Here is a 57,054-nt window from a genome sequence, read left to right on the forward strand (position 1 = left end):
CCCGCACCCTGTCGGAGTCGGAGGCAGGGCGCCTAAATCATGCAGTCCAGGCCAACACCCCACCCCGCCCCCGGCACCGACCCCCACCCGCAGCAAGCCCGCACCCGGGCCAAGCCCAGCGGCCCAGGGACAGCGTCCCCGGCAACGGCGGCTCAGGCAGACCCGAAGTGGGCACGGATCAGCGACTCCGCCACCCCCACGTCACCCAAGGACAGCGCGGCCACCACCGCGCAGTGCTCCGCCGCGTCCGCCACGAGTTCCGCCCGCCGGACCCGCCGCGGCCCCGGCAGGGGCCACTGGGCGCGGCGGTGGAGATCCTCCGCCACGAGGAGGAGCTGCGCGTTGCCGGCCAGCGCCAGCACCGCACGGTGAAACGCCCGGTCCGCGTCGGCGTACCGCGCCGCATCACCCGACGCCGCCGCCGCCTCCGCCGCCTCCGCCGCGGGCACCACCGCGGCCCAGGCCGCCGCCGGCACCGTACGGGCCAGCCGCAGCATCACCGGGACCTCGAGCAGCGCCCTGACCTCGGCCAGTTCCGCCAGCTCCCCCGGGGTCCGGGTCAGGACCCGGAACCCCCGGTTCGGGAGGCATTCCACGACCCCCTCCAGCGCCAGCTGCTGCATCGCCTCGCGCACGGGCGTCGCGGAGACCCCGAACCGTTCCCCCAGGGCCGGCCCCGAGTAGATCTCCCCCGGCTCCAGCTCGCCCGCGAGCAGCGCCGCGCGCAGGGCGTCGAGCACCTGCCCGCGCACGGAGTGCCGTACGACCTTGCGGTCCTGCTCTCGGTCCTGCTGTTCCGGTACCCGGGCTCGGGCCGTATCGCGCACTCGGTCCTCCACGGGTTTCGACCTGCCCCGAAGAGTAACCCGCCTTCCCACACCCCACGAAGATCAGGTAAGGTAAGGCTTACCTGTTAACGATCGCGTGAATCGGTGGTTCGCCATGACCGTCATGACCGTCGCGGCCGTGGCGCCCACCCAGGGCAGCCTCCGCTCCGTACACCCCGCACGCCAGGCCACCTCTCCGGTGGCGGACGCGTACGCACGGCTGACGGAGGCCTACGGCGGACTGCGCGTCACCGAGCTCGCCCGGCACGAACCCTCCCCTCGCGGTGTGGGGTGGGTCGGTGCGGACGAGCTCGCGGCGGGCGGCGAGCCGCTGGAGACGTTCCTCGCGTGGGACGAGGCGCAGATACTCCGCGACTACGGGCGCCCGGGTCGGCCCGACGTGGTGGCGGGGTTCGGACTGCACCGGTACGCGTGGATGGCCTGTCTCCTGATCACGGTCCCGTGGTTCCTGGACCGCCGCGTGCCCCTCCTCCCCCCGGAGGACGTGTCCTTCGACCGGACGCACGGCCGGATGGCCGTCCGCGTCCACTCCTTCGCCTGCCTGCCGGACGACCCGGCGGCCGCGCTCCCCGGGGCCCGGGTCGTGCCCGACGAGGACGCGCTGCGCGCAGAGGTACGGGCCGCGGTGGCCCTGCACCTCGAACCGGTCATGGAGGGCTTCGGCCCGCGGATGCGGCGCGGGCGGCGCGCCCTGTGGGGCATGGTGACCGACGACGTGGTCGAGAGCCTCTGGTACGTGGGCAACCTGCTCGGCGAAGCCGAGGAGCGGCGGGCGATGCGCGAGCTGGACGCCCTCTTCCCCGGCTCGACCGCCCCGTACACCGGGGGCGCGGGCTTCCGGACCCTCGAAGCCCCGGACGGCCGGCAGCTGCCCACCCGCGACCGGGCGAGCTGCTGCTTCTTCTACACGATCCGCCCGGACGACACCTGCGTCACCTGCCCCCGCACCTGCGACGAGGACCGCGTGGCACGCCTGACGGCCGACAGCTGAGCCGCCGCCTCAACCCACCCGTCCGACTGACGGAAAATCGAACTCAACCAGCCCCATACGAGCGGGAGTTCGATCCGCAACACCCTATCCGGCGGGCTCCGCCCCTCGTTGGCGTCCACTTGCCCCGAAACCCGCGTGTACGACTCACCGGCTGCGCCACTATGGCGCCCGGAAAGCCGCACCGGCCACAAGCCGAACAGCCGCATACGCGAGGCAAGGGACAACCGCATGAGACTGACCGACATATCGCTGGACTGGCTGCTGCCCGGCAGCCTGCTGATCCTGGGCGTACTTGCGGCAGTGGCGGTACTGGCCCGGGGCAAGCGCGAAGGCGAGAAGGCCGGAGCGGCCGAGGACAGCTGGGAGCGCAGCGAGGAACGGCGGCGGCGCAAGGAAGCCGTCTACGGGACCGCCTCCTACGTCCTGCTCTTCTGCTGCGCGGCGGTGGCCGCGGCGCTCTCCTTCCACGGACTGGTCGGCTTCGGCCGGCAGAACCTCAACCTCTCCGGGGGCTGGGAGTACCTGGTCCCCTTCGGCCTCGACGGCGCCGCCATGTTCTGTTCGGTGCTCGCCGTCCGCGAGGCCAGCCACGGCGACGCGGCCCTCGGTTCGCGCATGCTGGTCTGGCTGTTCGCGGGAGCGGCCGCCTGGTTCAACTGGGTGCACGCCCCGCGCGGTCTCGGCCACGACGGGGCTCCGCAGTTCTTCTCCGGCATGTCGCTCTCGGCGGCCGTGCTCTTCGACCGCGCACTGAAGCAGACCCGCCGGGCCGCACTGCGCGAACAGGGCCTGATTCCCAGGCCGTTGCCGCAGATCCGGATGGTCCGCTGGCTGCGGGCACCCCGGGAGACCTTCGGCGCGTGGTCGCTGATGCTGCTGGAGGGGGTCCGCACGCTGGACGAGGCCGTGGACGAGGTGCGCGAGGACAAGAAGGAGAAGGAGAACGACCGGCACCGCCGTCGGGAGCAACACCGGCTGGACCGGGCGCACATCAAGGCGCTAGGCCGTCAGAACCGGGCGTTCGGGCGGGTGGCCCGGGCCCGTCAGGTCGAGGTGCCGGGGCTGGCCCCCGGAGCGGGCTCCGCGCCGGTCGGCGCGGAGCCGGCCATAGCGGAATCCGGACAGCTGCCCCTACGGCGCCGGCCCTCCCTGCAGGCCGTGAACGGAACCGACCCGCTTGACAGGACCGACAGGACCGAGTCGGCCGCCACGGGCACCGGCCCCCGGACGGTGGACCTCACCGCCGAGGACGACACGCAGACGCTCCCCCGACTCGACTCCCTGGAGCGCAAACTGAAGGACCTGGAGCAGCAGTTCGGCTGACGCCGCCGATGCGGCGGGCCCAGGCCCGTCCGGGAAGCGCGTCGCGGGGTCCGCCCGGTCACTCAGGCGGGCCCTGCCTCCTTCGCTCCGTCGAGTTCGAACCACAGGAGCTCGAACCACACCACCTTGCCGCCCCCCCGTGACACTCCGAGCGCGTCCACGCCCCAGGCGTCGGCGAGCGACTGCACCAGCACCAGTCCCCTGCCGTGCGTACCGTCGTCGGCGGACGGTACGTGCGGCCGGGGCCGGCGGGCGGCGTAGTCGCGGACCTCCACCCGCAGCCGGTCGTCGGCGAGCGTCGCGGAGATCTCGGCGCCCTGATCGGTGTGGACGAGGGCGTTCGTGACGAGCTCGGTGATCAGCAGCTCGGCCACCTCGGCAGCCTCCGTACGGCACCGGTGGCGCATCAACTCCCGTAAATCCCTGCGGACTTCTCCCACAGCTTTCAAGTCGGCCCGCCGCACGCTGCGGGTGATCCCCGAGGCGTCCACCGCCGCCCCGTCCTCGGCCGACGGTTCGCGCGGCACCGGCCGCCCCCTCCGCCACAGCTTTCCGGCCTTCGCCCCCACCCGCACGGCGATGTACCTCCCGCGTGTCCCCGCTACCCGACGGCCCGTCGGTCGAACAGGCCTACGGGATGCATGCCCCCCGGGGGAATCCGCACGCATCCGGGCTCAAGGGCGGGGCACGTTGCGGAGGTTGGATCGAGCCATCTGGATCATCCGGCCCACCCCTCCGTCCAGCACGATCTTGCTGGCCGAAAGTGCGAATCCGGTCACCATCTCGGCGCTGATCTTCGGCGGAATCGACAGGGCGTTGGGGTCCGTGACCACGTCCACAAGAGCGGGTCCCTTGTGCTTGAAAGCATCCTTCAAAGCCGCCGTGAGCTGCTTGGGCTTCTCCACGCGGACCCCGTACGCGCCCGCCGCGCGGGCGATCGCGGCGAAGTCGGGGTTCCTATTCGTCGTTCCGTACGAAGGAAGGCCGGAAACCAGCATCTCCAACTCGACCATACCGAGGGATGAGTTGTTGAAGAGGACCACTTTGACGGGGAGGTCGTACTGCACCAGGGTGAGGAAATCTCCCATCAGCATGGAGAAACCGCCGTCGCCCGACATCGACACCACTTGACGTCCGCGATCGGTGAACTGTGCGCCGATGGCCTGCGGAAGGGCGTTGGCCATGGAGCCGTGGCTGAAGGATCCGATGATGCGGCGCTTTCCGTTCGGGGAAAGATAGCGCGCCGCCCAGACGTTGCACATGCCCGTGTCCACGGTGAACACGGCGTCCTCGTCGGCCAGTTCGTCGAGCACGGCGGCCACGTACTCGGGGTGGATGGGCGTGCGCTTCTCCACCTTGCGCGTGTACGCCTTCACCACTCCCTCCAGCGCGTCCGCGTGCTTCTTCAGCATCCGGTCCAGGAACCGGCGGTCCGTCTTGGCCTTCACCCGGGTGTTCAGCGCGCGCAGGGTCTCCCGTACGTCGCCCCAGACCGCGAGGTCCAGCTTGGAGCGCCGGCCGAGGTGTTCGGGCCGGATGTCCACCTGGACGATCTTGACGTCGTCCGGGAGGAAGGCGTTGTAGGGGAAGTCCGTGCCGAGCAGGATCAGCAGATCGCACTCGTGGGTGGCCTCGTAGGCCGCGCCGTAGCCGAGCAGCCCGCTCATGCCGACGTCGTAGGGATTGTCGTACTGGATCCACTCCTTGCCGCGCAGGGCGTGGCCGATCGGCGCCTTGACCCGGCCGGCGAACTCCATGACCTCGGCGTGCGCGCCGGCGGTGCCGCTGCCGCAGAACAGGGTGACCCGGTCGGCCTCGTCGATGAGCCGGACCAGTTTGTCGATCTCGCCGTCGCCGGGCCGTACGGTCGGCCGTGCGGTCACCAGTGCCTGTTCGACGCTCTGCTCCGGGGCGGGCAGGGAGGCGATGTCCCCGGGCAGTGACACCACGCCGACGCCGCCGCGGCCGATGGCGTGCTGGATGGCGCTCTGCAGGACCCGGGGCATCTGCCGGGGGTTGGAGATCAGCTCGCTGTAGTGGCTGCACTCGGTGAACAGCCGGTCGGGGTGGGTCTCCTGGAAGTAGCCGAGGCCGATCTCGGAGGAGGGGATGTGGGAGGCCAGCGCGAGGACCGGCGCCATGGAGCGGTGGGCGTCGTAGAGCCCGTTGATCAGGTGGAGGTTGCCGGGGCCGCAGGAGCCCGCGCAGGCGGCGAGGGATCCGGTGATCTGGGCCTCGGCGCCGGCCGCGAAGGCGGCGGTCTCCTCGTGGCGCACCTGGATCCACTCGATGCCGCCGGTGCGGCGGATCGCGTCGACGACGGGGTTGAGGCTGTCCCCGACGACTCCGTACATCCGGCGCACGCCGGCGCGCACGAGGATGTCGATGAACTGCTCCGCCACGTTCTGCTTGGCCATGGAGGGGGCGCCCTTCCCTTTTTCCGGTTCCGCTCTGCCGCGTGCGCCTCCCATCCACGCATGATCCGCCGGGTTACGCCTCCCAGACCGCGGCGGCCGTCCGGTCGTCGGCGTAGCCCTTGAGGCGGAGCTGGGTGTCCGCGAGGAAGGCCGCGAGGCCCGGCGGGGGTGCGTCGGCCCAGCGGGCGGAGAGCTCGGCGGAGAGCGGCCGCTCCTCGCGCATCGGGTCGGCGAGGCCGCCGGAGCACAGCAGCAGGGTGTCGCCGGGGCGGGCCACGGAGGCCCGGAAGCGGAACGCGGCCGGGTCGCCGGACGCCGGTCCCGGCTCCTCCAGGTCCCGCCACTGTCCGTCCCGGAGCCGGAACAGCCCGCCCGCGCCCGCGCCGAAGCAGATCCGGGTGCGGCAGCCGGGGTCCACCGGCAGGAGCAGTCCGCGCAGCCCGGCCGTGTAGCCGTCCTCCGGGAGCCCCAGCTCGGCGGCGCGGGCGCGCAGCTGCCCGTAGCCCCGGTCGGTGAGCCGCTGGAGCCCCGAGCGCAGGGCTTCGCGGCGGCCGTCGCGGATGTCCTGCGACAGCCTCTCCTGGCTCCGCCCGACGGCCGCGGCGACGGAGCGGCACAGCTCGGCGGCGGCCTCGGCGGCCCCGGGTGCGGAGCGGTCCCCGCCGGCGAGCACGACCAGGACCAGCGCGTCGGGGCCGGTGCCGAAGCGGGCGGTGAGCAGGAAGTCCCGCCGGGCTTCGCCCCGGAACCGGGCGGAGTCCCCGCGCACGGAGGCGGCCCGCAGCGTGTAGCCGCCGTACTGGGCCCCCTCCAGCACGGTGTCGGGCGTCAGCGAGCCGAGCCCGGCGGGGTCGGCGGCGGGCAACGCGATGGGCTCGGCGGCGTAGGTGGGCGGCCGATCCCCCAGGTACGCCACCACGGGCCGCGCCCCTTCGGCCCCGTGCCCGGCCCCCTGCCCGGCCTCCGGACCAGCCCCACGATCCGGCCCGGGCCCTGCCCCGGTCCCGGATCCCGGCGCGAGGCCTCCACCGGCACCACCCCCGGACGCGGGAGCGGAACCCCAGCCCGTTCCGGACCCGGGATGCGACCCAAGCGCGAACCCGGTGTCGGGACCGGCGACGGAGCCGGACCTTGGATCCGAACCGGCACCGGGTCCGGACCTCGGATCTACGCCAAGGCCACTGCGGGAGGCGGTGCCCGAGCCTAGGCCCGTACCAGGGCGCCCCTCAGAGCCCGAGCCGAGGCCGGAGCCAAGTCCGGGGCCGGACCCGCGGACCACCCCCAGGCCCGAGCCGGCGCCAGTGCCGGAGCCAGTGTCCGCGCCGGGGCCGGGGTCGGACCCGCTGGCCACCCCCAGGCCTGAGACGGCGCCAGTGCCGGTGTCCGCGCCGGAGCCAGAGTCCGCGCCGGGGCCGGAACCGAGGCCGGGGTCGGACCCGCTGGCCAGCCCCAGGCCTGAGCCGACGCCGGTGCCGGAGCCGGTATCCGTGCCCGGGCCGGAACCAAGGCCGGGGTCGGAACCGCGGGCCACCCCCAAGCCTGAGCCGACGCCAGTGCCGGAGCCGGAGTCCGCGCCGGGGCCGGGGTCAAGGCCGGGGCCGGTCCCGAGGCCCGTGCCCGTACCGAGGCCCGCGCCCGTACCGGAGCCGGTGCCCAGGACGGGGTCAGTGCCGGGGCCCGTGCCGCTGTCGGAGCCGTGGGGCGTGCCCAGGCTGAGGCCTGCGCCCGTGCCGGAGCCGGAGTCAAAGCCGGGGCCAGAACTGGGGCCAAAGCTGGCACCGGAGCCCGCGCCGAGGCCCGTGCCGGCGCCAGAGCCGCTGTCGAAGCCGCGGGGCGCGCCCAGGCCGAGGTCCGTGCCTGTGCCAGGGGCGGAGCCTGCACCCGTGCCGAGGCCCGCGCCGGAGGCGGAGCCCGTGCCCGAGGCGGAGCCTGACCCCGCGCCGAGGCCCGCGCCCGAACCGGAGCCGGGTCCCGAGCCGGAGCCGGAGCCCTGGCCGGAACGCCGATCCAGGCCGGAGCCGGAATCGAACCCGGGGTCGGCCCCCGAAGTCGGGGCAGAGACCGGATCGGGCGCGGAAGCGGAACCCGGGCCCGGGGGTGAGCTGGTGCCCGGCCCCGTCCAGGGGCTCCGCCCGGCATCCGCGCTCGCGCTCGGTGCCGCACTCGGTGCCGGGCCGGACCCCGCCGGGGCGGCAGGCCCCGGGTAGCCGGCTTCGACGTGTGTGCCGTCGGGGTCGCGTCCGGCATCCGCCGGGTCCTGCTCCAGGGGCGCCGCTGGGGGTGCGTCGTCCCGTGGGCCCCAGCTCCAGTCGGACGGGTCCCCCGACTCCTCGGCAGGCAGCGCGGGCGGGACGGTGACGCTGCCGAGGGCGTACCAGGTCTGGCCGCCCTCCCGCGGATCCCGCGGCGGCGGCAGCGCAGAGCCGCCGTACGCGTCCTCCGCCCGGGGAAGCGACCCCGGCGGCTCCGCCTCCGGCCAGCCAACGGCCACGGGCGGCACCCCTTCGGCCTCAGACGCCGGCCAAGAAGCAACCACGGGCGACACCGCCTCAACCCCAGGCGCCACCCCACCAACAGCCACCGCCGGCCCCGCCTCCGGCCAAGGAGCAGCCGCCACGGGCGGCAGCGCCTCAACCTCAGGCGTCATCCCGTCGACGGCCACGGACGGCGCGGGCCGGGGAGCAGGCGGGGCCGCCTGCGAAACCGGGCCCGGAGCGGGCCGGGGAGCGGGCACGGCCGCCTCCGCCTCCGGCCCGGGAGCGGGCACGGCCGCCGTCGTCTCCGGCCCGGGAGCGGCCACGCGCGGCTGCGCTTGCGCCGCGGGGTCCGTCAGCGGCCCGGGGCCGGGCGCGGCCGCCGGCGGGTCCGATTGCTCCCCTGGCACCGCCCCGGCCGTCGCCGGGGGCTCCCCCGGGGCCTGGGCGGCGGGTTCCGTCAGGGGGTCCGGGGTCGCCCGGGGGGCGGGTACCGGGGTCGGGGCGACCAGGACCGCCGCCGAGCGGAAGCGGTGTTCCAGGGTGTCCCTGGGGTCGGGTTCGGGGCCCCCGTCGGGGTCCTCGTAGAGCTTCTGCCACCAGTCATCCGCGCCCGCGTCCCGCTGACTCATGGCCCTCATTGTCGGGCTCCGGCGCGACCGAAATCCGGCGAACGCAGGAAAAAGGGGGGCCCATCGGACCGCCGTCCGATGGACCCCCCTGCTCTATGTCGTACGACTTAGCGAATGCCGTACGCCCGCGCGACCATCTGGGTGACGGTGGCGCCGTTCTTGTCGGTCAGCTCGACCTTGAGCATGACCTGCTTGCCCGCGGCTCCGGCGTGGTCCACGGTCGCGGTCCACTGCCCGCCGCGCTCGCTCACCTTCGCCTCGGTCCAGCTGCCGCCCTCGTCGTACGAGTACGACAGCTTGGCCGACTTGAGCGCGCCGGGCGCGTAGCCCGCGTGCCCGCTGACCGAGAGGCCGATCCGCTGGCCGTTGGCCGCGGCCAGCGTCTTCATGCCGTCCAGCGGGGCGGAGATCCGCGGGAAGATGACCGGCAGCGCCTGCGAGTACTGCGTCTCGTCCAGCTTCGAGCGGAAGGTCCAGGTGGTCTGGATCGCGGAGGATCGCTGCCAGGTGCGGGCCGGCTGGCCGAACTTCTCCAGGTACTGGGTCAGTTCGTACGTGGCCTCGCCGGCCGGGACCTCGAAGGCCCCGAACGGGTAGCCGGTGTCCCCCAGCGACTCGCCGTCGACCTTGAGCGAGACGTTGCCGAGGTCGCCGAAGCCGCCCTGCTGGGCGTAGTGGCCGGTGTCCCCCCACATCGCGGAGGCGAAGCCGATCAGGTTGCCCTGCCGCTCGGCGGCCAGCTGCTCCTTGCCCGCGGTGTCGCGCGGCGCCACCGGACCGATGACCCCGTCGTACCAGTTCTCGGCGCGCTTCGAGCCCGCCTTGTACGTGCGGTGCTGGTCGGTCATGAACTCGCCCCACGGGAAGCTGCTGGAGACCATGTGGTCCCAGGCGGTGTCCCCGGCGGAGTAGTACTCGGTGCGCTTGCCCGGTACCGCGACGGTGTCGATGGAGCCGAAGTACACCGCGCTGCCCTGCGGGCGGTAGGCCCCGGTCACGTCGACGTAGTCGGCGGCGACGCCCATCGACTGGTAGGCCGATTCGACGGTGCCGAGCTCGCGGTCGCGCACCCGGTAGGTGCGGTCGCCGTGGACCCGGCCCTTCTCGATCTGCGCGAGGTTGTAGACGTACGGGCTCTTCGCGGTGCCCTTCCAGGTCAGCGTGACCCCGGTCTTGACGATCTTGTCCAGCAGGGCCTGGCCCTCGCCGTTTTCGACGGTCAGCAGCGGCAGGGCTCCGCCCGCGTAGCCGCCGAAGGCCTGCCAGCGGCCGGGGGCCTCGCGGTAGAGCACGACGGCCTTGGCGCCGGCCGCCTTCGCGTTCTGCCCGACCTCGTAGGCCATGCCCTCGTCCGTCACCTTGACCAGGGCGATCGCACCCTTGGCGGCGACGGCCGCGAACTCCTCGGGCGTGCCCGAACCGGCGTTGACGAGCGGGGCGCTGCCGGTTCCGTCGAGGTTCTCGCTGGCGGTGGAGGCGGTGATCGGGTGCAGCGCCCGGCCGCCCTTCACCTTCAGCTCGGAGAGCAGCGGGGCGGCCGCCCGCCAGTAGCTGCCGAACTCGAAGTCGCCCTCCTCGGCCTTGCCTTCGACCGAGGCGTAGTAGCCGCGGATCGTCCGGCCGCCCATGGCGGTGCCGGCGTGCTGCCAGCCCACCTCGCCCCAGGAGCGGGAGAAGGCGAGGGTGGTGGAACGCGCCTCGCTGGGCTTGTCGGTGGCGATGCTCAGCTTGGCCGCCTTGCGGGCGTCCAGCACGATCACCGTGTCCTTCTTGATCTCCGTCTGGGGACGGCCGAGGTAGGTGAGCGAGTCGTACATCCGGTCGCCCTCGCCGGCGTCGGGGGTGCCGACGAAGGCGGAGAGGAAGTACGAGCCCGGGCGGACCCGGTACACCTGGTCCACGGCGCCCTCGTTGAAGCGGCGCTCACCGGTGGCGTCGTCGGTGCCGATCAGGTCCAGGGAGGACGGGCCGGCGGCCGGCTTGCCCGCGCGGTCGATGAGCTTGACGCGCACCGTGACCGTCTCGGGCTCCACGTAGAGGGAGAAGGGGGTGGAGACGTGCTCGCCGTTCGCCGTGGCGATGACGCGGCCGGTGACGTCCCCGTACTGGGAGCGATCCAGCTTCGCGGCGGGGTCCAGGGCGAGCCGCACCTTGACGGTGGCTCCGGCGGGGACGGTCACGGTGCGCTTGTCCAGCCGCGCGACCTGGCTGCGGACGGCGGAGCCGTCGTTGCCGGTGACCTTCTCCACGGAGAGGTTCAGCGTGACGGGCTTCTTGCCCGTGTTGGTGTACGGGATCTCCACGCCGGTGCGGTCACTGCGGTCCTGCGGCCAGTTGTACGTGCCGCCCTGCACCGCGGGGGCGCTGGTGACGGTGGCGCCGATGGCGGCCTTGACGTCGAGCCGGCCACCGCCGGTCTCCCGTACGTCGCCCGGGACCGCGGTGTTCGCGGAGCCGACGAGCGCGGCCTTGATCTGCTGCGCCGTCCAGTCGGGGTGGCGCTGCTTGACGATGGCGGCGGCGCCCGCGACGTGCGGGGTGGCCATCGAGGTGCCGGACATGGACTGGTACGCGTACACCCCGCGGCCGCCCATGTTGGCGGCGGAGATCTGGACGCCGGGGGCGGCGATCTCGGGCTTGAGGGTGTGGTTCAGGCCGGCCGGGCCGCGGCTGGAGAAGGAGGCCGTCTTGTCGTCGCGGTCGACGGCGCCGACGGTCAGCACGCTGGGCGCGCAACCGGGCGAGGAGACCGTGTTGTTGCCCGGGCCGGCGTTGCCGGCGGCGATGACGAAGAGGCTGTTGCTGCTCTGGGCCAGCGCCTCGGTGGCCGCGGCCATCGGGTCGTCGCAGGAGAGCTGGGAGGGGTCGCCCAGGCTCATGGAGATCACGTCGGCCTTGCTGTCGACGGCCCACTGCATGCCCGCGATGATCCAGGAGTCCAGGCCGTAGCCGGAGTCGTTGAGGACCTTGCCGCTGAGCAGCTGGGCGCCGGGGGCGACGCCCTTCTTCGCTCCCTTGCTGGCGGCGCCGGAGCCGCCCACGGTGGAGATGGTGTGGGTGCCGTGGCCCTGGCGGTCCTCGGCGGTGTCCGAGTCGGTGAAGTTCTTGGCTTCGGCGACGCGGCCCTTGAGGTCGGGGTGTTCGAGGTCGGTGCCGGTGTCGAGGACGGCGACCTTGGTGCCCTTGCCGTCGAATCCGGCGGCCCACGCCGCGGTGGCGCCGACCTGCTTGGTCGAACGCTCCAGGTTCGCCTGGACCTTGCCGTCCAGCCACAGCTTCTTCAGCGGGGCGGAGGCGGCCGACCGGGCGTGCGGGTTGACGTTCGCGCCGGTGACGTCGGCCCAGAAGTCGGCGGCCTTCTCCTTGTCCGCGGCGAGTGCGACGCCGCCGATGGAGCCGAGGACCAGCTTCTGCTCGGCGCCGCGCGGAGCGGGCGGGGTGCTGCGCGCGAGGCTCGCGGAGCGCTCGTACACGGCGATCAGCGGGAGCTTCTTGGCGTGCGTGTCGTCGTAGCCCTGCCGGATCAGGCCGGTGACGTTGAAGAGCTCCTCGTCGACCTTGCCCGCGGCGAGCGCCTTGACCGCGCTCTCGGGGTAGACGTAGAGGTCCTTGCCCGCCTGGCGGGTCTGCACGATCGGCTGCGAGCCGTCCGCGCGGGGCATCGCGGTGGCGGCCGTACGGCCCTGCGCGTCGGTGGACACCAGGACGCGGTCGCCGGTGACCAGGGTCACCGTGACGGGGCCGGTGGGCTGCTTCGCCGCCTCCTGGCTCCCCGTGAGGGCCTTCTTCGCCGTGCCGGACCCTGCTCCGGACGCTCCGTCGCTCGGCTGCGCCGTGGACGGGCCCACGGCCGTGACGGCCAGGACGGCCGCGATGGCCGCTCCCAGTGCCGTACGCGATATCGGGCGCATCGCTCTCCCCAGATGAATTCCGGCCAACTACTGCATTGCACGGCGAAATCGCCGCGTAAATGGCTTCTGGCCAGCGGATGTTGGTGCTGCGGTGGCGCCACCTTGGCAGAGGGGCGCCAGGTGCGGCGATGATGTCGACGGCGGGTTTGCGCCGTGGCCGCTTCCCGCCAGGAACGGTTCCGAGAGGGTTGGGTGGACGAGTTGCTGGGTGCGATAGGTCTCGACGAAGGACAGGAGTCCGCTTACCGCGTGCTGGTCGCGCTGGGGGCGGCGGAGATACCGGACCTCGCGCACCGGCTGACCCTGCCGGTGCAGCAGACCGAACGGACCCTGCGCCACCTGGAGCGCCACGGGCTCGCGGCCCAGTCCTCCGCCCGGCCGGGCCGGTGGGTGGCGGCCCCGCCCGGGGTGGCCCTGGGCGCGCTGCTCACCCAGCAGCGGCACGAGCTGGAGCAGGCGGAGCTGGCGGCGGCCCTGCTGGCGGAGGAGTACCGGGCGGAGGCCGCCGAGCCGGCCGTGCACGACCTGGTGGAGGTGGTGACGGGCGCGAGCGCGGTGGCCCACCGCTTCCACCAGCTCCAGCTCGGCGCGGTGGAGGAGGTGTGCGCGCTGGTCAGCGGCCGGCCGCAGGTGGTGACGGGGACGGAGAACGAGGCGGAGGAGCGGGCGGCCGTACGGGGCGTCGCGTACCGGGTGGTCATCGAGCGGGAGGTGCTGACCCTGCCGACCGGGATCCGCGAGGCCTCCACGGCGCTGGCGCGCGGCGAGCACATCCGGGTGTCGGCCGCGGTGCCGACCAAACTCGTCATCGCGGACCGGACGCTCGCGATGGTCCCGCTGACGGCGCGCGGCGCGGAGCCGGCGGCGCTGGTCGTGCACGCGTCGGGCCTGCTGGAGTCCCTGATGGGCCTCTTCGAGGCGGTCTGGCGGGAGTCGCTCCCGCTGCGGCTGGGCTCCACCGGGGCGCCGGAGGAATTCGATGGCGGACCGGACGCCACGGACCTGGAGATCCTTACCCTGCTGCTGGCGGGGATGACGGACGCGAGCGTGGCGAAGCACCTGGAGCTGGGCCTGCGGACGGTGCAGCGGCGGGTCAAGGGCCTGATGGAACTGGCCGGGGTCACCACCCGGCTCCAGCTGGGCTGGTACGCGTACGAACGGGGCTGGGTGGCCCGATAGCCCCAGGTCAGGCACGCTGAGCAGATGGATCTGCCTCAGCTGCCCCAGTTGCTGCTGGTGGGGCTGGTGCTGGTGCTCGGATTGCTCGGGGTACTGGTCCCCGGCGTCCCCGGCACCCTCCTCGTCTGGGCCGGGGTCCTGTGGTGGGCGCTGCACGAACAGTCGTCGGTGGCCTGGGGCCTGCTGGCGGGCGCGACGGCGCTGCTGCTGGTGGTACAGGTGGTGAAGTGGCTGCTGCCCCCGCGGCGGCTCCGGGGGGTCGGCGTCACCCGCCGGATGGTGGTGTACGCGGGCGCGGGGGCGGTACTGGGCTTCGTGCTGCTCCCGGTCGTCGGCACGGTCCCGGGCTTCGTGGGCGGCATCTACCTCTGCGAGCGGCGCCGCCTGGGCACGCATGGGGAGGCCTGGGCGTCGGTACGGTCGGTGATGCGCGCGGTGGGGACGAGCGTGCTGGTGGAGCTGTTCGCGTGCCTGCTGGTGGTGGGGGCGTGGGTGGGCACGCTCGTGTGGGCGTAGCCGCGGCGCGGACACCACCGCCCCGGCCGCAAGCCCGGTCCGCCGGCCGCGGCGCGGCGCCGGGGACCCGGCCGGGACCTGGCCCGCCGGCCTACGCCTCAAACCGGGGCTTAAGGCGTAGGCCCGGCTAGGTCCTCGGCCCGATGCGCCGCGCGGACCCGGCTGGGATCGTCTCCCCCATGACCGATATGACGGAGTTCGCGGAGTTCAAGGGTTTCAGCGAGGCCGAGCTGGCCTACCTGCGTGCGCAGCCGCTGGGCCGGCTCGCGACGGTGGATCCGGCCGGGCAGCCCCAGGCCAACCCCGTGGGTTTCTTCCCGCAGGACGACGGGACGGTCCTGGTGGGCGGGCTGGCGATGGGCACGACGAAGAAGTGGCGCAACCTCACCGCCAACCCCCGGCTGTCGCTGGTCGTGGACGACCTGGTCAGCACGCGTCCGTGGACGGTGCGCGGCATCGAGATCCGCGGGCGGGCCGCGCTGGAGGTGGGCCCGCACTCCCTGGGACCCCACTTCAGCCCGGAGGTCATCCGCATCCACCCGGACCGCGTCCTGTCCTGGGGCCTTTCGGGCTAGGCCGTCTCTTTCGGATCTTGCCGGGCCCGCGACGCCTGGCACCGCGCCTGGCCGCACGGCCGAGGCGACCACGTACGCCCAGTACGCGAGCGCCCCGACAGCACGCCCAGGCACGGCACCAGACGCCGCGGACTCGGCCGACAAGATCCGAAAGAGACGACCTAGGCCGGTTGGGCCGGGCGGGTGGGCCGGCGGGGTGGGTGGCGCGCCTGATTTCCGCATGCGTTCCCGACTCCCGGACCCATCCCCTTGCGCAATGGTCAAGAAACGTTGACCATTGCGTCCATGCCTACCGATGAGCCTCCCGAGGCGTTCCACGTCACCACGGACGAACAGCTGCGCGCCGTCTCCAACCTCACGCGCCACCGGATCATGGCCGTGCTCCGCTTCGAGCCGGCGACGATCACCCAGATCGCCGCGCGAGTGGGCCTGGCGAAGGGGAGTTCCAGCTATCACGTGCGGCTGCTGGAGCGGGCCGGGCTGGTGAAGGTGGTCCGGACGCGGAAGGTCCGGGGGGTCAACGAGCGCTACTACGCGATGGCCGCGCGGTCGATCGTGCTGCCGGATCCGGGCGAGGGCGGGCCGGATCTGCTGATGCGGCACGCCGTGGCGGACCTGGAAGAGGCGCCGGCGGACGGCGAGCGGCACGTCGGGATGATGCATCTGCGGCTCACCGACGAGCAGTTCGCGGAGCTGGGGGCGCGCCTGGAGGCATTGGCGCGCGAGTACCGCGAGCTGTCCGATCCGGCCCTGCCGGACGCGTCGTTCGTCTTCGCGCTGTTCCACCCGGCACGTCGCGACCACAGCGCGGAGGACCAGAGCACCGAGGACCAGAGCGCGGAGGGCCGGAACACCGAGAGCCAGAACACCGAGGGGGAGTCCAAGTGAGCACAGGCATACGGAAGTTCCCGACCGGGTTCGGACGGCTGTGGACCGCGCAGACGGTGTCCTCGCTCGGTGACGGGGTGACGCACGCCGCGCTGCCGCTGATCGCGCTGACGCTGACGCGGGATCCGATGGCGCTCGCCGTCGTCACGGCCGCCGGAACGCTGCCGTGGCTGCTCTTCGGGGTGCTCGGCGGTGCGCTGGTGGACCGTTGGGACCGCCGGCGCACGATGTGGGTCGCGGACGCGGGACGCGCGGCGCTGCTGGCGGTACCGGTGGCCGCGGCCGCGCTCGACGTGCTGAGCATTCCGCTGCTGGCGGTCGTCGCCTTCCTTCTCGGCATCGGCGGACTCTTCTTCGACACGGCGGCCACGGCCTACCTGCCGGACCTGCTCGGCCGCGACCCCGCGCTCCTGGAGCGCGCCAACTCCCGCCTGCGCGGCGCCCAGACCGCCGCGTCCGGCTTCGCCGGGCCGCCCGCGGGCAGTGCGCTGCTCGCGCTCGGCCGGGCGGTTCCGCTGCTCGCCGACGCGGTGTCGTTCGCGGTCTCCGCCCTGCTCGTACGGTCGCTGCCCAGCGTGCCCCGGCCCGTACCGCAGGCCCGCGAGTCGCTGCTGCGGCAGGCACGGGCCGGGGCCTCGTACGTCTTCCGGGACCGGTTGCTGCTCGGTCTCGCGCTGCGCCCGGCGGTCGGGAACATCGCCTTCATCGCCGTGGAGACCGTCCTCGCCCTCTTCGCGCACGACCGGCTCGGCATCGGCGCCTTCGGCTTCGGTCTGCTCCTCACCGCGGAGGCCACCGGCGGCCTGCTCGGCGCGGCCATCGCCTCCTTCCTCGGCCGGCGGCTCGGTACCGGCACCGCGCTGACCTGCACGGCCGCGATCGAGGGACTGGCCGTCCTGGGGCTCGCCACCGCCCGGAACCCGTACGTGGCCGGCCTCGCGCTCGCCGTCTGCGGGGCGGGCATGGGCGCCACGATGGTGCTCGCGCCCTCCCTGCGGCAGGCGATCGTCCCGGCGCACCTGATGGGCCGGGTCGCCTCCACCAGCCGCATGCTGGGCATGTGCGCCGCCCCGTTCGGCGCCTTCCTCGGCGGCTGGCTGGCCACCGCGTACGACGTGCGCACCCCGCTCTACGCCGCCTCCGGCCTCCTCCTCGCCATGACCGCCATCACGGCGAACATGACCGGCAACCGACGGGTCGAGGCGGCCCTGCGCGCCGCCGGGGCGACCCCGGCCGGTACGCCGGACCAGCGGGACTCCGAGGAGCGGAGCAAGGAAGACCACGGGGCGTCCGTGGCCCGCCCGTAGACCGGGCGGGGAACCGGGGGCCCAGGGCGGGTACGGAACCGCCCCGAAGCCCAATGGGCCCCGGGGCGGGTGACTGACGGAGCGGGGGCGGTGGCCGTCAGGCGCGGCCCGTGCGCTTCGCGGAGTAGTTCGCGCGGCCCTCGGCCGAGCGGAGCCTCCAGTCGCGCCTGATCTCCGCCCGGAGCCGGGCGTCCGTCTTCGCGACGATCCGCTGGTTCTCCCGCAGCAGCTTGCGGTAGCTCTCCAGCCGGCGCTCGGGCAGCTCTCCGGAGTCCACGGCGGCCCGCACCGCGCACCCGGGCTCCGCCTCGTGCGCGCAGTCCTGGAAGCGGCACCGTTCCGCGTACTCCTCGATCTCCGAGAAGACCTGGCCCACGCCCGCCTCCGCGTCGAAGAGCCCGACGCCCCGCAGTCCGGGGGTGTCGATGAGCACGCCGCCGCCCGGCAGCACGAGCAGGTTGCGCGTCGTGGTGGTGTGGCGGCCCTTGCCGTCGACGTCGCGGGCGGCCTGGACCTCCATCACCTCTTCTCCGAGCAGGGTGTTGGCCAGCGTGGACTTGCCCGCGCCGGAGATGCCGAGGAGCACGCTCGTACCGCCCCCGACGACCGCGGCGAGCACGTCCGTGCCCTCCCCGGTCATCGAGGAGACCGTGAGGACCGTGACCCCGGGGGCCGTGGCCTCCACGTCCTCGACGAGGTGCGAGAGGGTGACCGGGTCCGGGACCAGGTCCGCCTTGGTCAGGACCACGAGGGGCTGCGCCCCCGATTCCCAGGCGAGCGCGAGGAACCGCTCGATGCGGCCGAGGTCCAGTTCGACCGCCAGGGACACCGCGATGATCGCGTGGTCGACGTTCGCGGCGAGGATCTGCCCCTCGGACCGCTGGGAGGAGGTGGACCGCACGAAGGCGGTCCGGCGCGGCAGGTACGTCTTCACGTACCGCGGAGTGCCGTGCGCCTCGACGACCGCCCAGTCGCCGGTGCAGATGACCCGGAGCGGGTCGTGCGGGGTGACGAAGGCGGTGTCGGCGCGGACGACGCCGTCCGCCGTCATGACGTCGCACTGGCCGCGGTCGACCCGTACGACCCGGCCGGGCACGAGGCCCTGGTCGGCGTGGGGGGCGAACTCGGCAGCCCAGGCGTCATCCCAGCCGTAGGGGGCGAGGGCGTGCGAGAGAGAAGCCTGCGGGAAAGAAGAGAAAGACAAGGGAAACCCTTCACAGGGTGGCCCCGGCGGTGCGCGCCGCTAGCGGGCGCGAAAGAGGTGAGAGGTCAGCCGGAGACCACGGAAGTGACATTGATGGTCTTCTGAGTGCGGGCAACGCCCTGCGCCATGACAGTCATCAATGAACTCACCTCCGGGTCGCATACGTACTGACGAGCGTCCCGCGGCGATCGGCGGGAACGGCCCCACCGTAACAAGCCCGCTCAGCCCCGCGCCACTTCTTTTACGGGCCCCCGTCCGCGCAGGGCTCCCGCGGCTCCCCAGGCCCGGGTGGCGAGGTCGCGGGCGAGGATGCCGGCCCTGGTCGAGGGCACCAGGAGCGCGGCGGCGCGGCCGACCCCGCGCTGCTTCGGCTCGACCAGCAGCCGGTGGCGGGCCTCGTAGCGCCGGAAGGCCGCCGTGTGGTCGCCGGGGCTCGCGGCGAGCTCGGCGGCCAGGGTGTGCGCCCCCGCCATGGCGAGGGTGCTGCCGTCCCCGAACAGCGACACGGAGGAGGCGGCGTCGCCGAGCAGCGCGACGCGGCCCCGGGACCAGCCGGGCATCGCGACCCGGCTGACGGCGTCGAAGTACAGCTCCTCCGCGGCCCCTACGCGGTCCAGCAGTTCGGGGATCCGCCAGCCGCCGCCCGCGTAGGCGGCCGCGAGCAGCCGCTTGTGCTGCGCGGCGTCCCGGTGGTCGAAGTCGGGCTCGGCCGGGCTGCGGTAGGCGAAGAAGGCCAGCGAACTGCCGCGCCGCGGGTGTACGGCGACCAGCCGGCCGGGGGTGTTGTGCGCGAGGACGGTGCGCGGGTCCTCGGCCGCGACGCCGAGCGGGAGCGTGGCGACGTACAGGCCCGCGTGGCGGACGAACAGGCCTTCCTCCCCGAAGACTTCGCGCCGGACGGTGGAGTGCTGCCCGTCCGCGCCGATGACCAGGCCGAAGCGGCGGGGCGGTCCGTGGCGGAAGGTCACCTCGACTCCGTGCGCGTCCTGGCGGAGCGTGTCGATGGAGTCGCCGAAGAGGAACTCGGCGTGTTCGCGGCTCGTTTCGTGGAGGACGGCCGCGAGGTCGCCGCGGCCGATCTCGATGTCCGCGCCCTCCGCCGCTCCCCCCGCCTTCGAGTGCTCCGGCGGGCCACCGAGGGCAAGGCCGCCCGTGCGGCGGCCCCGGGCGTCGACGAACCGCAGGGCGGTGACGGCCGTGGCGGCTTCCCGCAGGCGCCGGGCGATGCCCATCCGGCGGGCCACGTCCAGTGCCGGACCCCGGACGTCGACGGGGCTGCCGCTGGAGCGGACGGCGCCGGTGAGTTCGACCACCGTGGGGCGGAAGCCGTACCGGGCCAGCCAGTAGGCGAGGGTGGGCCCCGCGATGCCCGCTCCGGAGATCAGGACCCGTTGGCCGTCTTGGGCGGGAGCACTCACGGCATTCGCCTCTCCTCAGGTGCCGGACCGACGCGGACGCGGACCGGAAGGGACGCGCCAGGGACTTACCGTCGGTCAGGGGCGACCATAAAACCTGTCGTCAAGTGGGGCAAGGGACTAAGCTGTTCCCCATGGAAAACCCCGGAACCGCCGATTCTGAGACGCTTTACGAGACACGAACTGCCCTTGTCTCGTCGCAGAATGCGTCGAATATCGAGACGGCTCCCGACACCCGGCGGCGGATCCTGCGCGTGTCCATGGAGCTGTTCGGAGTCCACGGCTTCCACGAGACCTCGCTGCGGGAGATCGCCGAACGCGTGGGCGTCTCCAAGCCCGCGGTGCTCTACCACTTCCCCGGCAAGGCCGACATCCTCGGCGCCCTGGTCGAGCCGATGCTCCGCGATCTGGCGACCGTCCTGGCCCGCGCCGCCGCGTCGGCGCAGCCCGGCGGATCCGGCGGGCCCGGTGGATCCGGCGGCCCCAACGGATCCGGCGCGGGAGGCGGCTCCGGCCTTGGTGCCGGTACCGAGCGGGCGCGGTGGGCCGCCATCGAGGGAGTCCTCGACGTCTGGCTGAAGCACCGCTACCTGCTGCGGCTGAACCTGCAGGACATGGCCCTGGCCACGCCCGGACCGGCCTTCGCCCGCCTGCGCGACGCCATGCTCCGGGCGAACTCCCTGGTCGCGGGTGCGGACCCCGGCTTCGCGGAGCGGGTACGGGCCGCCCAGGCCGTCGCCATGCTCTCCGACCCGGTGGTGCTCTTCGCGGACGCCCCCGTCCCCGCGCTGCGCGAGGCCGTGCTGGACGGCGTACGGCGGCTGCTGGACCGGCCCGCCGAACCGGCTCCGACCGCGCGGGCCGTACGGGGAGGCCGGCGCGGGCGGCCCGCCGCCATGAGCCCGGCCATGATCGAAGCGGCCCGCCGGATGCACGCGGCGGGCAGCGGAGCCACCGCGATCGCCGCCGCCCTCGGCGTCTCCCGGGCCACGGTCTACCGGCACCTGCCCCAGGAGGACACCGAGTGACGGGCCGGCCGCCGGTGTCCGATTCGTTCAAGACCGGCCCGGCCGGGCGCGCCTAGGGTGAGTTCATGACTCCCCGACTCGACATGATCGGCATCGTCGTCTCCGACATGGCCGCATCGCTCGCCTTCTACCGCCGCCTCGGCATCGAGGTGCCCGCGGAAGCGGACTCCCAGCCGCACGTCGAGGCCGTCCTGCCGGGCGGGCTGCGGATCGGCTGGGACACGGAGGAGGTCATCCGCTCCTTCGACCCGTCCTGGACCCGCCCCACGAGCGACGGCCGGGTGGGCCTGGCGTTCCTCTGCGGCTCCCCCGCCGAGGTCGACTCCCTGTACGCCGAGCTCACGGAGGCAGGGCACACGGGCCACCTGAAGCCCTGGGACGCCTTCTGGGGGCAGCGTTACGCCGTCGTCCTGGACCCGGACGGCTCCGGGGTCTCCCTCTTCGCAGCGGCGGAGCCCGTCGCGTAGGACCCCGGCGTGGTCCCGGCCAGGGCGCGCGCCTCGCGGGTCCAGTGGGCCTGGTCGGCGTAGCCGGCCTCCGCGGCCACCGCCGCCGGGGGCAGCCCGCGCCGGGTCAGCGCGAGGGCCCGCTGGAGGCGCAGGATCCGCCCGAGCGTCCTGGGCCCGTACCCGAAGGCGTCGAGCGAACGCCGGTGCAGCTGCCGCTCGCCGAGGCCCACGGCCCCCGCCACCGCGGCCACGCCCTGCCCGGCCCGCAGCCGGGCCGCGACCTCCGTGACCAGCGGGTCCGGGAGCCCGCCGTCGGCCGCGCGGAGCAGGGCCAGCTCCTCCAGCCCCGCGCGGGGATCCCCGTACGAGGCCACGCGCGCGGTGAGGCGCCGTACCTCGGCGGCGGGCCAGAGGTCCGCCAGCTCGACCCGCCGGTCCCGCAGCACCCGGGCCGGTACGCCGAGCAGCGCGGGCGCCGTGCCGGGGGCCAGCCGGATCCCGGCGAATCCGGAGCCCGGGACCTCTCCGGCGGGGTGCGGGGCGGTGTCGGGGCCGGCCACCAGGAGGCGCCCGTCCACCCACAGCAGGTCCATGCACCCGTCGGGCAGCACCATGCCGCCGTTCCCGCCGGCCCGCCAGAGCACGGCGCCGGGCAGCGCGCGGGACGGCCGTTCCTCGTACACGCCCACCAGGCTACGACGGCGGCCGGCGCCCGACCCGGCCGGCGCCCGATCCGGCCGGCGCCGAGGTCAGTGCTTGCGCAGCCGGGAGTGGTAGTCCTCCGGCGGCAGGAACCTCGACCAGCGCTCGGGGAACTCCGAGGGCATGCCCCCGTCCTCGTCGCCGTCGTCGTCCTCCGACTCCCCCTCGGCCAGGGCCCGCCAGGCGGCCGCCCGGGCCACCAGCTGGGCGGCCTCCGCCTCGCGGACCCGCTCGTTCGCCTCGCGCGCCGCGGCCGTGGCCACCGAGGGCCAGACCCGGTCGATGGCGGCGTTGACGGCGGCCCCGACGAGGACGGCGAAGGCCGAGATGCCGATCCACAGCAGGATGGCCACGGGGGCGGCCAGCGACCCGTAGATGGTCGGGCCCTCCACGGTGTTGGTGAGGTAGATCCGCAGCAGGAACGAGCCGAGCACCCACATGGCGAGGGCGACCAGCGCGCCGGGCACGTCCTCGATCCAGGGCGAGCGGACCGGGACGGAGACGTGGTAGAGCGTGGTCAGGAAGGCGATGGAGAGCAGCGTGACGACCGGCCAGTACATGACGGCGATCACCTCGGTGCTCCAGGGCACCAGCCGCACCACCGCGTCCGGGCCGACCACCATCAGCGGCAGCACGATGGCGCCGATCAGCAGGGCGGCGATGTAGAGGACGAAGGCGAGCAGCCGGGTCTTGACGATGCCGCGCTGGCCGTCGAGTCCGTACATGACGGTGATGGTGTCGATGAAGACGTTGACGGCGCGCGAGCCGGACCAGAGGGCGAAGGCGAACCCGAGGGAGATGAGGTCGGGGCGGCCCCGGCCGGTGACGTCGTCGAGCATCGGTTTGGCGATGTCGTTGACGCCCCGGTCGGAGAGCACGGTGCCGACCGCGCGCAGGATGTTCTCCTCGATGCTGGCGACGGTCGTACCGCCCGACCAGCCGTCCACGTACCCGAGGAGGCCCAGCAGGCCCAGGAAGAGCGGGGGCAGCGAGAGCAGGGTGAAGAAGGCGGCCTCGGCGGCGAGTCCGAGGATCCGGTACTCGATGCACGAGTTCACGGTGTCTTTGAGCAGCAGCCACGCCATCTTGCGCTTGGAGACGTTGCGGTAGAGGGCGCGGGCCCGGTGGAGGCGTCCCGGAATCCGCTCGGGTGTTTCTTTCGCGTGCTGCACGTCCTTACGGTATCGGCATGGCAGCCACCACCCACACAGTCAGCAATCAGGCCCCGCCGCTCGTGGGCCACGACGTATACGGCAGCGACCGGGTCCTGAGCGAGGGGGTGGAGCGGCATCTCGCGGACGCCGCTCCCGAACTCGCCGCGGAGGTAAGGGAAGAACTCTCGGATCTGGGGCGCGCGGCCGGATCCCGGCAGGCGCAGGACTGGGGGACGCAGGCGAACGAGAACCCGCCGAAGCTGCGGACGCACGACCGGTACGGGAACCGCATCGACGAGGTGGAGTTCCACCCCGCGTGGCACCGGCTGCTCGGGCACGCCGTGGGCGCCGGGCTCACCGACGCGTGGGGGCGGCCGGCGGGGCATCTGCGGCGGGCGGCCGGGTTCTTCGTGTGGTCGCAGGCGGAGGCGGGGCACGGGTGCCCCGTCTCGATGACGCACGCGGCGGTACCGGCGCTGCGGACCGATCCGGAGCTGGCGGCCGAATGGGAGCCGCGGCTGACCTCGCACGTGTACGAGGAGGGGCTGCGGCCGGCCGGGCAGAAGGCCGGGGTGCTCTTCGGGATGGGCATGACGGAGAAGCAGGGCGGCAGCGACGTCCGGGCGAACACGACGACGGCCGTGCCGCTGGACGCCTCGGGCGAGTACCTGCTGACGGGGCACAAGTGGTTCTGCTCGGCGCCGATGTGCGACGGGTTCCTGGTGCTGGCGCAGGCGCCGGGCGGGCTGACCTGCTTCCTGGTGCCGCGGGTGCTGCCGGACGGGACGCGCAACGTCTTCGCGATCCAGCGGCTGAAGGACAAGCTGGGCAACCGGTCGAACGCGTCGAGCGAGGTGGAGTTCGACGGGACGTGGGCGCGGCGGGTGGGCGAGGAGGGCCGCGGGGTGCGGACCATCATCGAGATGGTCGCGGCGACCCGGCTGGACTGCGTGATCGGTTCGGCCTCCCTGATGCGGCAGGCGCTGACGCAGGCCGCTCACCATGCGGAGCACCGCTCTGCTTTCGGAGCACCGCTCATCGACCAGCCGCTGATGCGCAACGTGCTCGCCGACCTCGCGCTGGAGTCGGAGGCGGCCACCACCCTCACGCTCCGCCTCGCGGCCGCGTACGACGCCGTCCAGAGCACGGGCGACGAGCAGGAGCGGGCCTTCCTGCGCATCGCGGTGCCCGCCGCGAAGTACTGGGTGACCAAGCGCTGTACGCCGATGGTCGCGGAGGCCCTGGAGTGTCTGGGCGGAAACGGCTACGTCGAGGAGTCCGGGATGCCCCGGCTGCTGCGCGAGTCCCCGCTGAACTCCATCTGGGAGGGCTCGGGCAACGTCCAGGCCCTCGACGTCCTGCGCGCCCTGCAGCGCGAGCCGCAGGCCCTGAACGCCTTCCTCCAGGAGGTGGGCCTGGCGCGCGGGGCCGACCACCGGCTGGATTCCGCCATCAAGAACCTGCTGACCGAGCTCGCGGACCTGGAGGGCATCGAGGCACGGGCCCGGCGGGTCGTGGAGCGGATGGCCCTGGTGCTGCAGGGGTCCCTGCTGGTGCGCTGGGCGCCGCCGGAGGTGGCCGATGCCTTCTGCGCCTCCCGGCTGGGAGGGGACTGGGGCGCGGCCTTCGGCACGCTGCCGCACAGTCTGGATCTGGGATCCGTGGTGGAACGGGCCCGGACCGCATCCTGATCGCGTCCTGATCGCGAGCCGACGGAGGGCCCCAACCCTCCGGAAGCCGGGCTGATGCGGAGGGCCCCAACCCTCCGAAAAGCACCACGGTGCGGGATCCGGGCCCGTTGACCTGGATCAGGGATGGCGCCGCGCCGACTCGGCACCACCCCTGATCCGAGAAGCCCCGAGGAAGGAGCTGTCACGTCGCTCGGCGACGTCCGCACAGTTTCGATCGGGCGACCGGGACTTGGCGAGAGTTGCAAGACGTTGCAACCTTTGACTCGGAACCGTCCTTCGGGCGTCCCGGTCGGCCCCTGGGAAGCGGCGCGCACCGGACGGCCCCGCGGACGGGAACCGTCGTACGCATGTTCGGCACGGGGAGGTTCCGGTGGTCCACACCACAGGCAGCGCGGTCGATGCGGCACGCATCTCGGCCATGGACGCGCGGGAGGCCGCGCGTCTGCTCAAGGGGGTACGGGCGGCCGCTCTGGCCGGGGACCGGCCGCCGGCCGCGCCGCGCCCCGAGATCGCCGAGTCCTGGCGCCGCATGATGGCGGGCGGTGTCCACCCCGACCGCGACAGCCGCTCCCGGATGCTGTCGGCCGCCGAGACCGAGGAGCGCCGCCAGACCTCCCCGCTACGGGAACTGCTGCCCGTCCTGCGCGAAGGACTGCTGCCCTCCCTGGACGAGGCCCTGCACATCATGGTCGTCGCCGACGCCGACGGGCGGCTGCTGTGGCGGGAGGGCCACTCCTCGATCCTGCGCAACGCGGACCGCCTCGGCTTCGGGGTGGGCGCCCACTGGGACGAGTCGGTGGTCGGCACCAACGGGGTCGGCACCGCCCTGGTGACCCGCAGACCGGTCCAGGTGTTCTCGGCGGAGCACTTCGTCTCCAGCCACCACGACTGGACCTGCGCCGGAGCCCCCGTACGGGACCCCCGCGACGGCTCGCTGCTCGGGGTCCTGGACGTCAGCGGGCCGCTGGCCACCATGCACCCGGCGACCCTGGCCTGGGTGAGCTCGGTGGCCCGGCTCGCGGAGCGCGAGCTGCGGGTGCGGCACCTGGAGTCGCTGGAACGGCTGCGGACGGTCGCGGCCCCGCTGCTGGCCCGGATGCCGGGGCGGGCGCTGGCCGTGGACGGCAACGGCTGGACGGCGGCCGTCACCGGGCTCGCGCCGACCGAGCGGATCCCGCTGCCGAAGACCTTCGGTCCGGGCCGGGTGTGGGTGCCGCAGCTCGGGGACTGCCTCGTGGAGCCGCTGCCGGGCGGCTGGCTGGTGAACGTCACGGAGGCCCGTACCGGCGCCGGGGCGGCCGCCCGCGTCGTCCTCGACCTCAGCCGGCCCGGCGCATGGCGGGCCACCGTCTACGGGGCCGCGGGGAGCTGGTCGCAGGAGCTGAGCCCGCGCCACGCGGAGCTTTTGTTCCTGCTGGCGGAGTCCCCCAAGGGCCGCTCGGCGGCGGAACTCTCGCAGGAGCTGTTCGGGGACCCGACGCGCACGGTGACGGTCCGCGCGGAGATCTCCCGGGTGCGCCGCAACCTCGGCGGCGTGCTGGCCCACCGCCCGTACCGCTTCGCACACGACGTGGAGGTGGAGCTGATCCGCCCGACGGACCCGGCCTCCCTGCTGCCGCACTCCACGGCGCCCGCGGTCGTCAGCGCCCGGCTGGGCCCCTCGGCGACCGGCATGATTCCCTGACGTCCATGAGCACGAGCACACTGACCACCTGGTCCCTGGAAATGACCGCACCGTCCGACCTCGTCGCGGCGGCCGTCCCGGGCCCGGAGATCCGGATCGTCCGCTCGGAGGTCCCCTCCCCCGAGTTCAGCCGCTTCCTCTACGCCTCGGTGGGCGGGGACATCCACTGGACGGACCGGCTGTCGCTGACCCGCGCGCAGTGGGTGGAGCAGCTGGACCGTCCCGGCGTGGAGACCTGGGTGGCGTACGACCGGGGCACCCCCGCGGGGTACGTGGAACTCGACCCGCAGCCGGACGGTGTGGTGGAGATCATGTACTTCGGCCTGCTCCCCGACTTCCGGGGGCGGCGCATCGGCGGGCACCTGCTGACCGTGGGCATCGAGCGGGCCTGGTCGCTGGCCGAGCGCTGGCCGGAGCTGGCCCCGACCCGGCGCGTCTGGCTGCACACGTGCAGCGACGACGGCCCGACGGCCATGGCGAACTACCTCCGGCGCGGCTTCAAGGTCTTCAAGGAGGAGACGGAGGAGAAGGCCGTCGCCCCCACCCCGGGCCCCTGGCCCGGCGCGTAGCCGCTCCGACGGGAGGCGGCGGCCCTGCGGGGCCGCCCCCTCCCCGGGACAAGCGGGCACAAAGGGGCTGGTGAGGTGACGCCCATCACGGACATCTTGCCATCCGAGACGACTTCGTCCGCATCGTGGACAGTAGTGGACTCCTCCAATCGCCACATGCCACGCTTCCCCCCATGAACGGAGCTGGAATTGCCTTGGTGAGTCGGCGGCACGTCGACCTCGGCCGCATGTCCAGCGCCATCTGTCCGGCGCGCTGACGCAATTCACCGCCGCGACAGCGCCCCGCACCGACGTCGCCGCGGAAGCGAACACACCGCCCGCCCTCGTCACCACCGCAGTCCCCTGTAGGCCGAACACCGCCCCAAAAGGGCGGCGGATCTGCCACATCCGCTCCACGCGCGCCAGGGGTCACGCCGCCGCTCCCCCTGCCCCTGCCTCGAGCCGCCCAAGAAGGACGTACCGCCATGGCCGCCACCCCCGATACGACCGCAGCAGCCGCACCCGCCGCCGCCGCGCGCCGCAAGACCGGCCGTCACCGCGGTGAGGGCCAGTGGGCCGTCGGACACCACACGCCCCTCAACGGCAACGAGCAGTTCAAGAAGGACGACGACGGTCTCAATGTGCGGGCGCGCATCGAGAACATCTACTCCAAGGCGGGCTTCGACTCGATCGACCCCAACGACCTGCGCGGCCGTATGCGCTGGTGGGGCCTCTACACCCAGCGCAAGCCCGGGATCGACGGCGGCAAGACCGCGATCCTGGAGCCGGAGGAGCTGGACGACAAGTACTTCATGCTGCGCGTGCGCATCGACGGCGGCCGGCTGACCACCGAGCAGCTGCGCGTCATCGGTGAGATCTCCGAGGAGTTCGCCCGCGGCACCGCCGACCTCACGGACCGGCAGAACGTGCAGTACCACTGGATCCGCATCGAGGACGTCCCGGAGATCTGGCGCCGTCTGGAGGCCGTCGGCCTCTCGACCACCGAGGCCTGCGGTGACACCCCCCGCGTGATCCTCGGCTCGCCCGTCGCCGGCATCGCGCTGGACGAGATCATCGACGGCACCCCCGCCATCGACGAGATCTACGCCCGCATCGTGGGCAACCCCGCCTTCTCGAACCTGCCCCGCAAGTTCAAGTCCGCGATCTCCGGCTCGCCGCTGCTCGACGTGGCGCACGAGATCAACGACATCGCCTTCGTCGGCGTGAACCACCCCGAGCACGGCCCCGGCTTCGACGTCTGGGTCGGCGGCGGTCTCTCCACCAACCCGAAGCTGGGTGTGCGCCTGGGCACCTGGGTCTCGCTCGACGAGGTCCCGGACATCTACGAAGGCGTCATCTCGATCTTCCGCGACTACGGATACCGCCGGCTGCGCACCCGCGCCCGCCTGAAGTTCCTCGTCGCCGACTGGGGCCCGGCCAAGTTCCGCCAGGTCCTGGAGGACGAGTACCTGAAGCGCAAGCTGACCGACGGCCCCGCGCCCGAGCAGCCCAGCGGCCAGTGGCGCGACCACGTCGGCGTGCACCAGCAGCAGGACGGCAAGTTCTACGTCGGCTTCGCGCCCCGCGTGGGCCGTGTCGACGGCGCCACCCTGACGAAGATCGCCGCCGTCGCCGAGCAGCACGGTTCCGGCCGGCTGCGCACCACCGCCGAGCAGAAGATGATCGTGCTCGACATCGAGGCGGGCCAGGTCGACTCGGTCGTCGCGGCCCTGGAGGCGCTGGACCTGCGGGTCAACCCGTCCCCGTTCCGCCGCGGCACGATGGCCTGCACCGGCATCGAGTTCTGCAAGCTGGCCATCGTCGAGACGAAGGCGCGCGGCGCCTCGCTGATCGACGAACTGGAGCGCCGCCTGCCGGGGTTCGCCGAGCCGCTCACCATCAACATCAACGGCTGCCCGAACGCCTGCGCCCGTATCCAGGTGGCGGACATCGGTCTCAAGGGCCAGCTGGTCCTGGACGACGAGGGCAACCAGGTCGAGGGCTACCAGGTCCACCTGGGCGGCGCCCTCGGACTGGAGGCCGGATTCGGCCGCAAGGTCCGCGGCCTCAAGGTCACCTCGGACGGTCTGCCGGACTACGTCGAGCGGGTCGTCACGCGCTTCGAGAAGCAGCGCGAGGACGGCGAGCGCTTCGCCAGCTGGGTCACCCGTGCCAAGGACGAGGACCTCTCGTGAGCGAGCGCGCCGCACCGTTCTACTGCCCGTACTGCGGCGACGAGGACCTGTTCCCGAACGAAACAGGTCACGGCGCCTGGGAATGCAGGGCCTGCAATCGAGCCTTCCAGCTGAAGTACCTCGGGCTGCTGGCCCGGGGTGTTCAGTCCAACGACGCTGGAGGGGACGAGATATGACCACGATTCAGGACGCGGATCTCACGACCGGCGAGTTCCGGTCGGCCGACCTCAAGGCGCTGGCCGAGCAGGCGGGCCGGGACCTCGAGGACTCCACCCCGCTGGAGATCCTCACCTGGGCGGCCGAGACCTTCGGCAAGAAGTTCGCCGTGACCTCCTCCATGGAGGACGCGGTCGTCGCCCACCTCGCCTCCCGCGCCTTCCCCGGCGTGGACGTGGTCTTCCTCGACACGGGCTACCACTTCGAGGAGACCATCGGCACCCGTGACGCGGTCGAGGCCGTGATGGACGTCAACGTCATCACCCTCACCCCGCGCCAGAGCGTCGCCGAGCAGGACGCCGAGTACGGCCCCAAGCTGCACGACCGCGACCCCGACCTGTGCTGCGCGCTGCGCAAGGTCAAGCCGCTCGAAGAGGGCCTGACCGCGTACGACGCCTGGGCCACGGGCCTGCGCCGCGACGAGTCCCCGACCCGGGCGAACACCCCGGTGGTCGGCTGGGACGAGAAGCGGCGGAAGGTCAAGGTCTCGCCGATCGCCCGCTGGACCCAGGACGACGTGGACGCGTACGTCCTCGAGCACGGCGTGCTCACCAACCCGCTGCTGATGGACGGTTACGCCTCCGTCGGCTGCGCCCCCTGCACCCGCCGGGTGGCGGAGGGCGAGGACGCCCGCGCCGGTCGCTGGGCCGGGCGCGGCAAGACCGAGTGCGGGCTGCACGGCTGATGACGACCAGCGGCACGGCCGGCGGCACGACCCCCGGCACAAGCACTGCACGTACGGAACCGACGGAGACGAACCAGATGAGCGTGAGCGACCAGGGCGCCACGGTGTGGCTGACCGGGCTGCCGAGCGCGGGCAAGACCACGATCGCCTACGCGCTGGCCGAGCGGCTGCGCGCCGAGGGCCACCGCGTGGAGGTCCTCGACGGCGACGAGATCCGCGAGTTCCTCTCCGCCGGTCTCGGCTTCAGCCGCGAGGACCGGCACACCAACGTGCAGCGGATCGGCTTCGTCGCCGAACTCCTCGCGTCCAACGGCGTCAAGGCGCTCGTCCCGGTGATCGCGCCGTTCGCCGACAGCCGCGAGGCCGTCCGCAAGCGGCACGCCGCCGAGGGCACGAGCTACCTCGAAGTACACGTGGCCACTCCGGTGGAGGTGTGCTCCGAGCGTGACGTGAAGGGCCTGTACGCCAAGCAGGCGGCGGGCGAGATCTCCGGTCTGACCGGGGTCGACGACCCGTACGAGGCACCGGAGTCCCCGGACCTCCGTATCGAGTCGCACACGCAGTCCGTACAGGAGTCGGCTTCGGCCCTGCACGCGATGCTCACCGAGAGGGGTCTGGCATGACCGCCACCGTCGCACACGTCCACGAAGGGACGGACGCGCCCTACGCGCTGTCGCACCTCGACGCCCTCGAGTCGGAGGCCGTGCACATCTTCCGCGAGGTGGCGGGCGAGTTCGAGAAGCCGGTGATCCTCTTCTCCGGCGGCAAGGACTCCATCGTCATGCTGCACCTGGCGCTCAAGGCGTTCGCGCCCGCGCCGGTGCCCTTCACCCTGCTCCACGTGGACACCGGCCACAACTTCCCCGAGGTCCTGGACTACCGCGACCGCGCGGTCGCCAAGCACGGACTGCGCCTGCACGTGGCCTCCGTCCAGGAGTACATCGACGCCGGCAAGCTCCGCGAGCGTCCCGACGGCGTCCGCAACCCGCTGCAGACCGTCCCCCTCACGGAGGCGATCCAGCAGCTGAAGTTCGACGCGGTCTTCGGCGGCGGCCGCCGCGACGAGGAGAAGGCCCGCGCCAAGGAGCGCGTCTTCTCCCTGCGCGACGAGTTCTCCCAGTGGGACCCGCGCCGCCAGCGCCCCGAGCTGTGGCAGCTCTACAACGGCCGCCACGCGCCGGGCGAGCACGTGCGCGTCTTCCCGCTGTCCAACTGGACCGAGCTGGACGTGTGGCAGTACATCGCCCGCGAGAAGATCGAACTGCCGGAGATCTACTTCGCCCACGAGCGCGAGGTCTTCCAGCGCAACGGCATGTGGCTGACGGCCGGCGAGTGGGGCGGCGCCAAGGAAGGCGAGACCACCGAGACCCGCCTGATCCGCTACCGCACCGTCGGTGACATGTCCTGCACCGGTGCCGTCGACTCCGACGCCACCACGCTGGACGCCGTGATCACCGAAATCGCCGCCTCCCGGCTCACCGAGCGGGGCGCGACCCGCGCCGACGACAAGCTGTCCGAGGCCGCGATGGAAGACCGCAAGCGCGAAGGGTACTTCTAAAATGACCTCCACCACCGAGCAGTTCGCCGACCTGTCGGCGACCACGCTGCTGCGCTTCGCGACCGCGGGTTCCGTCGACGACGGCAAGTCCACCCTGGTCGGCCGCCTCCTGCACGACTCCAAGTCGGTCCTCACCGACCAGCTGGAAGCCGTGGAGCGGGTCTCGGCCAGCCGCGGTCAGGACACCCCCGACCTGGCGCTGCTCACCGACGGCCTGCGGGCCGAGCGGGAGCAGGGCATCACCATCGACGTGGCCTACCGCTACTTCGCGACCGCCCGGCGCCGGTTCATCCTGGCCGACACCCCCGGGCACGTGCAGTACACCCGGAACATGGTCACCGGCGCCTCCACCGCCGACCTCGCCGTGGTCCTCGTCGACGCCCGCAACGGCGTGATCGAGCAGACCCGCAGGCACGCCGCCGTCGCGGCCCTCCTCCGGGTCCCGCACGTGGTCCTCGCCGTCAACAAGATGGACCTGGTGGGCTACCAGGAGTCGGTCTTCGCGTCGATCGCCGAGGAGTTCACCGCGTACGCCACGGGCCTGGGCGTCCCGGAGATCACCGCGATCCCGATCTCCGCGCTGGCCGGCGACAACGTGGTGGAGCCCTCCGCGAACATGGACTGGTACGGCGGCCCCACGGTGCTGGAGCACCTGGAGACCGTCCCGGTCAGCCACGACCTCACCGCCTGCCCGGCGCGTTTCCCGGTGCAGTACGTGATCCGTCCGCAGACCGCCGAGAACCCGGACTACCGGGGCTACGCGGGCCAGATCGCCTCCGGCGTGCTGCGGGTCGGCGAGGCCGTCACCGTCCTGCCTTCGGGCCGCACCTCGGTCATCGAGGGCATCGACGCGCTCGGCGAGAGCGTCGACATCGCGTGGGCCCCGCAGTCGGTGACCCTGCGTCTCAAGGACGACATCGACATCTCGCGCGGCGATCTGATCGCGCCGTCGTCGAGCTCCCCCGCCACCACGCAGGACGTCGTGGCGACGGTCTGCCACGTGGCGGACCAGCCCCTCGCCGTGGGCGCCCGGGTGCTGATCAAGCACACGACGCGCACGGTGAAGGCGATCGTCAAGGAGATCCCCTCGCGGCTGACCCTTGACGACCTGTCCCAGCACCCGAACCCCGGGCAGCTGGTGGCCAACGACATCGGCCGAGTCGTCGTCCGTACCGCCGAGCCGCTCGCGCTCGACTCGTACGCCGACTCGCGCCGCACCGGGTCCTTCCTCCTGATCGACCCGGCGGACGGCACGACCCTGGCGGCCGGCATGGTCGGCGAATCCTTCGCCTCCACCGCCGAGACGACCGTCCAGGCTGATGAAGAAGGGTGGGACTTCTGATCATGCTTGCCGATATCTACTCCACCTTCGCGAAGGAGGGCGGCCGCGTAGGCAGCGGCTCCCTCGGCAGCGGCACGGGAGGCGTGGGGCGATGTGCGTGATGACGTACGCGCACCGCATGCGCGCCCACACCCCCCACGAGCTCTACCTGCCCTTGTTCAGCAAACGAAGACGTGCGTCGTGATACGACGCTACGAGAGGGAGCCCTCCCGTGCCTGCCAACGGATCCACCCGTAACACCCTGCGCCGCAGCATCGTCGCCGCTGCCGCCCTGCCCCTCCTGATCGGCGCCCTCGCCTCGTGCGGCTACGGCTCCGACGCCAAGAAGGACGACGCTCCCAAGGCGAACGTCGCGGACACCTCCGCCAAGAAGCTGTCGGCTTCCGAGGTCCGCATCGGCTACTTCCCGAACCTGACCCACGCCACCGCGCTGGTCGGTCTCCAGGAAGGCCTGATCGCCAAGGAGCTCGGCGCCACCGCCATCAAGCCGCAGTCCTTCAACGCCGGCCCGTCCGAGATCGAAGCCCTCAACGGCGGCTCTCTCGACATCGGCTTCATCGGCCCCTCGCCGTCGATCAACGCCTACGTGAAGTCCAAGGGCTCCAACCTGCGGATCATCTCCGGCTCCGCCTCGGGCGGCGTCAAGCTGGTCGTGAACCCGGCGAAGATCAAGACCCTGGACGACCTCAAGGGCAAGAAGATCGCCACCCCGCAGAAGGGGAACACGCAGGACGTCGCGTTCCTCAACTGGATCGCCGAGAAGGGCTGGACGGTCGACCCGGAGTCCGGCAAGGGTGACGTCTCCGTCGTCCGCACGGACAACAAGGTCACCCCGGACGCCTTCAAGCAGGGCTCGATCGACGGCGCCTGGGTGCCGGAGCCCACGGCCTCCAAGCTCGTCTCCGAAGGCGGCTCCGTCCTCCTCGACGAGACCGCCCTGTGGCCCGACAAGAAGTTCGTGATCACGAACATCATCGTGTCCCAGAAGTTCCTCTCGGAGCACCCGGACGTCGTCGAGGCCGTGCTCACGGGCACCGTGAAGACCAACGCGTGGATCAACGCCAACCCGGACAAGGCCAAGGCCTCCGCGAACGCGAAGCTCGCGGCGGACAGCGGCAAGGCGCTCGACGCCAAGGTCATCGACCCGGCGTGGCCGAGCATCCTCATCACGAACGACCCGCTGGCGTCGACGCTGAAGACGCAGTCGGAGTGGGCGGTCAAGGCCAAGCTCATCGAGCAGCCCGACCTGAACGGCATCTACGACCTGAAGCTCCTGAACAAGGTGCTCAAGGCCGCGGGCCAGCCCGAGGTCGCCGACGCCGGTCTCGGCGTCAAGTAACCCCTCCGAAGTAGCCCTTCCCGTCCAGCAACCCTTCAGTACCCGTCCCGAATCCCAGGAGGTGACGACCATGGCCACCATGCTTGCCAAGGCTGCCGAGGGCACCGTAGCGGAGCAGACGCACGCCGCTCGGATCGAGCACGTCTCGAAGTCCTTCTCCGGCCCGGCCGGATCGCAGCTCGTCCTGGACGACATCAGTCTCGATGTCGCTCCCGGAGAGTTCGTCACCATCCTGGGTGCCTCGGGTTGTGGAAAGTCCACCCTGCTCAACCTGGTCGCCGGACTGGACAAGCCGTCCGCGGGGTCGATCGAGACCCCCGGCGGCCGTCCGGCCCTGATGTTCCAGGAGCACGCCCTCTTCCCGTGGCTCACCGCGGGCAAGAACATCGAACTCGCCCTGCGCCTGCGCGGGGTGGCCAAGGCCGACCGCAAGCCGGAGGCCGAGCGGCTGCTGGAGCTGGTCCGGCTCGGCGGCTCGTACGGCAAGCGGGTCCACGAGCTGTCCGGCGGCATGCGCCAGCGCGTGGCCCTGGCGCGGGCGCTCGCCCAGGACAGCCAGCTGCTGCTGATGGACGAGCCGTTCGCGGCGCTCGACGCCATCACCCGCGACGTGCTGCACGGCGAACTCACCCGCATCTGGGAAGAGACGAACCTGTCCGTCCTGTTCGTCACGCACAACGTCCGCGAGGCCGTTCGCCTCGCCCAGCGCGTGGTTCTCCTCTCCTCGCGACCCGGCCGGGTCGCGAAGGAGTGGACCGTGGGCATTCCGCAGCCGCGCCGCATCGAGGACGCGGACGTCGCGGAGCTGTCCCTTGAGATCACTGAACACCTGCGTGGGGAGATCCGCCGCCATGGCCAGCACTGACACCACTCCCGAGGCCCCGTCCAAGGCCAAGGCCGAGGACCTCGCCGGACTGGAGGCGGGCCTCGACGCGCTCGACGCCGTCCAGACCCACCGCACGCCGGTCCGCGAAGTCCTCGTCAAGAAGGTCCTGCCGCCGGTCATCGCCGTCGGCCTGGTCCTCCTCGTCTGGCAGATCCTCGTCGCCGCGAAGGTCACCGACGAGACCAAGCTCCCCGCCCTGTCCTCCGTCTGGGACAGCCTGTCCGACATGTGGATGAAGGGCACCCTGCTGGAGGTCATCTGGACCTCCGTCTCGCGCGGTCTGCTCGGCTTCCTGCTGGCCCTGGCCATCGGTACGCCGCTCGGACTGCTCGTCGCCCGGGTGAAGTTCGTCCGCGCCGCGATCGGCCCGATCCTGCAGGGCCTGCAGTCGCTGCCCTCGGTCGCCTGGGTGCCCCCGGCGGTGCTCTGGTTCGGGCTCAACGACGCGATGATGTACACCGTCATCCTGCTCGGCGCCGTCCCGTCGATCGCCAACGGCCTCGTCTCCGGCATCGACCAGATCCCGCCGCTGTTCCTGCGGGCCGGCCGCACCCTGGGCGCCACCGGCCTGCGCGGCGCATGGCACGTGGTCATGCCGGCCGCGCTGCCCGGCTACCTGGCCGGCCTCAAGCAGGGCTGGGCCTTCTCCTGGCGCTCCCTGATGGCCGCCGAGATCATCGCCAGCTCCCCCGACCTGGGGCTGGGCCTGGGCCAGCTCCTCGAAAACGGCCGCAACAACATCGACCTGCCCGGCGTGTTCCTGGCGATCATCCTGATCCTGGTCGTCGGCATCGCGATCGACCTGCTCATCTTCAGCCCGGTCGAGCGGTGGGTGCTGCGCACCCGCGGCCTGCTGGTCAAGAGCTGATCACCGTGTCGGCGCTCTCCACTCGCTCCCCGGCCCTGCTCGTCATCGCCCACGGCAGCCGCGATCCGCGGCACGCGGCGACCGTGCACGCCCTCACCCGGCGGGTACGGGCGCTGCGGCCGGGGCTGCGTGTGGAGACCGCCTTCCTGGACTTCGACACCCCGACCGTCGACCAGACGGTCGCCTCGCTGTACCTCTCCGGCATACGCGAGATCGTGGCGCTCCCCCTCCTCCTGACGAGGGCGTTCCACGCGAAGTCCGACATCCCGGCCGTGCTCGCGGGCGCCGCGTCCCACCTGCCGGACCTCTCGGTCCGGATCGCGGATGTGCTCGGCCCGTCGCCGCTGCTGCTGGCGACCCTGGAGCGCCGGCTGTGGGAAGCCGGCCTCACCCCGGCGGACCGCGCCACCACCGGTGTGGTGCTCGCGTCCGCCGGCTCCTCGGACCCGGAGGCGATCGCAGTGATCGCTGAAACCGCGCGGGAGTGGCGGCACACCGGTTGGTGCGCCGTGCGGCCTGCGTTCGCCTCCGCTGCTCTCCCCCGGACGGAGGACGCCGTACGGGCCCTGCGCGCCGAGGGCGTCCGCCGGATCGCGGTGGCCCCCTACGTCATCGCCCCCGGCCGGCTCCCCGACCGCATCGCGGCGGGCGCCGAAGCCGCCGGCGCCGACGTGGTCTCCGCGGTCCTGGGCCCTTCCCCGGAACTGGCCCGCCTACTGCTCCGCAGATTCGACGCGGCCACCGTCACCCCGGCCCGCATCCCGGCCCTGGCGGCCTGACCCGCCGCTGCGCGGCACATCCAGCCCGCCCGGCGTTTGAGGGCACGGGCGCGCAGCGCACGTACGGGTCCGGGCGTAGCCCGGGGAACGGTGGAAGGGCGGGTAGGGGACTTCGCCCCGCAGGGCCCGCCCACCCACCCGCACCCGGCGTGTGCCTACACCCGCGCCGCGGCCTCGTCGGCCAGAGCCGTCAGATCCTCCGCGGACATCGCCCCCGGCGGCAGGCCCTCCCGGGCGAAGATGTTCGCCGCCACGCGCAGCGTGTCGTTGACCGGCGTGGCCACCCCGTGCAGCCGCCCCAGCAGCACGATCTCCCCGTTGAGATAGTCCGCCTCCACCGACCCCGTCCCCCGCGCCAGGCTCTGCCAGGACGACCCGCCCCGCACCGCTCCGGCCGGAACGTCCACCTTCCCGTCGCGGGCCGCAGCCTGCTCGTCCTCCGAAGCCCAGTCGATCCCGGCCGCGGTGAAGGCGGCCTTCGCCTCCCGCACGGCCCGCAGCAGCAGCGCCGCCTTCGCGGGCTCCGGCTCGGGGCCGGTGGTCGCCTGGATCGCGTTGCCCAGGTTGCCCAGCAGCTTCGCGTGCTTCCACCGCATCACGTCCTCGACGACCGGCGCCCCGAACCCGGCCTTCTCCAGGTCGCCCGCGATCCGCCGGGCCCGCGCGTCCGCTCCCCCGGCGGCCTTCCCGAGGTGCAGGATCCCGGTCAGCGGCGCGCACAGCGCGGAGACCACCCCAGGCTCCAGGAAGGTCGCCGGCAGCCACACGCAGACCCCGTACACGCGCGCGAAGCGCCGTAGGGCGAGGCGTTCGCTCTCCACCCCGTTCTGCGCGCACAGCACCGGCAGCCGCTGCGCGGCCGTGCCGCCGCCCGCGACCTCCGCGTCGCCCCACGCGTCGAGCGCGGCGAGTGCGTCCTGGGTCTTCACGGTGAGCAACAGCACGTCGTCGGGGCGTAGTTCGCCGAGCTCTGCCGGACCGCCGACCACGGGCAGCCGGTGCACCCGCTCCCCGTCCGCCGTGGTGAGCCGCAGCCCGTCCGCCCGCAGTGCCTCCGCGTGGGGGCCGCGCGCGACGAGCACGACCTCGCTGCCGGACTCCGCGAGCCGTCCGCCGATGGTCGCGCCGATCGCTCCGGCGCCGATGATGATGTAACGCATGCCCACGAGCCTGGCACATCCGGGGGCCTGGGATACCGTCGGGCCATGTCTGTTGACGTGGATGAGACGTTCGCCCTCGGCGGGGACCTGCCCGTACGCCGCCTCGGACTCGGCACCGGCGGTCTGGTCGGCGCCGGCTACTGGGGCCCGCGCGACGCGCGCCACGCGTCGGTCGCACTGCTGCGCACAGCCGTCGCACGCGGGGTCACCCTGATCGACACCGCCGACAACTACGGCCCCCACCTGGCCGAGGAGCTGGTCGCCGAGGCCCTCCACCCGTACGGGGAGCGGCTGGTGGTCTCCACCAAGGGCGGGGTGGTGCGCACCGGCCCCGACCAGTGGCACGCGGCGGGCCGCCCGGAGGACCTGCGCTCGATGTGCGAGGCGAGCCTGCGCAGGCTCCGCATGGACCGGATCGACCTCTACCAGCTGCACCGCTTCGACCCGGCCGTCCCGCCGGCGGAGCAGCTGGGCACGCTGGCCGAGCTCCGGGCGGAGGGCAAGATCCGCCACATCGGGCTGAACACGGTGACGGCGGACCAACTGAGGGAGGCCCTGGCCGTGGTCCCGGTGGCCTCGGTGCAGAACCCGTACAACGTCCTGGACCGCTCCTCGGCGGAACTCCTCGCCCTGTGCGAGGCCCGGGGCATCGCCTTCCTCCCCTACTACCCGCTGGGCAGCGGGGCCCTGACCCGGGAGAGCGCCGCCGCGCTGACGGCGGTCGCCACCGAACACGGCTCGTCCACCGGCCAGATCGCCCTGGCCTGGCTCCTCCAGCATTCCCCGGTCCTGTGCCCCACTCCCGGCACGGGCTCCCCGGACCACCTGGCGGAGAACCTGGACGCGGCGACGGTCCATCTGACCCCGCACGAGATGACCCTGCTGAACGGGCTGGCGGACTAGGCCGTCCCACCGGAGCGCGGCCCGGCCGTCCTTGGGGTCATTCCTCCGTGAGTTCCACCAGCTTCACGACGGTGTTCCAGTTGCGGGTGGTCACGTCCAGGCCCTTGACCACCGCCGGCTTCGCGAGGGACTCGCCCAGTTTGGAGCGGCCGAGGCCGTTCGGGGCGTAGAGGTAGATGACGCGGTCGCCCACGCGGTACTCCTCCGGGAGGTACGCGGGGGCGTCGATCGAGGCGAAGCGGGACTCGGCGGGCTGCTCGGAGCAGAAGGTGGCGTGGAGCTGTTTGCCCTCGAGTTCGGCGGCGGGGAAGGGGCAGGCGTCGGCGACGGCGCGCAGGTAGGCGCCGTCGAGCACCAGGCAGGGGACCCGGAAGCCGAAGTGGGCCTCGATCGCGGCCTCCAGCTCGCGGGCGAGGGCGGTCGTGGTCTTGCCGCTCGCGTCGGCGAAGACGGCGTTGCCGCTCTGGAGGTACGTCTGCACCTCCTCGTGGCCGAGGCCCTCCAGGACTTGGCGCAGCTCGGCCATCGGGACCTTCTTGTTCCCGCCGACGTTGATGCCCCGGAGCAGCGCCGCGTAGGTGGTCCTGGCGGCCTTGGTCGTCTTGGTCATGGCTGCACGATAGGGCGCCCCACCGACAATGCTGACAACGCCGACAACGCTGACGACGCAGCCGACGCCGACGCCCCTGACGACGCGGATCGGGCATCGGGCGCGCGCCGCAGGTGCAGGTGCCCGTCGAGCGGGTAGGAGGGCGGCGCCGACGGCAGGGTCCTGCCGAACGCGTAGCCGCTCTTCTCGGCGACCCGGCAGGATGCCGCGTTGTCCACCTGGTGGAGGAGTTCGAGGCATTCCAGGCCATCGGCCCGGAATGCCTCGAAGGCCCAAGTGCCGAGGGCGTCCAGGGCTCGTGGGGCCACGCCCCGCCCTCGGGCCCGCGCCGCCGTCCAGTAGCCGACCTCGGCGGAGGCCTTGCCGGGTGCGACGCCCTTCAGCACCACGTGGCCGACCACGGCAGCGGCCTCGACGTGCTCCTCCAGGACGGCGAAGCCGAACCGCGCGCCCGAGGCCCAGTCCCGTTCCCGGTCCCGCACCCACCGCAGCCCCTCCTCCGCGCCCTCCACGGGAGGACTCGCCCACCGCCGCAGAACGGGGTCCCGGTACGCCTCGACCAGCGCGGCGACATCGTCCGCGCACCAGGGGCGAAGGAGGAGAGCGGGCGCGGCCCGCGTCGCGGCCGCGTGGAGGGTGACGGGAGCGTTCATGACCGGATCGTACGCAGCGGCGTCCCGGCGCCCGGCTCCGCCGTCGGGCGGTCCCATGCCGGGTGCCGTACGTTGCCGGGTTCCCGACGGCGTTCCGGGACGCCGACGGACTCGCCGGCCGCCGCTCACCGCCGTCCGGGCAGTTCGGCTTCGATCAGGTCGGCCGCCTGGTGCGTGCCGCCCTCCGTTGCCATCTCGCGGCGGATGAGGTCCGCGCGGGCGGCGACCTCCGGGTCGGCGACCAGGGCGAGGACCGCCTCGCGCAGGGTCGTGGCGTCGGCCTCGGCCATCGGGACGTGCCGGGCGACGCCCAGGCCGGCCAGCATGTCGGCGTTGCCGAACTGGTCGACCGCCTGCGGGACCGCGACCATCGGGGTCCCGGTGGCCAGCCCTTCCTGGCAGCCGCCCGTGCCCGCGTGGGTGATGAAGGCGTCGGCCCGGCGCAGGATGTCCAACTGGGGTACCCAGCGGTGGACTTCGACGTTGGCGGGGATCTCGCCGATCTCGGCCTCGTCGGTGAACTTGCCGATCTGGAGCACCACGTGCCAGTCGGGCAGGTCCCCGAATGCCTCCACGCACGTCCGGTAGAAGGCCGGCTGCTTGGTGAAGGTGGACCCGAAGGAGACCAGGAGGACCTTCTTCCCCTCGGCGCCCGCGGGGCGCGTCCAGGTGCCCTGGGTGGCACTGCGGTCGCCCTGGCAGGCGCCGACGAAGGTGTACACGGTCTCGTCGACCCGGTCGGCGTGGGGCTGGAGGGCGCGCGGCATGAGGACGACGCTGCGGCGGGGGCGGCCGACGAACCGGTCGCTGTCCTCGTCGATGCCGTTCTCGTCGAGCCAGGCCCGGAACCGGGCGTAGTACGCCCGCCCGCGCTCGGAGGCTCGCAGTGCGGCGGCCATCGGCGCGGCGACCTCCTCCTCGTAGCCGGTCCAGGCGACCAGGGTCGGGGAGAGGGAGACCGCGGGGACGCCCCAGCGGTGGGCGAGGACGATCGCGGGGTAAGCGGTGATGTCGTGGAGGACGAGGTCCGGCTCGTCGCCGTCGAAGGCGGCCGCGAGCTGCGGGAGGGCCTGGACGGCATCGGCGAGGAAGGGCTCGATGTTGTCTATGACCTCGGTGCCCCACGCGTCGGGGTCCTCGTCGGTGGGGAGGGTGGAGTTCCAGACCACCGGGGTGGCGCCGGTCTCGGCGATCTTGTCCGCGTACGCGGCCGGGATGGCGTAGCTGACGCGGTGGCCGCGGGCGACCAGTTCGCGGATCACTTCGATGCTCGGGTTCACGTGTCCGGCGGCGGCGATGGAGAACATGGCGATGTGGGCGGGCTTCGCGGTGGCGGTCATGAGAGAACCATAACGAGACGAGACGTCTCGTGCAACCTATTGGCGGTCAGCCGACAGTTGGGGGAAGGCCGGGGGAAGGACGGGCCGGTGCGAAACTTGTCCGGTCATGAGCACCCGGGTACGCCCGGGGCACCCGGAGACACAGACACGGACCGCGGAGACGGCATGGACGAGGCACGGGCCCGGCAGGCCCTGACGGCGGCGGGCCTGACAGGGGCGGGGTCGCCCGCTCCCCGGCTGCTGGCCCTCGGCGAGAACGCCGTCTTCGCGCTCGGCGACGACCTGGTCGCCAAGGTCGGCCGGGAGGCGGCGCTGCTGCCGCGGGCCGAGCTGGAACTCGCCGTGGCGGGCTGGCTCGCGGAGTCCGGGGTCCCCGCGGTCCGCGCGGCCGAACCGGAGCCGCGGCTGGTGGACGGGCACCCGGTGACCTTGTGGCACCGGCTCCCCGACGCGGTCCGCCCGGCCGGCCCGGACGACCTCGCGGCGCTGCTGCTGCGGATCCACGCCCTGCCCGCGCCCCCCTTCGTCCTGCCCCCGCGCGATCTGCTGGGCGGGGTGGAGCGCTGGTTGCGGCTGGCGGGCGGGGCGATCGATCCGGCGGACGCGGCGTACCTGCGGGCCCGCCGCGACGGCTACGCCGCCCAGGTCGCCGCCCTCACCCCGCACCTCGCGCCGGGCCCGATCCACGGCGACGCACTGCCCCGCAACGTGCACGTGGGCCCCGACGGGCCGGTCCTCGTGGACCTGGAGACGGTCTCCGCCGACCTGCGCGAGCACGACCTGGTGGTGATGGCCCTCTCCCGCGACCGGTACGGCCTGCCGGGCGCGGCGTACGAGGAGTTCACGGCGGCGTACGGCTGGGACGTGCGCGACTGGGAGGGCTGCGCGGTCCTGCGCGGCGCCCGCGAAACGGCCAGCTGCGCCTGGGTCTCCCAGCACGCCCCGGCCAACCCGAAGGCCCTGGCCGAGTTCCGCCGCCGGGTCGCCTCCCTCCGCGAGGGCGACCCGGAAATCCGCTGGCACGCCTTCTAGGACCGGCGTATCGATTCCCGCATATGAAACTTTCCCTCTCCCTCCACCGGGCCCGGCTCGGCCCCGCGGAGTTCCAGGTGATCCGCCCGGCCCGGCCGCCGGAGCGCGCGGTGCTGTCGGACGGCCGCTGGTACCTGGACGCCCAGGTCGATCAGCAGGCCGCGCAGCTCGTCGCCGCGCTGTGGTCGCTCGCCGCCACCTCCCCGCGCTCACTGGTCCACGTACCACTGCGGCGCACCGATCCCGACACCGGGGAACCGGGGCCCGACCTGGTCCTCCTGCACCACTCGCTCCAGTTCGCCCCCTCGCGCTGGAAGGAGCTGCGAGCCCGGCTGGGACCGGGACGGCCGCGGACCGCGAACCTGCCCGGACCGCTTTCGGCCGGCCGCGCCCGCGAGTTCCGGCCGGAGCGGCACCACCGGGAGAACCGGGACCGGTTCCACCAGCGCGTCCACGCCGGGGCGCTGTTCATGACGGGCAGCGCCGCGTTGTTCGCCGACACCTCATGGCTCTTCGCCGACGTGGCCCACCGGGGTCCGGGGTACGTCCACGCCCGCCCCGACCACGCGCACTACTGCGCCCGGATGGGGCAGGGCGACGGCCTCGTCGCCGACGGCGGCGGCAGCGCGATCCACGTCGTCTACCGCGATCAATGGCCGGACCGCTGACCCGCGGCCCTCTCCGGTGTCAGGCCGCCGCGCCGGGTCCCGTACCGGCCTGCCAGGCGCGGCCGATGCCGCGCAGCATCGCCGGGTACACCCCGAGGTGGCGGAAGGGCTTGATGCCCACCATGTAGAGGGCGCCGAGGAGTCCGTTCGGCTTGACCAGGACCGCCATCCGGCCGTGGTAGCCGCCCGCTCCGTCCTCGTCCGGGACCCAGCCGATGTGCAGGATCCCGTGGACGGTCCGGTTGGCGGTCTCCAGCACCCACTCGTCATGCGTCTGGTAGACGGTGCTGAACGTCGGCGAACCGGACGCCGAACCCCGGGCGTTCGCCCGCAGGTCCTCGGGCAGCCGGTCCCGCAGGCTCGGCACACGGCCGCCGAGGCCGTCGGCGGGCTTGTCCCAGCCGAGCAGCGCGCCCAGCTTCCAGCGGACCGCGAAGAGCACGCGCACCACGGGAGAGGCGGTCTCGTGCTGCCCCCAGCCCTTCTCGAACTGTTCCACGAGCCGAGCGAGGTCGTCCGGACCGCCCGGCGTCGGGAGGTCCCACACGTCCTCGACCCGGAAGTCGCCGGCGATCTCGTGGATCCGCCAGGGGCGATCGGTGTGCGCGGTTCTGGGCAGTCTCATGAGCGAGCCCCGATCTATGCGATCCCGTGGGGAAAAGGCTAGGGCTCTCGGTGTGAGCGAGGGCGGCTCCACGCCTGCTTCGGCGAATGTCAGGTCCGGTACGGCACGACGGGCCAGGCCCGCTCGACTATCGCCTCGGGGTCCGTGGTGCGCCGCAGGTAGCTCTGCAGCGAGGCCGCCTGTTCGGCCGCCGCGCGAATCTGGAGTTCGTGCAGGTCCGCCAGGGCGACCGTCCCTATCGCCGCGTGCACGGCGCCCATCCGCCGTGCGGCGCGGGCCGCCGCCAGCGCGTCCGCGCCCGCGTCGTGCGCCGCTTCCAGGCTCACCCCGTAGTGCTCGCAGAGGGCCTGGAGGGTGCGCCGGCCCTTGCGGTAGCGGTCCGCGTGCTTGTCCAGCACCAGGGGGTCGATGACGGGCGGCGCGGTCGTACCGGGCCAGCGCTCCCCCAGCGGGCGGATCCCGTGGCGGCGGCACTCGCGGTCCAGCAGGGTCAGGTCGTACCGCGCGTTCATCACCACCAGCGGGGTTCCCGAGCTCAGTGCCTCCACGAGCGTCCGGGTGATCTCCTCGATCGCCGGGGCCGCCGCCATCCCCCGCGAGCGGGCGTGGTCCGTGGAGATGCCGTGGATCGCCGAGGCCTGCTCCGGGATCGGCACGCCCGGGTCGACCAGCCAGGTCCGCTCCCGGGCCACCTGCCCGTCCGGGCCGACCGTGAGGACGGCCGCCGTCACGATCCGGTCGGATTCCGTGTCGGTGCCCGTGGTCTCCAGGTCGAAGGCCACCATCGGCCCGCCGTGCCAGTCCCCCATCCAGTCCCCCGCCCGGTCCCCCATCGTGTTCCCCCCGTACCCGTCCCTCTACGTCAACGGCTTTCAGCCTGACACGGGCCACTGACAGCCCCGGAGGCGGGGCGGCCGGCGGCCGCTCAGGACACCGGGCGGGAGTCCTGCCAGATCGACTCGAATTCCTCGCGGTAGGTCGGGAACAGCCCGTGCTCGTGGTCGGGCCGCACCGGTGCGGCCCGCCCGCCGCCGCGCAGGACGAGGACCGGCGCCTCCATGCCCCGGGCCCGGCGCAGGTACGACTGGACCACCGCGATGCCCGAGGACTCGCCCTCCACCAGGTACGCGGTGAAGCGCGGGGTCTCGTCGAAGACGTGGATCTCGAAGCGCGAGGGGTCCCGCAGGCCCGCCCGCACCCGCCGCACGTGCAGGATGTTCATCTCCACCGAGCGGCTCAGCTCGCCCTTGCGCAGGCCGAGCTCCCGCTCGCGCCGCTTGACGGCGCTGCTCGCCGGGTTGAGGAACAGCAGCCGCACCCGGCAGCCGGCCTCCGCGAGGCGTACGAGTCTTCGGCCCGAGAAGTTCTGGACCAGCAGGTTGAGCCCGATGCCGATGGCGTCGAGCCGCCGCGCGCCGCCGAAGAGGTCCTCGGCCGGGAGCTGGCGCTGCAGCCGCACCCGGTCCGGGTGGACGGAGATGACGTCCGCGTACCGGTCGCCGACCAGGTCCTCGACGGCGTCGATGGGCAGCCGGTCCGCCGCCGGGGAGCCCGCGCCGCCGCCCAGTACCTCCAGCAGCCGCGCCGATGCCCGCTCGGCCTGTTCCAGGACGGCCCGGGACAGGGCCCGGTTGCGCGAGACGACGTTGCGCGTGACCTCCAGCTCGTCCAGCGCCTGCTCGATCTCGCGCCGGTCGTCGAAGTAGGGCTCGAAGCAGGGCCAGTGCTGGACCATCAGCTCGCGCAGCTGCGGGAGGGTGAGGAAGCTCAGCACGTTGTCGTCGGCGGAGTCCAGCAGGTAGCCCTTGCGGCGGCTGACCTCGCGCACGGCGACCGCCCGCTGCACCCACTCCTGGCCGGCGGGGCCCGCGGCGGCCACCACCCAGTCGTCGCCTCCGTGCACGGGCTCGTAGACGGGCCGGAGCACCGCTCCGACCACGGAGCGCAGCCGCTGTTCGATCAGGTTCAGCCAGATGTACGCACGGCCCGCGCGCTGGGCCCGGGTCCGGACCTCGCTCCAGGCGTCCGCGCCCCAGTCCAGCTCGGCGCCGGCTCCCGCCTGCGCCTTCCCGGTACCGCCGGCTTCCGGCGGGGCCAGCGACACGGCCCCGGCGGGAATCGCGCCGGCCGTCCCGCCCGCGGCGTCCGCCGGGCCGCCCTCGTGACCGCTGTCACCAGGGGGCAGCTCCAGACCTCCCGAGCTCACCCGTGCACCGCCTCCTGCGTCTGGACGCCCGTCTCCAGTGATCACGGAAGGGTACTCCGCGCGTGCGGCACCCTGCAGCCCGATGCGGGCCCCTGCGGCCCGACGCGGGCTCAGGGTCCGTACCCGGCCAGTCCGTTGGCTCATTATCCGCTCTGCCGACGATCGGATCTCCCCATCGTCCGCCCACCCTCTTATCAGCTCTCCGGGTCACCCGGTAGGACCCTCCCAAGTCCCCGCGTGGAAGCCCGGTTTCGGGGAAGATCTGGCAGTGACGTGGTCCACGCCGGATCAGCCCGACACAGAGGGGAAGAGTCGTTTTCTATGCAGGTCTGGCCGGGACAGGCGTATCCGCTCGGCGCCACGTATGACGGCGCCGGCACCAATTTCGCGGTCTATTCGGAGGCCGCCCGACGCATCGAACTGTGTCTGCTGCACGACGACGGTTCGGAGACCGCGATCGAGCTGCGCGAGACCGACGCGTTCGTCCGGCACGCCTACCTGCCGGGCATCATGCCCGGTCAGCGCTACGGGTTCCGGGTGCACGGCCCCTACGAGCCGGAGCGCGGACGGCGCTGCAACGCGGCCAAGCTGCTCCTGGACCCGTACGCGCGGGCCATCGCGGGCAGCGTCGACTGGGGCGAGGAGGTGTACGGCTACCACTTCGGCCGGCCCGACTCCCGCAACGATCTGGACTCCGCTCCCAAGAGCATGAGTTCGGTCGTGGTCAACCCGTACTTCGACTGGGCCAACGACCGGCCGCCGCGCCACGAGTACCACCACACGGTGCTCTACGAGGCCCACGTGAAGGGCCTGACCATGCGTCACCCGGACCTCCCCGAGGAGCTGCGCGGCACGTACGGGGCGCTCGCGCACCCCGCGGTCATCGGGCACCTGACCAAGCTGGGCGTGACGGCGCTGGAGCTGATGCCGGTCCATCAGTTCGTCAACGACCACCGCCTCGTGGACGACGGGCTCAGCAACTACTGGGGCTACAACACCATCGGCTTCTTCGCCCCGCACAACGGCTACGCCTCGGGTGACCGGGGCCAGCAGGTGCTGGAGTTCAAGTCGGCCGTCCGGGCCCTGCACGAGGCCGGCATCGAGGTGATCCTCGACGTGGTCTACAACCACACCGCCGAGGGGAACCACCTGGGCCCGACCCTGTCCTTCCGGGGGCTGGACAACGCCTCGTACTACCGGCTCGCGGACGATCCGCGGCACTACATGGACACCACGGGCACCGGGAACTCGCTGCTGATGCGTTCCCCGCACGTGCTCCAGCTGATCATGGACTCGCTGCGGTACTGGGTCACCGAGATGCACGTGGACGGCTTCCGCTTCGACCTGGCGGCCACGCTGGCCCGTCAGTTCCACGAGGTGGACCGGCTGTCCTCGTTCTTCGACCTGGTCCAGCAGGATCCGGTGGTCAGCCAGGTCAAGCTGATCGCGGAGCCCTGGGACCTGGGCGAAGGCGGCTACCAGGTGGGCAACTTCCCGCCGTTGTGGACCGAGTGGAACGGGAAGTACCGGGACACCGTACGGGACTTGTGGCGCGGGCAGCCGCGCACGCTCGCGGAGTTCGCGGGCCGGCTGACCGGCTCCTCCGACCTCTACCAGGACGACGGCCGCCGGCCGCTGGCCTCGATCAACTTCACCACCTGCCACGACGGTTTCACCCTGAACGACCTGGTCTCGTACGACGAGAAGCACAACGAGGCCAATCGCGAGGGCAATCGGGACGGCGAGACCCACAACCGGTCCTGGAACTGCGGGGCGGAGGGGCCGACGGAGGATCCGGACATCGGGGAGCTGCGCGAGCGCCAGATGCGCAACTTCATCGCGACGCTGATGCTGTCGCAGGGTGTGCCGATGATCAGTCACGGCGACGAGTTCGCCCGCTCCCAGGGCGGCAACAACAACGCCTACTGCCAGGACAACGAGCTGTCGTGGGTGAGCTGGCCGGAGCCCGGCAAACCGGCTCCCGCCCTGCTGGAGTTCACCCGGCGGATGGTGTGGCTGCGGCGGGAGCACCCGGTGTTCCGGCGGCGCCGCTTCTTCCACGGCCGGCCGGTGGAGGGCACGCACGACGAGCTCTCGGACATCGCCTGGTTCACCCCGCACGGCGAGGAGATGCGGGCCCGTGACTGGCAGGCGCAGCACGCGCGGGCGCTGGCGGTGTTCCTGAACGGGGAGGCCATCTCGGAGCCGGGCACCCGCGGGGAGCGGATCACCGACGACTCGTTCCTGCTGATGTTCAACGCGGGCGCGGAAGCGCAGGACTTCACGGTCCCGGCCGGGCACGGCGCGCAGTGGCGGCTGGTCGTGGACACGGCGCGCCCGGAGGTACTGGCACCCGGTACCGGGCCGCAGTACGCGGCCGGGGACCGGGTGACACTGACAGGACGGTGTCTGGTGGTGCTTCAGCGGCCGGCGTAGGCGCCGCTCCGGCGCCCGGCACAGGCCCGGGCGGCCCCCGGCACAGGCGCCGCCGCGGCGCCCGGATCGAGCGCCGCCCGGGCGCACGGCCCGGGCGGCGCCTCAGTGCCCGGCGTAGGCGGCGCCTTCCAGGAAGGCGTCCGGACGGGCGCCCCCGCCGGCCACCACCGGGGCGTGCGCACGGCCCGACGGCACCCGGGTGACCAGGGCCAGGACCAGGCACAGGGCGGCGGCCCCCACGGCCACCGCGAAGGCCGCGGAGGGCCCGTACCACTCGGCGAGCCGCCCGGAGACGGCGAGCGAGGCGGCCTGTCCGGCGACGAGCGAGCTGGCGGCGAAGGCCATCGACTCGGCGAGCCGGCTGGGGCTCACCGCGCGCTCGGTGATGGCGAAGGCGGTGATCAGGTGCGGGGCATAGGCGGCTCCCAGGACGGTGACGACCACGTACAGCGGCCACAGCGTCTCCGTGAAGAGCAGCGGTACGGAGAGCACGAGCGCGGCGGCGGTGGCCCAGCGCCAGCGCAGCCGCAGCCCGAAGCGGGCGGGCAGCGCGCCGAGCGAGAGCCCGACGGCGGCGCTGACGACCCCCATGGCCGCGTACACGATGCCGGCCTGGCCGGGGACGCCCAACTGTGCGGTCAGGGCGGCGATTCCGGCCTGGCAGGCGCCGAACATGGCGCCCTGGAGGGCGAGGGAACCCCGTACGGCGAAGACCACGCGCGGCGGGCGGACCCGGACGCGGTCCTTCGTCCGGTCGGCTCCCGCGGGCACTCCGGCCGTGACGGCGGCGGTCGGGTGCAGCGCGTAGAGGCTGCCGAAGACGGCGACGAGGGCGGCCGCGCCGCCGAGGGCGACGGCCGGGTGCAGGGCGAGGGTGGCCAGCCCCACGAGGGCGGGGCCGAAGACGAAGGAGACCTCGTCCAGGGTGCCTTCGAGGGAGTGGATGGCGCCCACGACGCCCTCGTCGGACTTGGCGCGGTGGGCCAGCGCCACGGAGCGGGTACGGGCGAGCGGGCCGATCAGGGGGACGGAGGCCCCGGTGACGAAGCCGATCGCGGCGAGCGGGACGGTGGCGAGCTCGGAGAGCGCCCCGGCCACCAGGGCCGCGGTCGCCACCGCGTTGACGGCGGCGGCCGTCAGGACGACGGAACGCTGCCCGTGACGGTCGGCGAGCCGGCCCAGGACGGGTCCGAAGACCACCTGTCCGGCGGAGAGGGTGCCGCCGACTATGCCCGCGGTGGCGAGGGAGCCGCTGGTCTCGGCGACGAGGAGGACGCTGCCGAACTGCGACATCGCGACGGGCAGTCGGGCGAGGAAGGAGATGAGCGGGAGTAGGGGCCCGGTCAGGGCGATGACTCTTCGATAGGTGTTGACGGTTCCAAACACTTGAGCAACGTTAACCCGGCGCAGTCACCCGGATGCATTGGGTAATGGCACGGAATCCCGCATCCTGGGTACGTACGTTCTCATGAGCCTGCCCCCGCGTACCGGTCGCCCGAGTCCCGATTTCAACCGGCCTGAACCCGATGGACCACCGGCCGTCACCCCGGCGTCGACCTACCGCCTCCAACTGCGCCCCGAGTTCACCTTCGGCCACGCGCGGGCCGTCGTACCGTACCTCGCCTCGCTCGGCGCGTCCCACCTGCACCTGTCCCCCGTACTGGAGGCGGTGCCCGGTTCGTCCCACGGGTACGACGTCACCGACCACACCCGGGTCCGGGCGGAGCTGGGCGGGGAGGAGGGGCTTCGAGCCCTGGCCGCCGAGGCCCGGGCACACGGGCTCGCACTGGTGCTCGACATCGTGCCGAACCACATGGCGCTGCCGACGCCGCTGCGCCTCAACCGGCCCCTGTGGGAGGTGGCCCGGGAGGGCCCCGGCTCGCCGTACGCGCGCTGGTTCGACATCGACTGGGAAGCGGGCGGGGGGCAACTGCTGCTGCCCGTGCTCGCGGAGCCGCTGGATCCCGGCGAGGTCAAGGTCGACGGGCGGGGCGAGCGGGCCGTCCTGCGGATCGGGGAGCTGGAGTTCCCGATCCGGGAGGGCACGGCCGGGCTGGAGCCGGCGGCGCTGCTCGCCGCCCAGTGGTACCGGCCCGCATGCTGGCGGGAGGCCCGGACCGGCCTCAACTACCGCCGCTTCTTCACCATTTCGGAGCTGATCGGGGTGCGCGTCGAGGACCCCGAGGTCTTCCGCGTCACCCACGCCAAGGTGCTGGAGCTGGTCCGGGACGGGGTCGCCCGGGGACTGCGGATCGACCACGTGGACGGACTGGCGGACCCCGAGGGCTACCTGCGGCGGCTGCGGGACGCCGTCGGCCGGGACTGCTGGGTGGTGGTCGAGAAGATCCTGGCCCGCGAGGAACGGCTCGCTCCCGCCTGGCCGGTGGCCGGGACCACCGGGTACGACGCGCTGTACCGGGTGGACGGGGTGCTGACCGACCCGGCCGGGGCCGCACGGCTCGACGCCCGGTTCCGCGGGGCGACCGGGCAGCCCCGGTGGGAGGTGACGGCCTCGGCGGGCGCCCGGGAGGTCCTGACCGGCGACCTGGCCGCGGAGCTCGCCACCCTCGAACGACTGGCCGGCCCGGAACTAGCCTCCGCTGTACGCGAGTTGCTCATCGCCTACCCCGTCTACCGGCCCTACCCCGGCGATCCGGACCCCGCCCCCGAGGCCCTGGAGCGGGCCGCCGCGGAGGCCGGCGCGGCCCCGGTGGCGGGCGTACGCGAACTTCTGCTGCGGGACCCGGCCTTCGCGGCCCGCTTCGCCCAGACCTCGGCGGCCCTGCGCGCCAAGTCCCTCGAGGACAGGGCCTTCTACCGGTACGCCCCGCTGCTGTCGGCCACCGAGGTGGGCGGAGATCCGGGGGCTCCAGCGGTCACGGTGGCGGAGTTCCACGCGTACTGCGCCGAGCGGGCGGCGCTGTGGCCCCGCTCCGGGACGGTGCTGACCACGCACGACACGAAGCGCAGCGCGGACGTCCGGGCACGGATCTCGGTGCTCTCGCAGGACCCGGAGTGCGTACCGGCTCCGGCCGGGTCGGATCCCCAACTCGCCTGGGTGGCCTGGCAGACGGCGTTCGGACTCGGGGCCGACGGCGCCGCCCCGGAACGCGCCGACCGGCTCGCGCAGGCCCTGCTGAAGGCCGTCCGCGAAGCCGCCCTGCACACCACGTGGACCGAGCAGGACCCCGCCTACGAGGCCACGGTCCCGGAGCACCTCCCGAAGGCCGCCCCGGAGCCGGCCGGCGCCCTGGCTCAGGCGGCCCGCGCCAACCTGCTCGGCGGGACGCTGCTGCACCTGGCGATGCCCGGGGTCCCGGAGATCTACCAGGGCTCCGAGACGGAGTACCGGGCCCTGGTCGACCCGGACAACCGCAGGCCCGCCGTCTTCCCCCGGGAGGCCCTGGCCCGACTGGACGCGGGGGCCGCGCCCGCGGGCACCGCCGAGGAGAAGCTCGCCCTCACCGCCGCCCTGCTGCGGCTGCGGCGCGACCGCCCCGGGCTGTTCACCGGCTACGCACCGCTGCTCGCCCGGGGCCCGGCGGCGGAGCACTGCGTGGCCTTCGCCCGGGGCGCCGGTGCCGGCCTGGTGGCGGTGGCCACCCGGCTGTCGTACGGCCTGGGGACGGCGGGCGGCTGGCGGGACACGGCCCTGACCCTGCCTCCGGGCCGGTGGCGGCGGCAGGCCTTCCCCGGGCCCGCGCGGGGGCCGCGCGAAGCCCCGTACGAGGGCGAGGCGCCGCTCGCCGAACTCCTCGGCGGAGCCTGGCCGGTGGCGGTCCTGCTCAGGGAGGACACGGACCCGGCATGACCCGCCCGATCGGCCCTCCTTCCCGTACAACCCTCCGGGCCGACCGGCGGTCGAACCCGTGCATTCGATGACACCTGACACGGGGGAAATCCGGTGAACAGATTCAAGAGGACCATGACGGCCGTCGGCACGGCGGTCGTGCTCATGGCCACGGGTGCGGCACTGGCGACTCCCGCCACCGCCGCGCCCGCCACCGCCGCGCCCTTCGGCACCGCGGGGGACACGGGGACGAAGGGCCTGGAGAGCGCCGTGCCCGCCGCCACCGTCCACAAGACCAAGGACGGCCGGTTCATCGTCTCCACCTCATGGCAGCGCTACGACGGCCCGGACCCGACCCCGGTCCGGGTCGAGGTCCGCCGGGCGGGCACCGACAAGGTCGTCGCCGTGATCGACCGCTTCACCGAGAACTTCGACGACGGCGGCACCTCCGAGGGGGGCGACGACTGGAAGTGGTACGAGGCCGACGACCAGCCGCTCGTCCTCGACGAGATGGGGGACTACGAACTCGACGTGTACGCCGAGGACCGGAACGGCAAGGAACTGAGCCGCCGGAACGCCGGACGGTGCACCTACGCGCTCGACGCCCGGTTCCAGGCGAGTTCCAGCCGGACCGAGTTCTCCCTGGACCACCTCGACACCAAGGTCACCGGCACGGTCACCGCGGTCCACCCGCGCACCGGCGCGCGCCTGCCGCTACCCGGGGGGAAGGTCCGCGCCACGCTCGGGGAGGGCGCGGCCGATGCCGTATCGGACGCCCAGGGGCGCTTCACCGTCTCCGTCGCCGCCCTCGGCACCGAGGAGGGCCTGGCCCTCACCGTGCGGCTGACGAGCGGGGACACCGCGAGGTCCGCGAAGATCCCGGTCACCATCAAGGCCCAGCAGGCCGTGCTCACCCTGTCCACGCCGGGCCCCTTCACCGTCCGGTACGGGACCGCCGTACCCCTGCGCGGCACGGTCGGCCGCCGTGCGGCCGACGGTACGGTCAAGGCGGTGGCCGGCGTGCAGGTGACGGCCCAGGACGACGGGGGCGGCGGCCCGAGCGCCCTCGCCGTCACGGGTGCCGACGGCCGCTTCACGCTCTCGCCCACGATCGTGCGAACCGGTTCCTGGGAGGTGAACGCCGAGGAGGTCTGGCTGACCGGTGGCGGCACGCGTACCGCCACCGTCGCGAAGGTCACCCACACGACCAAGGTCGTCGAGGAGAAGCTGGTCTCCACCACCAAGTACGGCAAGCTGACCATCAGCGGCAAGGTGGTCGTCGACGGCGTCACCTCCCAGCAGGCGCCCGTCCAGATCCAGTACCGGTCGTCCTCCCGCCACTGGGTCACGGCCGGGTCGATCGTGGTGCCCTACGGCAAGACGTTCACCACGACGGTCAGCGCGCCCCACGGCGAACCGGCCTCCACCTGGCGGGTGTACACCCCGGGCACCACCACCATCGGTCCCAGCACCGGTACCCGGGTGATCCGTCAGCCGCGCACCGCGACCACCCTCGGCGCCGACTTCGGACGGCGCACCGTGGCCAAGGGCGAGCAGCTGTCCCTCTCCGGAGTGCTGAAGACCTACGACCCCGTCAAGGGGGAGGCCGCCTATGGTGGTCAGACGGTCCGCTTCTACTTCCAGCCCACGGGTTCCGCCGTGTGGCAGGAGATGGGCAGCGCCGTCTCCCGCGCCGACGGATCCGTGAGCCGGAAGTTCACCGCGCAGACCAGCGGTGTCTGGCGCCTTCGCTTCATCGACGCCGACGCCGCCCATCTCGCCGCCACGAGCGGGGTGAGCCTCATCAAGGTCACCGGCTGACGCGGCTCCCGTGGGTGGCGCCGGTGGGCGCCGCCCGCGGGCAGTGCCCGCGCGTGCCGCGCACCGGGTACGCGCCGCCCGGTAAACGTTGCCGGTCACAGCACTAGGGCGCACGCCCTGCGGGAATGGGATCACCTGTGACCCTCATCCGTGACATGTGCTACCCCACCCCGCACGAACTGGCCCTGGCCGCGCGCGCCCTGGCCGATGAACACCCCGCCCTGGCCCGGCTCCGCCGGATCGGCGCGTCCCGGGCCGGGGAACCCCTGTGGCTGCTCTCCGTGGGCCCCACGTCGGCGCCGGCGACCGCCCCGAACGTGCTGGTCGTCGCCGGCGCCCACGCCAACGAGCCCGTCGGCGGGGCCACCGCCCTCGCACTGGCCCGCAGGCTCCTCCACGAAGCCACGGGCACCGGCGGCGCCGAGGCCGGTGGCGCGGCAACGCACACCGGCGCGGGGGCGACCCCCGTGCCCACCCGCGCCTCCGCGCCCGCCGCCGCCGGAACGACCTGGCACTTCCTGCTCTGCGCCGACCCCGACGGCGCGGCCCTGCACCGCACGCCGCGCCCCTACTCCCTGCTCGACTACCACCGGAACTTCTTCCGGCCACCCGGTCCCGAACAGCCCGAGTGGGCGCCGTCTTTACTGCCCCCGGACCGCCTCCCGCCGGAGACCCTCGCCCTGACCCGGCTCATCGACGAACTCCGGCCCGCCCTCCAGGTCTCCCTGCACGGAACCGATCTCGGCGGCTCCTGGGTGCAGCTGACGCGGGACATACCCGGCCTGGCCGAGCCCTTCGGTAAATCGGCCGCCGACCTGCGCATCCCGGTGGAGACCAGCGCCTCGGACGCCTCGGGCTGGCCCTCGCCGGGGGCGGGGATCTTCGTGATGCCCGAACCCGGGACCACGGCCGACGGGCCGTTCCACCCCGAGGACACCCGGCTCAGTACCTGGTACCACGCCCACCGGCACGCCGGCACGACCGCGATCGTCGAAGTCCCCATGTGGGCCTCGGACCTGGTGGACGACCCGGCCCCGCACCCCGACCCCCGCGCCGCCCTGCGCCTCCTGGCCGGCCGGCTCACCGCCGACGCCGCCCGGGTGGCGGCCCTGCGCGAGGGCGCGGCCGGCGGTACGGATCCGGCCGCCGCGGCCCTGCTGCGCGCGGTGGACTGGACGCTCGCGCTGATCCCCCGGATCGCCGCCGAGTGGACGGGCCCCGGGGCCCCCGCCGAGGCGACGGCGGCGTACATCGGCAGCATCGACGCCTTCGGCCGAAGGCTGTCGCTGCGCGCGGCCGCGATGCTGCTCCGGGTGCTGCGCGCCGAGGGGCACCCGACGGCGCCGGCCGTGGACCGGCTCGTCACGGGGTGGTGCGAGGAGTTCGCGGACCGCTTCCAGGCACGCTGGGTCCCGGTGGCCACCCAGGTGGAACACCAGTCCCGGGTCGTCCTGGCCGCCTACGACCGGCTCGTGGCGGCGGGCCGGTAGGCGGCGGGCGCAGTGGGGGTGTGCGCGCCGCCTACTCCACCGGCAGGGCGTACCGGAGCTTCGGCTTGCCGGTGGCTCCGAGCCGGTCGTAGAAGCGGATCGCGCCCTCGTTCCAGTCGGGCGTCTGCCACTCGACGTGGCCGAGGCCCAGCTCGCGGGCGAGCGCGGCCACCGCGTCCACGAGGGCGGCGCCGAGGCCGTGTCCGCGGGCTTCCTCGGCCAGGTAGAGGCAGTCCATGTGGAGGTAGTGGCGGGCCTCCCAGAAGGAGAACTCGGCCGAGCAGGCGGCGTAGCCAGCGACCTCGCCCCGCGGGGTCTCGGCCAGCAGCACCCACAGCCGGGCCCCCTCGGCGAACAGCCGCGCGCCGAGCCGGTCGCCGAGCCCGGCCGTACGGGGCGCGGACTTCTCGTACACCATGTGCTCGCGCATGAGCTCGACCAGGCGGGGCAGGTCCTCGGGGCGCGCGGGCCGTACGAGGGGGGCGGCAGAGGTGTGTTCCATGGGTGACATCCTCCGCACGACCCGCGTCCGGACGCCACCCGGGTCCCGGCACGGTCGCACGGCCCGCCTGCCACACCCCCACAGCCCGGCAGCCCGCAACCGGCAACCCCGCAGCCGGGGCTCCGGCCCTCAGCCGCCCGTGAGCCGGAAGCTCATCCGGCCGAAGCCGATCTGGTCACCGTCCCGCACCACCGCCGAGCCCGTCACCCGGCGCCCGTTGACCGTGGTCCCGTTCGTCGAGCCGAGGTCCCGCACCACCCAGACCCCGTCCCGGATGCCCAGTTCCGCGTGGGCCCGCGAGACCGTCTCGTGGCTCAGGCGCAGCCCGTTGCCCGGGTCGCGGCCGATCCGCAGCGGTCCGGCGCTGGGGTGCGGGAGGAGCAGCGGGGGCAGCTTCTCCACGGCCCACGCCCGGCGCACCCCCACGGACACCGCCGAGATCCGCCCCACCCAGCCGAACAGCCGACGGGTCCACGGGCTCTCCCCCGCCTCCCTGCCCTCCAGGTCCGCGGTGAGTACGGCGAGGTCCTCGGAGCGGCGGGCGACGAGGGCGAGTTCCATGCGGCGCAGGAAGGTGTCGTGCGACAGCTTTCCGACGGCCGCACCCTCCCTGAGCTGGCCCAGGGCACGGTCGCGCTCGGCATCGGAGAGCCGCGGGGCGGGGAAGGGAGGGAACTCGAAACTCGACGTCACCAGGTGATTGTCGGCCTGTCGGGGGCAGAGTGTCCAGAACTCCCGCGCCCGGGCGGAGATGATGGCCCGGACACGCAGGTTGGGGTAGCGCCGCCAGACGAGGGGACCGTCCGTGCAGTTCGAGGTGTGGGCACCGCTGACAGACCGGGTCGTACTGCGGCTCGACGGGGCCGCGTACGCGATGACGCCCGATCCGGAGCGTTCCGGCTGGTGGGTCGTGGAGGCCCCGGGCGCCGACGGATCCCACTACGGGTTCCAGCTGGGCGCCGGCCCGGCGCCGCTCTTTCCCGGGGACGATCCGCGCGACCCGGTCCACCCCGG

Annotated in this window: 49 protein-coding genes and 1 pseudogene (1 of these 50 only partly in view); 31 read left to right on the forward strand and 19 right to left on the reverse strand. The window is 73.2% G+C overall.

Going from position 1 to position 57,054, the window contains the following annotated elements:
• Positions 1-152: 152 nt before the first annotated feature.
• Positions 153-827, reverse strand: coding sequence for a GntR family transcriptional regulator (locus tag ACFYYB_RS39150; protein WP_389442931.1), 675 nt, complete (start codon positions 825-827; stop codon positions 153-155).
• A gap of 124 nt (positions 828-951) precedes the next feature.
• On the opposite strand from ACFYYB_RS39150, the gene ACFYYB_RS39155 reads away from it, so the two are divergent.
• On the forward strand, positions 952-1,839 hold the full coding sequence (locus ACFYYB_RS39155; RefSeq protein ID WP_389443150.1) for a (2Fe-2S)-binding protein: 888 nt from the start codon (positions 952-954) through the stop codon (positions 1,837-1,839).
• 228 nt (positions 1,840-2,067) lie between these two features.
• Positions 2,068-3,162, forward strand: coding sequence for a DUF2637 domain-containing protein (locus ACFYYB_RS39160; protein ID WP_389442933.1), 1,095 nt, complete (start codon positions 2,068-2,070; stop codon positions 3,160-3,162).
• Between the two features lie 62 nt (positions 3,163-3,224).
• On the opposite strand, the gene ACFYYB_RS39165 is transcribed toward ACFYYB_RS39160, so the two are convergent.
• The 4 genes from ACFYYB_RS39165 to ACFYYB_RS39180 form a co-directional block, all read right to left on the reverse strand.
• A complete protein-coding gene (locus ACFYYB_RS39165; RefSeq protein WP_389442935.1) occupies positions 3,225-3,689 on the reverse strand; it encodes an ATP-binding protein in 465 nt (154 codons plus the stop codon).
• A 147-nt stretch (positions 3,690-3,836) separates the two neighbouring features.
• Positions 3,837-5,579, reverse strand: a complete 1,743-nt coding sequence (locus ACFYYB_RS39170; protein WP_389442937.1) for a pyruvate dehydrogenase — start codon at positions 5,577-5,579, stop codon at positions 3,837-3,839.
• A 73-nt stretch (positions 5,580-5,652) separates the two neighbouring features.
• Positions 5,653-6,498 carry a protein phosphatase 2C domain-containing protein gene (locus ACFYYB_RS39175; RefSeq protein ID WP_389442940.1) on the reverse strand — a complete coding sequence of 282 codons (846 nt, stop codon included), beginning with the start codon at positions 6,496-6,498 and terminating at the stop codon, positions 5,653-5,655.
• A gap of 2,294 nt (positions 6,499-8,792) precedes the next feature.
• Positions 8,793-12,596, reverse strand: coding sequence for a S8 family serine peptidase (locus tag ACFYYB_RS39180; protein ID WP_389442942.1), 3,804 nt, complete (start codon positions 12,594-12,596; stop codon positions 8,793-8,795).
• 201 nt (positions 12,597-12,797) lie between these two features.
• Between ACFYYB_RS39180 and ACFYYB_RS39185 the strand changes: the two genes are divergently transcribed.
• The 5 genes from ACFYYB_RS39185 to ACFYYB_RS39205 all read left to right on the forward strand — a co-directional run bounded on the left by ACFYYB_RS39185 (position 12,798) and on the right by ACFYYB_RS39205 (position 17,061).
• On the forward strand, positions 12,798-13,775 hold the full coding sequence (locus ACFYYB_RS39185) for a helix-turn-helix domain-containing protein (protein ID WP_389443152.1): 978 nt from the start codon (positions 12,798-12,800) through the stop codon (positions 13,773-13,775).
• A 24-nt stretch (positions 13,776-13,799) separates the two neighbouring features.
• On the forward strand, positions 13,800-14,291 hold the full coding sequence (locus ACFYYB_RS39190; protein ID WP_389442944.1) for a DUF456 domain-containing protein: 492 nt from the start codon (positions 13,800-13,802) through the stop codon (positions 14,289-14,291).
• A 179-nt stretch (positions 14,292-14,470) separates the two neighbouring features.
• The gene (locus ACFYYB_RS39195) at positions 14,471-14,866 is read left to right on the forward strand and encodes a PPOX class F420-dependent oxidoreductase (RefSeq protein ID WP_389442946.1); all 396 of its coding nucleotides are present in this window, start codon (positions 14,471-14,473) and stop codon (positions 14,864-14,866) included.
• 285 nt (positions 14,867-15,151) lie between these two features.
• Positions 15,152-15,754, forward strand: a complete 603-nt coding sequence (locus tag ACFYYB_RS39200; protein ID WP_389442948.1) for an ArsR/SmtB family transcription factor — start codon at positions 15,152-15,154, stop codon at positions 15,752-15,754.
• Complete coding sequence (locus ACFYYB_RS39205) at positions 15,751-17,061, forward strand: MFS transporter (RefSeq protein ID WP_389442950.1); 1,311 nt, start codon at positions 15,751-15,753, stop codon at positions 17,059-17,061. Before ACFYYB_RS39200 ends, ACFYYB_RS39205 begins: the two co-directional genes overlap by 4 nt.
• Before the next feature lie 97 nt (positions 17,062-17,158).
• Here ACFYYB_RS39205 and rsgA read toward each other — a convergent pair whose 3' ends face one another.
• Positions 17,159-18,265 (reverse strand): ribosome small subunit-dependent GTPase A, encoded by a 1,107-nt coding sequence (rsgA, locus tag ACFYYB_RS39210; RefSeq protein WP_389442952.1) that lies wholly within the window; start codon positions 18,263-18,265, stop codon positions 17,159-17,161.
• A 221-nt stretch (positions 18,266-18,486) separates the two neighbouring features.
• The gene (locus tag ACFYYB_RS39215) at positions 18,487-19,683 is read right to left on the reverse strand and encodes an FAD-dependent monooxygenase (protein ID WP_389442954.1); all 1,197 of its coding nucleotides are present in this window, start codon (positions 19,681-19,683) and stop codon (positions 18,487-18,489) included.
• Positions 19,684-19,814: 131 nt separating this feature from the next.
• Here ACFYYB_RS39215 and ACFYYB_RS39220 point away from each other — a divergent pair, with 131 nt between their 5' ends.
• Complete coding sequence (locus ACFYYB_RS39220) at positions 19,815-20,708, forward strand: TetR family transcriptional regulator (RefSeq protein ID WP_389442956.1); 894 nt, start codon at positions 19,815-19,817, stop codon at positions 20,706-20,708.
• A gap of 65 nt (positions 20,709-20,773) precedes the next feature.
• Entirely contained in the window at positions 20,774-21,175 is a 402-nt protein-coding gene (locus tag ACFYYB_RS39225) for a VOC family protein (protein ID WP_389442958.1), read from the forward strand.
• Here the strand turns inward: ACFYYB_RS39225 and ACFYYB_RS39230 are convergent.
• Entirely contained in the window at positions 21,106-21,840 is a 735-nt protein-coding gene (locus ACFYYB_RS39230) for a helix-turn-helix domain-containing protein (protein ID WP_389442960.1), read from the reverse strand. The two genes, ACFYYB_RS39225 and ACFYYB_RS39230, sit on opposite strands and share 70 nt — an antisense overlap.
• 66 nt (positions 21,841-21,906) lie before the next feature.
• Positions 21,907-23,031 (reverse strand): YihY/virulence factor BrkB family protein, encoded by a 1,125-nt coding sequence (locus ACFYYB_RS39235; RefSeq protein WP_327303799.1) that lies wholly within the window; start codon positions 23,029-23,031, stop codon positions 21,907-21,909.
• 17 nt (positions 23,032-23,048) lie between these two features.
• Between ACFYYB_RS39235 and ACFYYB_RS39240 the strand changes: the two genes are divergently transcribed.
• The 14 genes from ACFYYB_RS39240 (at position 23,049) to ACFYYB_RS39305 (ending at position 36,804) form a co-directional block, all read left to right on the forward strand.
• A complete protein-coding gene (locus tag ACFYYB_RS39240; RefSeq protein WP_389442963.1) occupies positions 23,049-24,704 on the forward strand; it encodes an acyl-CoA dehydrogenase family protein in 1,656 nt (551 codons plus the stop codon).
• A 418-nt stretch (positions 24,705-25,122) separates the two neighbouring features.
• Positions 25,123-26,388 carry a GAF domain-containing protein gene (locus ACFYYB_RS39245; protein ID WP_389443154.1) on the forward strand — a complete coding sequence of 422 codons (1,266 nt, stop codon included), beginning with the start codon at positions 25,123-25,125 and terminating at the stop codon, positions 26,386-26,388.
• A gap of 5 nt (positions 26,389-26,393) precedes the next feature.
• A complete protein-coding gene (locus ACFYYB_RS39250; protein WP_389442965.1) occupies positions 26,394-26,957 on the forward strand; it encodes a GNAT family N-acetyltransferase in 564 nt (187 codons plus the stop codon).
• Positions 26,958-27,130: 173 nt separating this feature from the next.
• Complete coding sequence (locus ACFYYB_RS39255; protein ID WP_312847410.1) at positions 27,131-27,214, forward strand: putative leader peptide; 84 nt, start codon at positions 27,131-27,133, stop codon at positions 27,212-27,214.
• A 207-nt stretch (positions 27,215-27,421) separates the two neighbouring features.
• Positions 27,422-29,131 carry a nitrite/sulfite reductase gene (locus ACFYYB_RS39260; protein ID WP_389442967.1) on the forward strand — a complete coding sequence of 570 codons (1,710 nt, stop codon included), beginning with the start codon at positions 27,422-27,424 and terminating at the stop codon, positions 29,129-29,131.
• Positions 29,128-29,307 carry a DpnI domain-containing protein gene (locus ACFYYB_RS39265; protein ID WP_214956597.1) on the forward strand — a complete coding sequence of 60 codons (180 nt, stop codon included), beginning with the start codon at positions 29,128-29,130 and terminating at the stop codon, positions 29,305-29,307. Before ACFYYB_RS39260 ends, ACFYYB_RS39265 begins: the two co-directional genes overlap by 4 nt.
• On the forward strand, positions 29,304-30,032 hold the full coding sequence (locus ACFYYB_RS39270; protein WP_389442970.1) for a phosphoadenylyl-sulfate reductase: 729 nt from the start codon (positions 29,304-29,306) through the stop codon (positions 30,030-30,032). Before ACFYYB_RS39265 ends, ACFYYB_RS39270 begins: the two co-directional genes overlap by 4 nt.
• Positions 30,033-30,109: 77 nt before the next feature.
• Positions 30,110-30,655, forward strand: a complete 546-nt coding sequence (cysC, locus tag ACFYYB_RS39275; RefSeq protein WP_389442972.1) for an adenylyl-sulfate kinase — start codon at positions 30,110-30,112, stop codon at positions 30,653-30,655.
• Complete coding sequence (gene cysD, locus ACFYYB_RS39280; protein ID WP_250744141.1) at positions 30,652-31,590, forward strand: sulfate adenylyltransferase subunit CysD; 939 nt, start codon at positions 30,652-30,654, stop codon at positions 31,588-31,590. Before cysC ends, cysD begins: the two co-directional genes overlap by 4 nt.
• Before the next feature lies 1 nt (position 31,591).
• On the forward strand, positions 31,592-32,932 hold the full coding sequence (locus tag ACFYYB_RS39285) for a GTP-binding protein (protein ID WP_327303805.1): 1,341 nt from the start codon (positions 31,592-31,594) through the stop codon (positions 32,930-32,932).
• Positions 32,933-33,143: 211 nt separating this feature from the next.
• Entirely contained in the window at positions 33,144-34,271 is a 1,128-nt protein-coding gene (locus ACFYYB_RS39290) for an aliphatic sulfonate ABC transporter substrate-binding protein (RefSeq protein WP_389442975.1), read from the forward strand.
• Positions 34,272-34,341: 70 nt separating this feature from the next.
• Entirely contained in the window at positions 34,342-35,136 is a 795-nt protein-coding gene (locus ACFYYB_RS39295) for an ABC transporter ATP-binding protein (protein ID WP_243338711.1), read from the forward strand.
• Positions 35,123-36,025 carry an ABC transporter permease gene (locus ACFYYB_RS39300; protein WP_327303807.1) on the forward strand — a complete coding sequence of 301 codons (903 nt, stop codon included), beginning with the start codon at positions 35,123-35,125 and terminating at the stop codon, positions 36,023-36,025. Before ACFYYB_RS39295 ends, ACFYYB_RS39300 begins: the two co-directional genes overlap by 14 nt.
• A gap of 5 nt (positions 36,026-36,030) precedes the next feature.
• Entirely contained in the window at positions 36,031-36,804 is a 774-nt protein-coding gene (locus ACFYYB_RS39305; protein WP_389442978.1) for a sirohydrochlorin chelatase, read from the forward strand.
• A gap of 155 nt (positions 36,805-36,959) precedes the next feature.
• Here ACFYYB_RS39305 and ACFYYB_RS39310 read toward each other — a convergent pair whose 3' ends face one another.
• Complete coding sequence (locus tag ACFYYB_RS39310) at positions 36,960-37,964, reverse strand: ketopantoate reductase family protein (RefSeq protein ID WP_389442980.1); 1,005 nt, start codon at positions 37,962-37,964, stop codon at positions 36,960-36,962.
• A 45-nt stretch (positions 37,965-38,009) separates the two neighbouring features.
• Here ACFYYB_RS39310 and ACFYYB_RS39315 point away from each other — a divergent pair, with 45 nt between their 5' ends.
• Entirely contained in the window at positions 38,010-38,867 is an 858-nt protein-coding gene (locus tag ACFYYB_RS39315) for an aldo/keto reductase (protein ID WP_389442982.1), read from the forward strand.
• Positions 38,868-38,904: 37 nt separating this feature from the next.
• Here ACFYYB_RS39315 and ACFYYB_RS39320 read toward each other — a convergent pair whose 3' ends face one another.
• From ACFYYB_RS39320 to mgt, 3 genes and pseudogenes are all read right to left on the reverse strand, one after another.
• On the reverse strand, positions 38,905-39,477 hold the full coding sequence (locus ACFYYB_RS39320) for a DUF1697 domain-containing protein (protein ID WP_389442984.1): 573 nt from the start codon (positions 39,475-39,477) through the stop codon (positions 38,905-38,907).
• Entirely contained in the window at positions 39,474-40,130 is a 657-nt protein-coding gene (locus ACFYYB_RS39325; RefSeq protein ID WP_389442986.1) for a GNAT family N-acetyltransferase, read from the reverse strand. Before ACFYYB_RS39325 ends, ACFYYB_RS39320 begins: the two co-directional genes overlap by 4 nt.
• Before the next feature lie 125 nt (positions 40,131-40,255).
• Positions 40,256-41,520 (reverse strand): annotated as a pseudogene (mgt, locus tag ACFYYB_RS39330) (macrolide-inactivating glycosyltransferase).
• A 115-nt stretch (positions 41,521-41,635) separates the two neighbouring features.
• On the opposite strand from mgt, the gene ACFYYB_RS39335 reads away from it, so the two are divergent.
• Positions 41,636-42,502 carry a phosphotransferase enzyme family protein gene (locus tag ACFYYB_RS39335; RefSeq protein ID WP_389442989.1) on the forward strand — a complete coding sequence of 289 codons (867 nt, stop codon included), beginning with the start codon at positions 41,636-41,638 and terminating at the stop codon, positions 42,500-42,502.
• A 23-nt stretch (positions 42,503-42,525) separates the two neighbouring features.
• Complete coding sequence (locus ACFYYB_RS39340) at positions 42,526-43,170, forward strand: hypothetical protein (protein ID WP_389442991.1); 645 nt, start codon at positions 42,526-42,528, stop codon at positions 43,168-43,170.
• Between the two features lie 19 nt (positions 43,171-43,189).
• Here ACFYYB_RS39340 and ACFYYB_RS39345 read toward each other — a convergent pair whose 3' ends face one another.
• From ACFYYB_RS39345 to ACFYYB_RS39355, 3 genes are all read right to left on the reverse strand, one after another.
• Positions 43,190-43,795 carry a DUF2867 domain-containing protein gene (locus ACFYYB_RS39345; protein ID WP_389442993.1) on the reverse strand — a complete coding sequence of 202 codons (606 nt, stop codon included), beginning with the start codon at positions 43,793-43,795 and terminating at the stop codon, positions 43,190-43,192.
• An 89-nt stretch (positions 43,796-43,884) separates the two neighbouring features.
• Complete coding sequence (locus ACFYYB_RS39350) at positions 43,885-44,628, reverse strand: exonuclease domain-containing protein (protein ID WP_389442995.1); 744 nt, start codon at positions 44,626-44,628, stop codon at positions 43,885-43,887.
• Positions 44,629-44,720: 92 nt separating this feature from the next.
• Positions 44,721-46,001, reverse strand: a complete 1,281-nt coding sequence (locus ACFYYB_RS39355; protein ID WP_389442997.1) for an SAV2148 family HEPN domain-containing protein — start codon at positions 45,999-46,001, stop codon at positions 44,721-44,723.
• Positions 46,002-46,322: 321 nt separating this feature from the next.
• Between ACFYYB_RS39355 and glgX the strand changes: the two genes are divergently transcribed.
• Positions 46,323-48,437, forward strand: coding sequence for a glycogen debranching protein GlgX (glgX, locus tag ACFYYB_RS39360; RefSeq protein ID WP_389442999.1), 2,115 nt, complete (start codon positions 46,323-46,325; stop codon positions 48,435-48,437).
• Positions 48,438-48,539: 102 nt separating this feature from the next.
• Here the strand turns inward: glgX and ACFYYB_RS39365 are convergent, their stop codons facing one another.
• Positions 48,540-49,823 carry an MFS transporter gene (locus ACFYYB_RS39365; RefSeq protein ID WP_389443001.1) on the reverse strand — a complete coding sequence of 428 codons (1,284 nt, stop codon included), beginning with the start codon at positions 49,821-49,823 and terminating at the stop codon, positions 48,540-48,542.
• 82 nt (positions 49,824-49,905) lie between these two features.
• Between ACFYYB_RS39365 and treY the strand changes: the two genes are divergently transcribed.
• The 3 genes from treY (at position 49,906) to ACFYYB_RS39380 (ending at position 55,538) form a co-directional block, all read left to right on the forward strand.
• Positions 49,906-52,248 carry a malto-oligosyltrehalose synthase gene (gene treY / locus ACFYYB_RS39370; protein ID WP_389443003.1) on the forward strand — a complete coding sequence of 781 codons (2,343 nt, stop codon included), beginning with the start codon at positions 49,906-49,908 and terminating at the stop codon, positions 52,246-52,248.
• Positions 52,249-52,341: 93 nt separating this feature from the next.
• On the forward strand, positions 52,342-54,048 hold the full coding sequence (locus ACFYYB_RS39375) for a hypothetical protein (RefSeq protein WP_389443005.1): 1,707 nt from the start codon (positions 52,342-52,344) through the stop codon (positions 54,046-54,048).
• Between the two features lie 137 nt (positions 54,049-54,185).
• A complete protein-coding gene (locus tag ACFYYB_RS39380; protein ID WP_389443007.1) occupies positions 54,186-55,538 on the forward strand; it encodes a M14 family zinc carboxypeptidase in 1,353 nt (450 codons plus the stop codon).
• Positions 55,539-55,569: 31 nt separating this feature from the next.
• Here the strand turns inward: ACFYYB_RS39380 and ACFYYB_RS39385 are convergent, their stop codons facing one another.
• Complete coding sequence (locus ACFYYB_RS39385; RefSeq protein ID WP_389443009.1) at positions 55,570-56,040, reverse strand: GNAT family N-acetyltransferase; 471 nt, start codon at positions 56,038-56,040, stop codon at positions 55,570-55,572.
• A gap of 129 nt (positions 56,041-56,169) precedes the next feature.
• On the reverse strand, positions 56,170-56,733 hold the full coding sequence (locus ACFYYB_RS39390; protein ID WP_389443011.1) for an FHA domain-containing protein: 564 nt from the start codon (positions 56,731-56,733) through the stop codon (positions 56,170-56,172).
• 112 nt (positions 56,734-56,845) lie between these two features.
• Here ACFYYB_RS39390 and treZ point away from each other — a divergent pair, with 112 nt between their 5' ends.
• Positions 56,846-57,054, forward strand: the beginning of a protein-coding gene (gene treZ / locus ACFYYB_RS39395) for a malto-oligosyltrehalose trehalohydrolase (RefSeq protein ID WP_389443013.1). Its footprint extends 1,648 nt past the window's final position; 209 of the gene's 1,857 nt are visible here — the first part of the coding sequence; its start codon is at positions 56,846-56,848; the stop codon falls past the right edge of the window.

The sequence above is a fragment of the Streptomyces sp. NPDC002886 genome (assembly GCF_042888445.1).
Lineage (GTDB): Bacteria > Actinomycetota > Actinomycetes > Streptomycetales > Streptomycetaceae > Streptomyces.

Excerpts from the sequence above, each read along its gene's own strand:
- ACFYYB_RS39155 (WP_389443150.1), top strand. The coding sequence starts at position 952 with ATGACCGTCGCGGCCGTGGCGCCCACCCAGGGCAGCCTCCGCTCCGTA.
- ACFYYB_RS39160 (WP_389442933.1), top strand. The coding sequence starts at position 2,068 with ATGAGACTGACCGACATATCGCTGGACTGGCTGCTGCCCGGCAGCCTG.
- ACFYYB_RS39170 (WP_389442937.1), bottom strand. The coding sequence starts at position 5,579 with ATGGCCAAGCAGAACGTGGCGGAGCAGTTCATCGACATCCTCGTGCGC.
- ACFYYB_RS39180 (WP_389442942.1), bottom strand. The coding sequence starts at position 12,596 with ATGCGCCCGATATCGCGTACGGCACTGGGAGCGGCCATCGCGGCCGTC.
- ACFYYB_RS39190 (WP_389442944.1), top strand. The coding sequence starts at position 13,800 with ATGGATCTGCCTCAGCTGCCCCAGTTGCTGCTGGTGGGGCTGGTGCTG.
- ACFYYB_RS39195 (WP_389442946.1), top strand. The coding sequence starts at position 14,471 with ATGACCGATATGACGGAGTTCGCGGAGTTCAAGGGTTTCAGCGAGGCC.
- ACFYYB_RS39200 (WP_389442948.1), top strand. The coding sequence starts at position 15,152 with ATGCCTACCGATGAGCCTCCCGAGGCGTTCCACGTCACCACGGACGAA.
- ACFYYB_RS39220 (WP_389442956.1), top strand. The coding sequence starts at position 19,815 with ATGGAAAACCCCGGAACCGCCGATTCTGAGACGCTTTACGAGACACGA.
- ACFYYB_RS39225 (WP_389442958.1), top strand. The coding sequence starts at position 20,774 with ATGACTCCCCGACTCGACATGATCGGCATCGTCGTCTCCGACATGGCC.
- ACFYYB_RS39240 (WP_389442963.1), top strand. The coding sequence starts at position 23,049 with ATGGCAGCCACCACCCACACAGTCAGCAATCAGGCCCCGCCGCTCGTG.
- ACFYYB_RS39245 (WP_389443154.1), top strand. The coding sequence starts at position 25,123 with ATGGACGCGCGGGAGGCCGCGCGTCTGCTCAAGGGGGTACGGGCGGCC.
- ACFYYB_RS39250 (WP_389442965.1), top strand. The coding sequence starts at position 26,394 with ATGAGCACGAGCACACTGACCACCTGGTCCCTGGAAATGACCGCACCG.
- ACFYYB_RS39255 (WP_312847410.1), top strand. The coding sequence starts at position 27,131 with ATGAACGGAGCTGGAATTGCCTTGGTGAGTCGGCGGCACGTCGACCTC.
- ACFYYB_RS39260 (WP_389442967.1), top strand. The coding sequence starts at position 27,422 with ATGGCCGCCACCCCCGATACGACCGCAGCAGCCGCACCCGCCGCCGCC.
- ACFYYB_RS39270 (WP_389442970.1), top strand. The coding sequence starts at position 29,304 with ATGACCACGATTCAGGACGCGGATCTCACGACCGGCGAGTTCCGGTCG.
- cysC (WP_389442972.1), top strand. The coding sequence starts at position 30,110 with ATGAGCGTGAGCGACCAGGGCGCCACGGTGTGGCTGACCGGGCTGCCG.
- cysD (WP_250744141.1), top strand. The coding sequence starts at position 30,652 with ATGACCGCCACCGTCGCACACGTCCACGAAGGGACGGACGCGCCCTAC.
- ACFYYB_RS39285 (WP_327303805.1), top strand. The coding sequence starts at position 31,592 with ATGACCTCCACCACCGAGCAGTTCGCCGACCTGTCGGCGACCACGCTG.
- ACFYYB_RS39295 (WP_243338711.1), top strand. The coding sequence starts at position 34,342 with ATGGCCACCATGCTTGCCAAGGCTGCCGAGGGCACCGTAGCGGAGCAG.
- ACFYYB_RS39300 (WP_327303807.1), top strand. The coding sequence starts at position 35,123 with ATGGCCAGCACTGACACCACTCCCGAGGCCCCGTCCAAGGCCAAGGCC.
- ACFYYB_RS39310 (WP_389442980.1), bottom strand. The coding sequence starts at position 37,964 with ATGCGTTACATCATCATCGGCGCCGGAGCGATCGGCGCGACCATCGGC.
- ACFYYB_RS39315 (WP_389442982.1), top strand. The coding sequence starts at position 38,010 with ATGTCTGTTGACGTGGATGAGACGTTCGCCCTCGGCGGGGACCTGCCC.
- ACFYYB_RS39320 (WP_389442984.1), bottom strand. The coding sequence starts at position 39,477 with ATGACCAAGACGACCAAGGCCGCCAGGACCACCTACGCGGCGCTGCTC.
- ACFYYB_RS39325 (WP_389442986.1), bottom strand. The coding sequence starts at position 40,130 with ATGAACGCTCCCGTCACCCTCCACGCGGCCGCGACGCGGGCCGCGCCC.
- ACFYYB_RS39335 (WP_389442989.1), top strand. The coding sequence starts at position 41,636 with ATGGACGAGGCACGGGCCCGGCAGGCCCTGACGGCGGCGGGCCTGACA.
- ACFYYB_RS39340 (WP_389442991.1), top strand. The coding sequence starts at position 42,526 with ATGAAACTTTCCCTCTCCCTCCACCGGGCCCGGCTCGGCCCCGCGGAG.
- ACFYYB_RS39345 (WP_389442993.1), bottom strand. The coding sequence starts at position 43,795 with ATGAGACTGCCCAGAACCGCGCACACCGATCGCCCCTGGCGGATCCAC.
- ACFYYB_RS39350 (WP_389442995.1), bottom strand. The coding sequence starts at position 44,628 with ATGGGGGACCGGGCGGGGGACTGGATGGGGGACTGGCACGGCGGGCCG.
- glgX (WP_389442999.1), top strand. The coding sequence starts at position 46,323 with ATGCAGGTCTGGCCGGGACAGGCGTATCCGCTCGGCGCCACGTATGAC.
- treY (WP_389443003.1), top strand. The coding sequence starts at position 49,906 with ATGAGCCTGCCCCCGCGTACCGGTCGCCCGAGTCCCGATTTCAACCGG.
- ACFYYB_RS39385 (WP_389443009.1), bottom strand. The coding sequence starts at position 56,040 with ATGGAACACACCTCTGCCGCCCCCCTCGTACGGCCCGCGCGCCCCGAG.